The sequence below is a fragment of the Roseomonas acroporae genome, assembly GCF_023223525.1.
Taxonomy (GTDB): Bacteria; Pseudomonadota; Alphaproteobacteria; order Acetobacterales; family Acetobacteraceae; genus Roseomonas_E; species Roseomonas_E acroporae.
Genome location: NZ_JALPRX010000008.1, coordinates 56,596 through 113,504 on the forward strand (window position 1 = coordinate 56,596; position 56,909 = coordinate 113,504).

General features: G+C 73.1%; 46 protein-coding genes (2 of these 46 only partly in view). 28 read left to right on the forward strand and 18 right to left on the reverse strand.

Going from position 1 to position 56,909, the window contains the following annotated elements; all coding sequences use genetic code 11:
- From M0638_RS02690 to M0638_RS02735, 10 genes are all read left to right on the forward strand, one after another.
- On the forward strand, positions 1-962 hold the 3' portion of the coding sequence (locus tag M0638_RS02690; protein ID WP_248665414.1) for an NCS2 family permease. It extends 325 nt beyond the left edge of the window; only the last 962 of its 1,287 coding nucleotides appear in the window; its start codon lies off the left edge, out of view; its stop codon occupies positions 960-962.
- A 108-nt stretch (positions 963-1,070) separates the two neighbouring features.
- Complete coding sequence (locus M0638_RS02695; RefSeq protein ID WP_248665415.1) at positions 1,071-2,666, forward strand: MFS transporter; 1,596 nt, start codon at positions 1,071-1,073, stop codon at positions 2,664-2,666.
- 540 nt (positions 2,667-3,206) lie between these two features.
- Complete coding sequence (gene dps / locus M0638_RS02700; RefSeq protein ID WP_248665416.1) at positions 3,207-3,719, forward strand: DNA starvation/stationary phase protection protein Dps; 513 nt, start codon at positions 3,207-3,209, stop codon at positions 3,717-3,719.
- 351 nt (positions 3,720-4,070) lie between these two features.
- A complete protein-coding gene (parE, locus tag M0638_RS02705; protein ID WP_248665417.1) occupies positions 4,071-6,044 on the forward strand; it encodes a DNA topoisomerase IV subunit B in 1,974 nt (657 codons plus the stop codon).
- Positions 6,045-6,225: 181 nt separating this feature from the next.
- Positions 6,226-6,513 carry a hypothetical protein gene (locus M0638_RS02710; protein ID WP_248665418.1) on the forward strand — a complete coding sequence of 96 codons (288 nt, stop codon included), beginning with the start codon at positions 6,226-6,228 and terminating at the stop codon, positions 6,511-6,513.
- A gap of 524 nt (positions 6,514-7,037) precedes the next feature.
- Positions 7,038-7,862 (forward strand): enoyl-ACP reductase FabI, encoded by an 825-nt coding sequence (gene fabI / locus M0638_RS02715; protein WP_456316020.1) that lies wholly within the window; start codon positions 7,038-7,040, stop codon positions 7,860-7,862.
- 78 nt (positions 7,863-7,940) lie between these two features.
- On the forward strand, positions 7,941-8,594 hold the full coding sequence (locus M0638_RS02720) for a 3-oxoacid CoA-transferase subunit A (RefSeq protein WP_248665419.1): 654 nt from the start codon (positions 7,941-7,943) through the stop codon (positions 8,592-8,594).
- The gene (locus M0638_RS02725; RefSeq protein WP_248665420.1) at positions 8,594-9,256 is read left to right on the forward strand and encodes a 3-oxoacid CoA-transferase subunit B; all 663 of its coding nucleotides are present in this window, start codon (positions 8,594-8,596) and stop codon (positions 9,254-9,256) included. The genes M0638_RS02720 and M0638_RS02725 overlap by 1 nt, the downstream gene beginning before the upstream one ends.
- 283 nt (positions 9,257-9,539) lie before the next feature.
- The gene (locus M0638_RS02730) at positions 9,540-10,964 is read left to right on the forward strand and encodes a bifunctional enoyl-CoA hydratase/phosphate acetyltransferase (RefSeq protein WP_248665421.1); all 1,425 of its coding nucleotides are present in this window, start codon (positions 9,540-9,542) and stop codon (positions 10,962-10,964) included.
- 4 nt (positions 10,965-10,968) lie between these two features.
- Entirely contained in the window at positions 10,969-12,228 is a 1,260-nt protein-coding gene (locus tag M0638_RS02735; protein WP_248665422.1) for an acetate/propionate family kinase, read from the forward strand.
- 79 nt (positions 12,229-12,307) lie between these two features.
- Here the strand turns inward: M0638_RS02735 and M0638_RS02740 are convergent, their stop codons facing one another.
- Both M0638_RS02740 and M0638_RS02745 read right to left on the reverse strand, forming a co-directional pair.
- The gene (locus M0638_RS02740) at positions 12,308-13,282 is read right to left on the reverse strand and encodes a Bug family tripartite tricarboxylate transporter substrate binding protein (RefSeq protein ID WP_248665423.1); all 975 of its coding nucleotides are present in this window, start codon (positions 13,280-13,282) and stop codon (positions 12,308-12,310) included.
- Between the two features lie 82 nt (positions 13,283-13,364).
- Entirely contained in the window at positions 13,365-15,683 is a 2,319-nt protein-coding gene (locus tag M0638_RS02745; protein ID WP_248665424.1) for a cytochrome P450/oxidoreductase, read from the reverse strand.
- Positions 15,684-15,723: 40 nt separating this feature from the next.
- Here M0638_RS02745 and M0638_RS02750 point away from each other — a divergent pair, with 40 nt between their 5' ends.
- Positions 15,724-16,506, forward strand: coding sequence for an IclR family transcriptional regulator (locus M0638_RS02750; protein WP_248665425.1), 783 nt, complete (start codon positions 15,724-15,726; stop codon positions 16,504-16,506).
- A 213-nt stretch (positions 16,507-16,719) separates the two neighbouring features.
- On the opposite strand, the gene M0638_RS29050 is transcribed toward M0638_RS02750, so the two are convergent.
- Positions 16,720-17,691, reverse strand: a complete 972-nt coding sequence (locus M0638_RS29050) for a helix-turn-helix domain-containing protein (RefSeq protein ID WP_248665426.1) — start codon at positions 17,689-17,691, stop codon at positions 16,720-16,722.
- 325 nt (positions 17,692-18,016) lie between these two features.
- Between M0638_RS29050 and M0638_RS02760 the strand changes: the two genes are divergently transcribed.
- From M0638_RS02760 to M0638_RS02770, 3 genes are all read left to right on the forward strand, one after another.
- Positions 18,017-19,105, forward strand: a complete 1,089-nt coding sequence (locus tag M0638_RS02760) for an aromatic ring-hydroxylating dioxygenase subunit alpha (RefSeq protein WP_248665427.1) — start codon at positions 18,017-18,019, stop codon at positions 19,103-19,105.
- Between the two features lie 88 nt (positions 19,106-19,193).
- The gene (locus tag M0638_RS02765) at positions 19,194-20,168 is read left to right on the forward strand and encodes a PDR/VanB family oxidoreductase (protein WP_248665428.1); all 975 of its coding nucleotides are present in this window, start codon (positions 19,194-19,196) and stop codon (positions 20,166-20,168) included.
- A gap of 69 nt (positions 20,169-20,237) precedes the next feature.
- Positions 20,238-21,611 carry an MFS transporter gene (locus M0638_RS02770; RefSeq protein ID WP_248665429.1) on the forward strand — a complete coding sequence of 458 codons (1,374 nt, stop codon included), beginning with the start codon at positions 20,238-20,240 and terminating at the stop codon, positions 21,609-21,611.
- Between the two features lie 399 nt (positions 21,612-22,010).
- Here M0638_RS02770 and M0638_RS02775 read toward each other — a convergent pair whose 3' ends face one another.
- The 3 genes from M0638_RS02775 to M0638_RS02785 are packed head-to-tail and all read right to left on the reverse strand — an operon-like array spanning position 22,011 to position 27,843.
- On the reverse strand, positions 22,011-23,474 hold the full coding sequence (locus M0638_RS02775; protein ID WP_248665430.1) for an efflux transporter outer membrane subunit: 1,464 nt from the start codon (positions 23,472-23,474) through the stop codon (positions 22,011-22,013).
- Between the two features lie 15 nt (positions 23,475-23,489).
- A complete protein-coding gene (locus M0638_RS02780; protein WP_248665431.1) occupies positions 23,490-26,636 on the reverse strand; it encodes an efflux RND transporter permease subunit in 3,147 nt (1,048 codons plus the stop codon).
- Between the two features lie 10 nt (positions 26,637-26,646).
- Positions 26,647-27,843 carry an efflux RND transporter periplasmic adaptor subunit gene (locus M0638_RS02785; protein ID WP_248665432.1) on the reverse strand — a complete coding sequence of 399 codons (1,197 nt, stop codon included), beginning with the start codon at positions 27,841-27,843 and terminating at the stop codon, positions 26,647-26,649.
- 187 nt (positions 27,844-28,030) lie between these two features.
- On the opposite strand from M0638_RS02785, the gene M0638_RS02790 reads away from it, so the two are divergent.
- Entirely contained in the window at positions 28,031-28,660 is a 630-nt protein-coding gene (locus M0638_RS02790; RefSeq protein ID WP_248665433.1) for a TetR/AcrR family transcriptional regulator, read from the forward strand.
- Positions 28,661-29,003: 343 nt separating this feature from the next.
- Entirely contained in the window at positions 29,004-31,148 is a 2,145-nt protein-coding gene (locus M0638_RS02795) for a family 16 glycosylhydrolase (RefSeq protein ID WP_248665434.1), read from the forward strand.
- A gap of 62 nt (positions 31,149-31,210) precedes the next feature.
- Here the strand turns inward: M0638_RS02795 and M0638_RS02800 are convergent, their stop codons facing one another.
- Positions 31,211-31,846 carry a flavin reductase family protein gene (locus M0638_RS02800; protein WP_248665435.1) on the reverse strand — a complete coding sequence of 212 codons (636 nt, stop codon included), beginning with the start codon at positions 31,844-31,846 and terminating at the stop codon, positions 31,211-31,213.
- A gap of 188 nt (positions 31,847-32,034) precedes the next feature.
- Here M0638_RS02800 and M0638_RS02805 point away from each other — a divergent pair, with 188 nt between their 5' ends.
- A complete protein-coding gene (locus M0638_RS02805; protein ID WP_248665436.1) occupies positions 32,035-34,359 on the forward strand; it encodes a methyl-accepting chemotaxis protein in 2,325 nt (774 codons plus the stop codon).
- Between the two features lie 220 nt (positions 34,360-34,579).
- Here M0638_RS02805 and M0638_RS02810 read toward each other — a convergent pair whose 3' ends face one another.
- The 3 genes from M0638_RS02810 to M0638_RS02820 form a co-directional block, all read right to left on the reverse strand.
- Positions 34,580-35,200 carry an ABC transporter substrate-binding protein gene (locus tag M0638_RS02810; RefSeq protein WP_248665437.1) on the reverse strand — a complete coding sequence of 207 codons (621 nt, stop codon included), beginning with the start codon at positions 35,198-35,200 and terminating at the stop codon, positions 34,580-34,582.
- Positions 35,201-35,421: 221 nt separating this feature from the next.
- Complete coding sequence (locus M0638_RS02815; protein ID WP_248665438.1) at positions 35,422-36,396, reverse strand: S1C family serine protease; 975 nt, start codon at positions 36,394-36,396, stop codon at positions 35,422-35,424.
- A gap of 111 nt (positions 36,397-36,507) precedes the next feature.
- Complete coding sequence (locus M0638_RS02820; RefSeq protein WP_248665439.1) at positions 36,508-37,470, reverse strand: GntR family transcriptional regulator; 963 nt, start codon at positions 37,468-37,470, stop codon at positions 36,508-36,510.
- A gap of 342 nt (positions 37,471-37,812) precedes the next feature.
- Here M0638_RS02820 and M0638_RS02825 point away from each other — a divergent pair, with 342 nt between their 5' ends.
- The 6 genes from M0638_RS02825 (at position 37,813) to M0638_RS02850 (ending at position 42,000) form a co-directional block, all read left to right on the forward strand.
- On the forward strand, positions 37,813-39,399 hold the full coding sequence (locus tag M0638_RS02825) for a hypothetical protein (protein ID WP_248665440.1): 1,587 nt from the start codon (positions 37,813-37,815) through the stop codon (positions 39,397-39,399).
- A gap of 53 nt (positions 39,400-39,452) precedes the next feature.
- Complete coding sequence (locus M0638_RS02830) at positions 39,453-40,184, forward strand: TenA family transcriptional regulator (protein WP_248665441.1); 732 nt, start codon at positions 39,453-39,455, stop codon at positions 40,182-40,184.
- Positions 40,185-40,495: 311 nt separating this feature from the next.
- On the forward strand, positions 40,496-40,798 hold the full coding sequence (locus M0638_RS02835) for a 2Fe-2S iron-sulfur cluster-binding protein (RefSeq protein WP_248665442.1): 303 nt from the start codon (positions 40,496-40,498) through the stop codon (positions 40,796-40,798).
- Between the two features lie 14 nt (positions 40,799-40,812).
- Entirely contained in the window at positions 40,813-41,148 is a 336-nt protein-coding gene (locus tag M0638_RS02840) for a ferredoxin (protein ID WP_248665443.1), read from the forward strand.
- Positions 41,145-41,516 (forward strand): 2Fe-2S iron-sulfur cluster-binding protein, encoded by a 372-nt coding sequence (locus M0638_RS02845; protein WP_248665444.1) that lies wholly within the window; start codon positions 41,145-41,147, stop codon positions 41,514-41,516. Before M0638_RS02840 ends, M0638_RS02845 begins: the two co-directional genes overlap by 4 nt.
- 4 nt (positions 41,517-41,520) lie before the next feature.
- Positions 41,521-42,000: a GlcG/HbpS family heme-binding protein gene (locus tag M0638_RS02850; protein ID WP_248665445.1), complete on the forward strand. Its 480-nt coding sequence runs from the start codon at positions 41,521-41,523 to the stop codon at positions 41,998-42,000.
- An 87-nt stretch (positions 42,001-42,087) separates the two neighbouring features.
- Here M0638_RS02850 and M0638_RS29055 read toward each other — a convergent pair whose 3' ends face one another.
- Entirely contained in the window at positions 42,088-44,475 is a 2,388-nt protein-coding gene (locus M0638_RS29055) for an asparaginase domain-containing protein (protein WP_248665446.1), read from the reverse strand.
- Positions 44,476-44,523: 48 nt separating this feature from the next.
- On the reverse strand, positions 44,524-44,745 hold the full coding sequence (locus tag M0638_RS02860) for a hypothetical protein (protein WP_248665447.1): 222 nt from the start codon (positions 44,743-44,745) through the stop codon (positions 44,524-44,526).
- Between the two features lie 181 nt (positions 44,746-44,926).
- Between M0638_RS02860 and M0638_RS02865 the strand changes: the two genes are divergently transcribed.
- A complete protein-coding gene (locus M0638_RS02865) occupies positions 44,927-45,259 on the forward strand; it encodes a DUF1491 family protein (protein WP_248665448.1) in 333 nt (110 codons plus the stop codon).
- A gap of 318 nt (positions 45,260-45,577) precedes the next feature.
- Here M0638_RS02865 and M0638_RS02870 read toward each other — a convergent pair whose 3' ends face one another.
- Complete coding sequence (locus M0638_RS02870; protein WP_248665449.1) at positions 45,578-45,901, reverse strand: TIGR02300 family protein; 324 nt, start codon at positions 45,899-45,901, stop codon at positions 45,578-45,580.
- A 216-nt stretch (positions 45,902-46,117) separates the two neighbouring features.
- Between M0638_RS02870 and aroA the strand changes: the two genes are divergently transcribed.
- Together aroA and cmk are read left to right on the forward strand one after the other, a co-directional pair.
- Positions 46,118-47,515, forward strand: coding sequence for a 3-phosphoshikimate 1-carboxyvinyltransferase (gene aroA, locus M0638_RS02875; protein WP_408902795.1), 1,398 nt, complete (start codon positions 46,118-46,120; stop codon positions 47,513-47,515).
- A 148-nt stretch (positions 47,516-47,663) separates the two neighbouring features.
- Positions 47,664-48,272: a (d)CMP kinase gene (gene cmk, locus M0638_RS02880; RefSeq protein WP_248665450.1), complete on the forward strand. Its 609-nt coding sequence runs from the start codon at positions 47,664-47,666 to the stop codon at positions 48,270-48,272.
- Positions 48,273-48,599: 327 nt separating this feature from the next.
- Here cmk and M0638_RS02885 read toward each other — a convergent pair whose 3' ends face one another.
- Genes M0638_RS02885 through M0638_RS02900 form a run of 4 tightly spaced genes read right to left on the reverse strand, consistent with a single transcriptional unit; the run spans position 48,600 to position 52,539 of the window.
- Positions 48,600-49,484 (reverse strand): ABC transporter permease, encoded by an 885-nt coding sequence (locus M0638_RS02885; RefSeq protein WP_248665451.1) that lies wholly within the window; start codon positions 49,482-49,484, stop codon positions 48,600-48,602.
- Between the two features lie 13 nt (positions 49,485-49,497).
- Positions 49,498-50,451, reverse strand: a complete 954-nt coding sequence (locus tag M0638_RS02890; protein ID WP_248665452.1) for an ABC transporter permease — start codon at positions 50,449-50,451, stop codon at positions 49,498-49,500.
- A complete protein-coding gene (locus M0638_RS02895; RefSeq protein WP_248665453.1) occupies positions 50,448-51,476 on the reverse strand; it encodes an ABC transporter ATP-binding protein in 1,029 nt (342 codons plus the stop codon). Before M0638_RS02895 ends, M0638_RS02890 begins: the two co-directional genes overlap by 4 nt.
- Complete coding sequence (locus tag M0638_RS02900; protein ID WP_248665454.1) at positions 51,466-52,539, reverse strand: ABC transporter ATP-binding protein; 1,074 nt, start codon at positions 52,537-52,539, stop codon at positions 51,466-51,468. The genes M0638_RS02895 and M0638_RS02900 overlap by 11 nt, the downstream gene beginning before the upstream one ends.
- A 213-nt stretch (positions 52,540-52,752) precedes the next feature.
- Between M0638_RS02900 and mdoH the strand changes: the two genes are divergently transcribed.
- Together mdoH and M0638_RS02910 are read left to right on the forward strand one after the other, a co-directional pair.
- Entirely contained in the window at positions 52,753-54,489 is a 1,737-nt protein-coding gene (gene mdoH, locus M0638_RS02905) for a glucans biosynthesis glucosyltransferase MdoH (RefSeq protein ID WP_248665455.1), read from the forward strand.
- Between the two features lie 266 nt (positions 54,490-54,755).
- Positions 54,756-56,078 (forward strand): CitMHS family transporter, encoded by a 1,323-nt coding sequence (locus M0638_RS02910; protein WP_248665456.1) that lies wholly within the window; start codon positions 54,756-54,758, stop codon positions 56,076-56,078.
- Between the two features lie 273 nt (positions 56,079-56,351).
- Here M0638_RS02910 and M0638_RS02915 read toward each other — a convergent pair whose 3' ends face one another.
- Positions 56,352-56,909 carry the 3' portion of a tripartite tricarboxylate transporter substrate binding protein gene (locus tag M0638_RS02915; RefSeq protein WP_248665457.1) on the reverse strand. Its footprint extends 525 nt past the window's final position, so the window shows 558 of its 1,083 coding nt (coding positions 526-1,083); its start codon lies beyond the right edge, outside the window; it ends in the stop codon at positions 56,352-56,354.

A 56,909-nucleotide genomic window follows, 5' to 3' on the forward strand; every position in this document is an offset into this window, starting at 1 on the left:
TGTTCTTCGCGGTCAGCCTGCTGCGGCTGCGCGAATGGCTGATCAACGCCATCCCGCTCTCGCTCAAGCTCGGCATCGCGGCCGGCATCGGCTTCTTCCTCGGGCTGATCGGGATGCAGGGCATGGGGCTGGTGGCGGCGCACCCGGCGACGATGGTGACGCTCGGGCCGCTCGGCCGCACCTCGACGCTGCTCGCCTGCATCGGCTTCCTGCTGATCGCCGGGCTCTCGGCGCGTCGCGTGCCGGGCGCGATCGTGCTCGGCATCGTCGTCACGGCGGCGCTCGGCATTCCCTTCGGGCTGACGCATTTCCAGGGGCTGGTGGCGATGCCGCCCTCGCTGGCGCCGACCTTCCTGCAGATGGACATCGCGGGCGCCATCGGCGTCGGCGTGCTCGGCATCGTGCTCACCTTCTTCCTGGTGGACGTGCTCGACAATGCCGGCACGCTGATCGCGACGACGCAGCGCGCCGGGCTGATGCGCCCCGACGGCAGCGTGCCCAACCTGCGCGAGGCGCTGCTGGCCGACAGCGGCGGCGCCATGCTGGGCGCCGTGCTCGGCACCAGCACCACGACCAGCTACATCGAGAGCGCGGCCGGCATCCAGGCGGGCGGGCGCACCGGGCTCACCGCCGTCACCGTCGGCGTGCTGTTCCTGCTGACGCTGTTCCTGGCACCGCTCGCGACCGCGATCCCGGGCTACGCCACCGCGCCGGCGCTGGTCTACGTCGCCTGCCTGATGGCCCCGGCCCTGCGCGAGCTGGAATGGGACGACGCCACCGAGTACGTGCCGGCCGTGGTGGTGGCGATGGCCATGCCCTTCACCTTCTCGATCGCAACCGGGATCGGGCTCGGCTTCGTCACCTACGCGGTGGGCAAGACCCTGGCGGGGCGGATCGGCGAGGTGAGCGGCGCGGTCTGGGTGATCGCGGCGGCCTGCGTGGTGAAGTTCGCGGTGCAGTAGCGCGGACCTCCGGCGCCGCCCGGGCCGGGCGGCTCCGTCACGCATAATTCCGCGAGCGCAAGCGTCCGCCCGATTTCCGCCGCCGCCAACTTGCCCTAGGGGAGCGCCATGGCCCTGCCCCGCGCCTTCCTGCCCCTCCGCCACCGCACCTTCCGCACCCTCTGGCTCGCCAACCTGGCGAGCAACACGGGCATGTGGATCCAGAACACCGGCGCGGGCTGGCTGATGACCAGCCTCGACCCCTCGCCGATCATGGTCAGCCTGGTGCAGGCGGCGACCATGCTGCCGGTGTTCCTGTTCGCCCTGCCGGCGGGCGCGCTCGCCGACATCATCGACCGCCGCCTCTACCTGATCGGCGCGCAGGCCTGGGTGCTGACCATGGCGCTGCTGCTGGCCGCGCTGACCTTCTCCGGCGTGCTGGGCCCCTGGGGGCTGCTCGCCATCACCTTCGGCATCGGCGCCGGCAACGCGCTGAACTTCCCGGCCTGGGCGGCGACCACGCCGGAGCTGGTGCCGCGCGAGGACCTGGTGCAGGCCATCGCGCTGAACGGCATCGGCTTCAACCTGGCCCGCGCCCTGGGACCGGCCTTCGGCGGCTTCGCCATCGCCTGGGCGGGGGCGGGGTTCGCCTTCGCGCTGAACGCCTTCACCTTCCTGTGGCTGATCGTGGCGCTGGTGCTCTGGCGCCGGCCGGCCGCCGCCGCCTCGACCATGCCCAAGGAGCACTTCCTCTCGGCGATGCGCGTGGGCGTGCGCTTCGTCGCCGCCTCGCCGGCGCTGCGCGCCACCATCCTGCGCGCCGTCGCCTTCTTCCTGTTCACCGCGGCGATCTGGGCGCTGCTGCCGCTGGTGGTCCGCCGGCAGCTCCACCTCGGGCCGGAGGCGTTCGGGCTGATGCTGACCGCGATGGGCGCGGGCGCCGTCGGCATCGGCTTCGCCCTGCCCTCGGTGCGGCGGCTGCTGGACACCGACGGCATCGCCTTCTGGGGCACGCTGCTGGCCTGCGCCGGGATGGGGCTGGTGGCCGCCGCCGGGCACTGGTTCCCGGCGGCGATCGGCATGGTGATGTTCGGCATGGCCTGGGTGACGGTCGCGTCCACCCTGCAGGCGGTGGCGCAGATGGTCTCGCCGGCCTGGGTGCGGGCGCGCGCGATCGGCATCTACCAGCTCTGCTTCTTCGGGGCGCTCTCCTTCGGCGCGGCGATCTGGGGCTGGGTGGGCGACGCGGTGGGGCTGCCGCTCGGCCTCGGCAGCGCCGCCGCGATCGGCGCGGTGGTGGCGGTGGCGGTGCGCCCCTGGCGGCTCGACCTCACCGGGCCGGCCGCGGCGCCGAGCGGGGCGCGGCTGCCCGAGCCGGAGGCGCCGGCGCCGGAGCTGGCCGGCGTGCTGTCGGCCGATTCGGGCCGAATCATCGAGATGATCACCTACCGGGTGGACCCGGCCGACCGCGCCGCCTTCCTGCGCCGGATGGCCGAGATGCGGCGGGTGCGGCTGCGCAACGGCGCCTCGGTGTGGCGGCTCTACGAGGACGTGGCGCATCCGGAGCGCTGGATCGAGCTGTGGTCGGTCGAGTCCTGGACCGAGCATCTGCGCGAGGCGGTGCGGCTGACCGAGGACGACCGCGCCATCGTGGCGCAGGCGGCGGCGCTGCATGGCGGGGCGGCGCCGCCGGAGGTGGCGCGGTTCATCAACGTCGTGCCGTGAGGCACGCGGGAGAAGCGTGCCGTGAGGCGCGCGGGAGAAGCGTGCCGTGAGGCACGCGGGAGAAGCGTGCCGTGAGGGCGGTGGCCTGCGCCGGATGCATCGCGCGTCGACGCTTCCGGGGCGCCGCCCCGGACCCCGCGAAGGGGTGAAGCCCCCTTCGAGACCCCCGTTGGGTTTCGATGAAGAACCGGGCAGCGGTGCCGCCCGCAACGGCGCGGTCGAACGCCATCGCCCTGGCGGGCCGGAGGCGTGGCGCCATGCGCTGGATCAATGCCGCCGCCGGCGAGGCGTCCGACCGTCCGACGGCCCGGCCTCCGCCCATGCCGCGACTGCGACTGAGACCGAACCGCCGTGGTTGCGAAGACGTGATTCCGCCGTCCCCGCGAAGCGCATGGCGGACATCGCGGACGCCCCCATTTGTCGCGGCACGATCGGTCCGCTGCCGCGTTGTGGGCGGCGCATGGGCGGTGTGCAGTCTGTAACCTGGACGGTATGTTCGCCCCGGACCATCTCGCCAACCGACCGGATGAGGAGTTCCCCATGGCCAAGTCTTCGAAGCTCGGCGCCAAGACCTTCGACACCGTCATCGACGTGCCGGAGAACGCCAAGCAGGTCTCGATCGGCATCCTGAACGCCTGCCTGATCGACGCGATCGATCTCTACAACGCGACCCGCCAGGCGCACTGGAACGTCAAGGGCCCGCACTTCCACAGCATCCACGAACTGCTGGACGGGTTCTACAACGCGCTCAACACCAGCACCGACGACCTCGCCGAGCGCATCGTCCAGCTCGGCGGCACCGCCCATGGCACGACGCAGGAGATCGCGGCGAACACCCGCCTCGAGCCCTACCCGACCGACGTGTACGGCGGCCTCGACAACATCAAGCTGCTCGCGGCGCGCTACGGCGCGGTCGGCAAGGCGCTGCGCAAGGGCATCGACGACACCGACGAGGCGGGCGACAAGGACAGCTCCGATCTGCTGACCGAGAAGTCCCGCGAGATCGACAAGATGACCTGGATGATCGAGGCCTTCCTGAAGGCCGACAACTGATCCGGCCGGGTCGCTGACCGCCCGCGTCCCGGTCGCCTCGCGCCCGGGGCGGCGGGCCTTGCGAAAGACCTCCGCGCCGGCCGGCGCGGAGGTCTTTCCGTTCGTGGCGCCCCTGCCGCCCGGCGGCGCAGGACGGTCGATGCGGGATGGACACGGCGCGAGGCCGGGACCGGCAGGGCAGGCCCAGGGGCGGAGGGTATCGGGCGGGAAGGCCGGAAAGGGGCAGGCGAGGACGGACGCCTTCCTTCCCCCACCGGGGCGGCGGCGGGCGGCATGCGCGCCGGCCGGGGCGCGACTTGTTGTTTCCGGGCGCCGGTGTCGCTATCTTGGGCCCAGGAACGGGAACAAGACATGAACGATCTGTTCGGCCGGGACCGCCTGCAGCCGGGCCGGGACGAAAGCTACTCCGCCAAGGATATCGAGGTGCTGGAGGGGCTGGAGCCCGTCCGCCGCCGCCCCGGCATGTATATCGGCGGCACCGACGAGAACGCGCTGCACCACCTGGCCGCCGAGATCATCGACAACGCCATGGACGAGGCGGTGGCGGGCCATGCCGACCGCATCGAGGTGACGCTGGAGGCCGGCAACTGGCTCGCCGTGCGCGACAACGGCCGCGGCATCCCGGTGGACCCGCACCCCAAGGTGAAGGGCCTCTCGGCGCTGGAAGTGATCCTCACCACGCTGCATTCGGGCGGCAAGTTCTCGGGCAAGGCCTACGACACCTCGGGCGGCCTGCACGGCGTCGGCTCCTCGGTGGTCAACGCCCTGTCGGAGCGGCTGGAGGTGGAGGTGGCGCGCGACCGCACCCTCTGGACCCAGGCCTATTCGCGCGGCAAGCCGGTCACGAAGCTGAAGAACGCCGGCCCGATCCACAACCGGCGCGGCACCACCATCCGCTTCCGCCCCGATCCCGAGATCTTCGGCGAGCAGGCGTTCAAGGCCGAGCGGCTGTACCGGCTCTGCCGCTCCAAGGCCTATCTCTACCGCGGCGTCGAGATACGCTGGCGCTGCGACCCGTCCCTGGCCTCCGACGCCGTGCCGGCCGAGGCGGTGCTGCACTACCCGGGCGGGCTGAAGGACGCGCTGGACGTGGCGATCGAGGGGCGCGCCCAGGTGGTGCCGAATCCCTGGCACGGCATGGCGGAATTCCCGGACCGCCAGGGCCGCGTCGAGTGGGCGATGAGCTGGCTGGAGCAGGGCGAGGGCTTCCTCAGCCTCTACTGCAACACCATCCCGACGCCGCAGGGCGGCACGCACGAGGCGGGCTTCCGCAACGCGCTGGTCAAGGGCCTGCGCGCCTATGGCGAGCTGAAGAAGGAGAAGCGCGCGGCGCAGGTGACGGCCGAGGACCTGCTCGGCGCCGGCGCCGGCATGCTCTCCGTGTTCATCCGCGAGCCGCACTTCCAGGGCCAGACCAAGGACAGGCTGACCAGCCCGGAGGCGACACGGCTCGTCGAGACCTCGCTGCGCGACCGCTTCGACCACTGGCTGGCGGGCGATCCGGCGACGGCCGACAACCTCCTCGCCTACGCCATCGAGCGCGCCGAGGACCGGCTGCGCCGGCGCGAGCAGAAGGACACGCCGAGGAAGTCCGCGACGCGCAAGCTGCGTCTGCCCGGCAAGCTCGCCGACTGCGCGCGCGAGAGCGCCGAGGGCACCGAGCTGTTCCTGGTGGAGGGCGATTCCGCCGGCGGCTCGGCCAAGCAGGCGCGCGACCGCGAGACCCAGGCGGTGCTGCCGCTGAAGGGCAAGATCCTCAACGTCGCCTCCGCCTCGGCCGACAAGCTGCGCCAGAACCAGGAGCTGAAGGACCTGATCGAGGCGCTGGGCTGCGGCGTCGGCGAGAAGTTCGACATCGCCCGGCTGCGCTACGGCCGCGTCGTCATCATGACCGATGCCGACGTGGACGGGGCGCACATCGCGGCGCTGCTGATGACCTTCTTCTACAAGGAGCTGCCGGAGCTGGTGCGGCAGGGGCGCGTCCACCTCGCGCAGCCGCCGCTCTACCGCCTCCAGGCCAACGGCAGGAGCGTCTACGCGCAGGACGACGCCGACCGCGAGCGCAAGCTGAAGAAGGAGTTCAAGGCCGGCGCGAAGGTCGAGGTGAGCCGCTTCAAGGGCCTCGGCGAGATGCCGCCGGCCTCGCTGAAGGAGACCACCATGGACCCGCGCAGGCGTTCCCTGCTGCGGGTGATCCTGCCCCCCGAGGAGCGCGCCCGCACCGCCGAGCTGATGGAGGCGCTGATGGGCCGCCGGCCGGAGCTGCGCTTCCGCTTCATCCAGGAGAACGCGGCGAAGGTGGACGAGGCGGAGGTGGATGTCTGACGGGGCACACCGTTCCGGCCCTCGCCGGTCGGCGGTTCCGGGCCGCCGGCCGAAGGTGCCCGGCCCCGGGTCTGTTCCGACCCGGCTGGCCGGATGCCGAGACCGCGCCTCGCCCGGGATCGACAGGCCGACTCCCGTGTTCTTCCTCCCGGCCGCGATTCTCCTGCCGGCCGGAAAGGACATGACGATGCGACGGCACGACCCGGTTTCCATGGTGCTTCCGCTGGCGGCGCTCGCGCTGGCAGCGGGGCCTTGTCTGGCACCGGCAGGCGCGGCGCTGGCCGCCAATGCCGACCAGCCGCACGCCAACGTCGATCGACGCAACGATGCCGGCAATGCCACCGGCAACGAGCGGGTGGACCAGTTGAACGCCGCCCAGCGCGGCACGGCCAACCCGCCCGGCAACCCGCCGGCGCCGCCGCTGCCGCCGGCGCCCCCCAACGGCGGCGCGTCCGTTTCCTCGCGCTGAGCGAGACCTGCAAGGCAGGGGGCGGCTGGCCGGTTGGAAACGCCGGTGGCGTATTCCGCGCCTGCTACGGGATCCGGTCGATTGACGCCGCGCCTGCCATGGTACCCCGGGGCGGCCGTGCCCTGGCGCGGAACCCATCGCCCGGATTCCGTATGATCGTCCCTGGCCCCTTGGCGGATGGACGCGGGGGAGAAGGCAGCGCCGCCGCTTCCCGCGCGTGGCGGCCGCGACGCCGACGGCGCCTGCCGGCGGCCGGTGGCATGCGCCGGCGCGGCGCCCGGCCGTGACCGAATGGCGGCGGGTGGATGACGGCCCGGGTAAATCGGCGGCCGCCGCGGCATTCGACTGGCGCCGCCCGGTGCAGGCCGCGTTAGAATGTCGCCGGGCCGGCCGGGGCTACCGTGCCGGCCGGCGGAAGGATCGGCGACGGAGCGTCGTTGGCGGCCTGTCCGTGCCGTGGAGCTGCCGGGAAACGGCGCCGGGCGGCGATGACCGGCTATCTGCCGCTGCGACGGAGTTGCGCGATGACCGAAGGCAATCCCCTCGATCCGCTGCCGCGGGTCTGGGATCCCGACGACCGGATCGGCGACATGCTGCGGGGCAAGCGCGGGCTGGTGGTGGGAATCGCCAACGACAGCTCCATCGCCTTCGGCTGCGCCGCCAAGCTGCGCGCCTTCGGCGCCGAGCTGGCGGTGACCTACCTGAACGACAAGGCCGAGCGCTTCGTGCGGCCGCTGGCCGAGCAGATCGGCGCCGCGATCGTCATGCCGCTCGACGTCGAGCAGCCGGGCGCGCTGGAGGCGGTGTTCGAGCGCATCGGGCAGGAATGGGGCGGGCTCGACTTCGTCGTCCACTCCATCGCCTTCGCCCCGCGCGCGGACCTGCACGGCCGCGTGGTGGACGTCTCGGCGGAAGGCTTCTCGCAGGCGATGCGCGTCTCCTGCTGGTCCTTCCTGCGCATGGCCAGGCTCGCCGAGCCGCTGATGACCGGGGGCGGCGTGCTGGTGACGATGAGCTACTACGGCGCCGACAAGGTGGTGAACAACTACAATGTCATGGGGCCGGTGAAGGCGGCGCTGGAGGCTTCCGTGCGCTACCTGGCGCACGAGCTGGGCGACCAGGGCATCCGCGTCTTCGCCCTCTCGCCCGGCCCGCTGCGGACGCGCGCCGCGAGCGGCATCGCGCATTTCGACGAGCTGATCGACATGGCCGCCGAGCGCGCCCCGGCGGGCCGCCTGGTGGACATCGCCGAGGTCGGGCGGGTCTGCGCCTTCCTGGTCGGCGGCGCCTCCTCCGGCATGACGGGGGACACGATCTACGTCGATGGCGGCCTGCACAACATTGCCTGAGGCACGCGCCGCATCGGCCGGCGGCACGGTCCCGGAAGGCGGCGCGCCGGACGGGGACGCAGACGGGAAAGGGGACGCATGCGCAAGGCGATGACCGCCCGCGAGGCGGCGGCGCTGATCCCGGACGGGGCGAGCATCCTGTTCGGCGGCTTCATGGGGGTGGGCACGCCCACCCGCCTGTTCGACGCGCTGGTGGCGCGCGGCGCGCGCGGGCTGACGGTGATCGGCAACGACACGGCGCGCCCCGGCCGCGGCGTCGGCCGGCTGATCGACGCGGGCTGCGTGACGCGCGTCGTCGCCAGCCACATCGGTACCAACCCGGTGACGCAGCAGAAGATGATCGCGGGCGAGCTGGAGGTGGAGCTGGTGCCGCAGGGCACGCTGGCCGAGCGCATCCGCGCCGGCGGCGCCGGCCTCGGCGGCGTGCTGACGCCGACCGGCCTCGGCACGGTGGTGGCGGAGGGCAAGCAGGTCGTCACCGTGGACGGCCGCGACTTCCTGCTGGAGCGGCCGATCCGCGCCGACTTCGCCCTGCTGCACGCCTTCGAGGCCGACTACTACGGCAACCTCACCTACCGGCTGACGGCGGCGAACTTCAACCCGGTGATCGCCTTCGCCGCCGACTGCGTGATCGCCGAGCCGGACGAGATCGTGCCGGTCGGCGTCATCCCGCCCGACGCGGTGCGCACGCCGGGCGTGCTGGTCGATCATCTCGTCGAGAGGCCCCGCTGATGGACGCCAAGGAGCTGATCGCCCGCCGCGTGGCGCAGGAGCTGCGCGACGGCATGCTGGTCAATCTCGGCATCGGCCTGCCGACCACCGTCTCGCGCTACGTGCCGGCCGGCATGCTGATCGCCTTCCAGAGCGAGAACGGCATCGTGGGCTTCGGCGCCGCGCCGCCGGACGGCATGGAGGACCCGAACCTGACCGATGCCGGCGGCGGCTACATCAGCGCGCTGCCCGGCGCTTTCGCCTTCGACAGCGCCGTCTCCTTCATGCTGATCCGCGGCGGGCATCTCGACATGACGGTGCTGGGCGGGCTGCAGGTGGACGCGAAGGGGCGGCTGGCCAACTGGATGGTGCCGGGCAAGCTGGTGCCGGGCATGGGCGGGGCGATGGACCTCGTGGCGGGCGCCAGGCGGGTGGTGGTGGCGATGCAGCACGCGGCCAAGGGCGAATCGAAGATCGTGCCGGCGCTGACCCTGCCGCCGACCGCCGCGCGACGCGTCGACCTGATCGTCACCGACCTCGCGGTGATCGCGCCGACCGAGGCGGGGCTGGAGCTGCGCGAGCGGGCGCCGGGCGTCTCGGTGGAGGAGGTGGTGGCGGCGACCGCGGCGCCGCTGATCGTGCCGCCGGAGGTGCCGGCGATGCGTTTCGCGGGGATCATGTAGCGGCGGGGCGGGGTGCGGGGGGGCTTCGCCCCTCGCGACCCCACCAGGGAGGCGCTGCCTCCCTGGACCCTCCGCCAAGGGGCGAAGCCCCCTTGGATCCCCCGATGGTTCTCGAGTCTCGCCTGTGTCACCACCCGTCCTCCGATCGCCGGCGGAGGTCCAGGAACCTGAGGTTCCTGGTGGGTGGGGTCCGGGGAGGGCAACGCCCTCCCCGGGCGGAACGGGTGCAGGGGAAGGCGCAGCCTTCCCCGCCGGCCCACGCCGCATCGAAAGGAGCCCCCACATGCTCGCGCATCCCGCCCTGATCGGGCGCACCGCCGCCGAGATCGCGGTCGGCGACACGGCCGCGCTGCGCCGTTCCTGCACGCCGAACGACCTGATCGTCTTCGCGCACGCCTCCGGCAACCTCAACCCGCTGCACATCCCGGGCGAGTCGGAGCAGGAGGCCGGCCGGCCGCCGGTCGCACCCGCCATGTGGGGCGGCTCGCTCTTCTCGGCCGTGCTCGGCAACCAGCTTCCCGGCCCCGGCACGCTCTACCTCTCCCAGACGCTGCGCTTCCATGCCCGCCCCGTGGTCGGCGACGAGCTGGAGGCGCGGGTGACGGTGCGCGAGAAGCGGCCGGACGGCGTGCTGGTGCTGGATTGCGCCCTGAACCGGATCGGCGACGGCGCGCTGGTGGCGGACGGCGTGGCGGAGGTGCGCGCGCCGGCCAAGCACCTCGTCACCGACGGCGTGCTGCTGCCCGACATCGCCCTGGCCAAGCGCGGCAAGTTCACGCGGCTGCTGGATGCCTGCCGCGGCGTGCCGGCGCTGCCGACCGCCGTGGTCTGCCCGACCGACGGCCATTCGCTCGGCGGCGCCTGGGAGGCGGCGCGGCACGAGCTGATCGTGCCGCTGCTGGTCGGGCCCGAGGCCGCGATCCGCGCCGAGGCGGCCGCGATCGGCTGGGACCTGGCCGGCGTCGCCATCGAGGACATCGACGTGCACCGCGCGGCGGCGCGCGCCGTCGCCATGGTGCACGAGGGCGCGGCCGGCGCCGTGATGAAGGGCAACATCCATTCCGACGAGCTGCTCTCGCAGGTCACCAAGGCGGATGGCGGGCTGCGCGCCGGGCGGCGCATCAGCCACGTCTTCGTGCTGGACGTGCCGGGGCGCGAGGAGCTGCTGCTGATCTCCGACGCCGCGATCAACATCCTGCCGGACCTGAAGACCAAGGCCGACATCGTGCAGAACGCGATCGACCTCGCGCACGCGATCGGCATGCCGGAGCCGCGCGTCGGCGTGCTCTCGGCGGTGGAGACGGTGAACCCGGCCATCCCCTCCAGCCTCGACGCCGCGATCATCGCCAAGATGGCCGATCGCGGGCAGATCACCGGCGGGCTGGTGGACGGGCCGCTGGCGATGGACAACGCCGTGGACGTGGAGGCGGCGCGCACCAAGGGGCTGCACTCCTCGGTGGCGGGGCGCGCCGAGGTGCTGATCGCGCCGAACCTGGAGGCGGGCAACATGCTGGCCAAGCAGCTCGTCTTCCTCTCGGACGCGGATACGGGCGGGCTCGTCTGCGGCGCCGCGGTGCCGGTGATGCTGACCAGCCGCGCCGACGACGAGCATGCGCGCCTGGTCTCGGCGGCGCTGGCGGTGCTGTACGGCCACTGGAAGCGGACCGGCGTCTCGCTCGTGGCGCCGGTGGCGCCGGCGAAGGGCTGAGCCGATGTCGAAGGCGATCCTGGTCCTCAACGCCGGCTCCTCCTCGATCAAGTTCGAGCTGTTCCGGCTGGTGCACGGCGAGCCGGAGCCGGAGCTCTCGGGCCAGATGGAGGGGATCGGCGCCGCGCCGCATCTCCTCGCGCGCGATTCCCACCGCAAGGTGCTGGCCGACCGGCGCTGGCCGGGGCCGGACGTGTCCGAGCACGTCAAGGCGCTAGCGCTCATCATGGACGGGATCGGCCCGGCGATCGCCGAGCACGAGATCGTCGCCATCGGCCACCGCGTCGTGCATGGCGGGCCGGACCTCGCCGAGCCCGTGGTGGTGGACGCGGCGGTGACGGAGAAGCTGCGCGCGCTCGCCGCGCTGGCGCCGCTGCACCAGCCGCACAACCTGGCCGGCATCGACGCGGCGACGCGCCGCTTCCCCGGCGTGCCGCAGGTGGCCTGCTTCGACACCGCCTTCCACCGCCACCATCCTTGGGAGGCCGACACCTTCGCCCTGCCGCCGGAATTCTACGCGCGCGGCATCCGCCGCTACGGCTTCCACGGCCTGTCCTACGAGTACATCGCGCACAGCCTGGCCGAGACGGACCCCGATCTCGCCGCCGGGCGCGTGGTGGTGGCGCATCTCGGCAACGGCTCCTCGCTCTGCGCGATGCGCGGCGGGCGCAGCCTCGACAGCACCATGGGCTTCACCGCGCTGGACGGCGTGCCGATGGGCACGCGCTGCGGCCAGATCGACCCCGGCGTGCTGCTGCACCTGATGCAGGAGGAGGGCATGTCGGCGGGCGCGGTGTCGGCGCTGCTCTACGGCAATTCCGGCCTGCGCGGCATGTCGGGCGTGAGCCAGGACGTGCGGGCGCTGAGCGCCTCCGACCGGCCCGAGGCGGCGGCGGCGCTGCGCTACTACGCCTATCGCGTGCGCCGGGAGATCGGCGCGCTGGCCGCCGCGATGGGCGGGCTCGACGCGCTGGTCTTCACCGCCGGCATCGGCGAGAACGCGCGCGATCTGCGCGGCGAGATCTGCGCGGGGCTGGAATTCCTCGGCATCCGGATCGATGCGGCGCGCAACGAGGCCAATGCGCCGGTGATCTCGGCCGACGGTACGCCAGGGGACGCGTCGGTGCGCGTCCTGGTCCGGCCGACCGACGAGGAAGGCATGATCGCACGCCACGTCATCGCGACCCTGGGCCTGCAGGCCGACGCCTCACCCGGCGACCCGGGAAATGCGAAAAGCCAGAAGGCCGGAACGGCTCTGGGCTGAGGGGAGCTCCAGCCCGGATGGACGCGGTCGGCTCGATGCGCCATCCGATCAACGCGACGTGGACTTGCCGGATGCCCGCTCAGTCCAGGCTGATGTTCAGTCCCTTGACCACGGGGTCCCACACGGCCTGCTCGTCGGCGATGAGGCGGGCGTATTCGGCCGGGCCGCCGGTCAGCGGCTCCAGGCCGATCTCCAGCATGCGGTTGCGCACGGTGGGGTCCTGCAGCGCGGCCGCCACCTCCCGGGAGAGCCGGACGATGACGGCGTCCGGCGTGCGGGCCGGGGCCACCACGCCCTGCCAGGCATAGGCCTCGAAGCGTGGCAGGCCGAGCGCCTCCGTCACCGTCGGCACGTCGGGCAGGCTGGAAAGCCGGGCGGGCGCGCAGACCGCCAGCGGCCGGACGCGGCCGGAGCGGAGCGTCTCGCCGCCCGCCGCGGCGTCCACGACGGCGCACTCCAGCGTGTCGGCCATCAGGTCGTTCAGCACCGGCGCCATGCCGCGGTACGGCACGTGGTTCAGGGTCACGCCCGTCTCGCGCGCCACGCGCTCCATCGCCAGGTGGTGGGGCGATCCCACGCCGGGCGAGCCGTAGGAGATGGTGCCGGGCCGGGCCCTGGCGCGTTCCACGAGATCGCGCGCGTCGCGGACGTCGGAATCCTTGCGGGCCGTCAGCACGAGGTGGAAGCGCGCCATGAGGCCGATCGGCGCGAAGTCCTTCGCGGGATCGTAGGGCAGGCGGCGGTAGAGGTTCGGGTTGAAGACCAGCGTCTCGTTCCCCGCCGTGAACAGGGTGTAGCCGTCGGGCGCCGCCTTGGCCGCGGCCTCCGCGCCGATGGCCGTCGCGGCGCCGGGGCGGTTCTCGATGACGATCGGCTGGCCCAGCCGCGCCGACATGCTGCCGCCGACGAGGCGCGCCAGGATGTCCGTGCCGCCGCCGGCCGCGTAGCCGACGATCCAGCGGATCGGCCGCTCGGGATAGGCTGCGAGGGCCTCGCGCAGCGGCAGGGTCGCCGCCGCCAACCCCGCGCCGAGGGCGGTGCGTCGTGTGATCATGAAGGTGTTCCCCATCGTCGGCCCGCGCGGGCCACCCCGTGATGCCGTGATCCTGCCCTGCCGGGCGGCGGAAGCGTTGCGCTCAGAGCGCGAGCACGATCTTCCGCCCGCAGGCGCGGGAGCAGCAGGCCATCATGCGGTCCTGGCCCGCGCGCTCGGCGGCGCCGAGGACCTTGTCGCGATGATCCACCTCGCCCGCCAGCACCTGCACCTCGCAGGAGCCGCAGAGGCCTTCCCCGCAGTCGCTCGGCACGTCGATGCCCGCGGCGTGCAGGGTCTGGAGGAGGGTGCGGTCGGCCGGCACCTGGAGGGTGAGGCCGGAATCCCGCAGCTCCACCTCGAAGGGCAGCTCCACCGAGGGTTCGAGATGCGTGCCGGCGGCGGCGAAGTGCTCCACGTGCAGGCGGCCGGGATCGGCCGCCATGGTCCTCTCCAGCGCCGCCAGCATCCGGTCGGGGCCGCAGGCGTAGACCTGCGCATCCCCCGGCGCGGCGACCACCAGCGCCTGGATGTCGAGCCGCCTTCCCTCGTCGGCGGGGTAGAGGTGCAGGCGCGCCCCGTGATCGCGCTCCAGCCTCTCCAGCAACGCCATCGCGGGGCGGGCGCGGCCGGCATAGTGGATGGCGTAGTCCTTGCCGAGGCGCTTCAGCCGGTCCGCCATGGCGATCACCGGCGTGATCCCGATGCCGCCCGCGACCAGCAGGTAGCGCGCCGCGCCCTCGTCCAGCCGGAAGTGGTTCTTCGGGCCGCGCACGCGGAGGATGTCGCCCTCCCGCACGGCGTCGTGGATGTGGGCCGAGCCTCCGCGCCCCATCGCCTCGCGCCGGACGGCGATCCGCAGACGCCGCCGGTCCTCCGGGTCGCCGCAGAGGGAGTACTTGCGCTCGTAACCGCCCACGACGACGTCGATATGCGCGCCGGGCGTCCAGCGCGGCAGGTCGCGCCCGCGCGGGTCCTCCAGCACGAGGCCGAGCACGCCCTCCGCCTCCGGCCGCAGCGCCGCCACGCGGAGGTGCCGCGCGACCGCCTCCCTGGCCGGGGCGCCGACCGCGAAGTCGGCGCGGCGGTCCAGGAGCGCGGGGTCGCGGCGCTCGGGGTTGAGGGACGGGTCCCAGCGGACCCGCAGGTGGTGCGGCCCGCGGAAGGAGGTGTTGGGCAGGTAGTCCAGCACCTGGTCCGGCACCAGCTCCATGTGCGGCAGGCGGCGCGTCAGCTCCTCCAGGAAGATCCGCATCTCCATGCGGGCGAGGTTCTTGCCCATGCACTGGTGGCTGCCATAGCCGAAGCTGAGGTGCTCCGTCGTGTTGTCGCGGTAGATGTCCAGCTCGTCCGGGTTCTCGAAGTGCCGGCCGTCATGGTTGGCGGAGGTCATGACGATCAGCAGCTTGCTCCCCTTCGGGATGGCGACGCCGCCGACCTGCACGTCCTCCAGCGCCAGGCGGCGCCAGGCGACGATCGAGCCGGAAAGGCGCAGGCACTCCTCGGCGGCGTTGGGGATGAGGGACGGGTCGGCGCAGATCGCGTCCCAGGCCTCACGGTCACGCAGCAGGATCAGCAGCGCGTTCGCCGTCGCGTTCGCCGTCGTCTCGTGCGCGGCGACGATGCCGGCCATCATCATGGAGTGGAGATAGGAGTCCGTGATGACCTCCGGCATCTCCTTCTGCCGGCGGATCGCGTACTCCATCCAGCCGTGGCCGGCGGGGTTCGCGCGCATCTTCTCCAGCACGCGCCCGGCATACTGCCAGAACTTGCCCACGGCCTCGGCGACCTTGAGCTGCTCCTCCGGGCTCGGGCGACCCCAGGTATTGACGGTGTGGGCGATCGAGTAGGCCCGCAGCGTGTCCATGTCCTCCTCGGGCACGCCGAGGAAGTGGAGCGCGACGGTGAGCGGGATCTCCCACAGCATCTCGTCGACGAGGTCGACCTCGCCGCGCCCGACGAAGCGGTCCACGTATTCCCGCGTCAGGCGCCGCACCATCGGCTCGTGATGCGCCAGCTCCGCCGGCAGGAAGGAGTGCAGCAAGGCGCGGCGGCGCTCCATGTGCGCCGGTTCGTCCTCGTTCACGAGGGTGCGGTTCATCCCGTAGTCGTAGCGGCGCAGGATGGCGTTCGCCGCCTCCGACGTCGGCGTGACCTTCTCCAGCGCGATGGCGGGGGAAAAGGCGGCGGCGTTGCGGAAGACGGCCTTCACGTCCTCGTAGCGGGTGACGACCCAGTAGCCGAGCCGCGGGCTGAAGAAGACCGGCTCCCGCTCGCGCGACCAGCGCAGGGCCTCCGCGGGGTCGAGCTGGTAGGGACCGGAGAAGGCGTCGAAGCCCGCGGCGTCCGCGGAGACGGGGCAGCCGTTCGGCGCCACGCCATGGAAGGGACAGCCGGAAGCGGCCGGCGCCGACCTGTCCATTCCATCCATCACGATCTTCCCCCGTTTACTAATATCGCACATGCTTTATCTTATTCCGCACATTAAGGTTCCGGCACGGGGCTCGTCAACATTGATGGAAAAGACCGGCACGCCACGCGGGGCGGGAAGGGCGGATGGCAGCACCGGCAACACGCTCCAGACCCTGGACCGGGGGCTCCAGGCGCTGGACCTGATCTCCCGTCAACCCGATGGTGTGACCGTCGCGGTCCTGGCCACGCAGCTGGCGGTGCACCGGGCCATCGCCTACCGGTTGGCGACGACGCTCGAACAGCACGGACTCATCGCCCGCGATGCGTCCGGGCTGCTGCGCCTCGGGGCCGGCCTGCTCACCCTCGCGGCGCGCTTCGAGCCGCAGCTGCGCGCGCTGTCCCTGCCGCTTCTGCAAACGCTGGCCCGCGGGGCCGGGGCGGCCGCCTTCGTCTCGGTGGCCCGGGGCGACGAATGCGTGGCCATCGCGGTGGCGGAGCCGGAGGACGGGCTGCTGCGCGTGGCCTACCGGGTCGGCAGCCGCCATCCCTTGTCGCGCGGGGCGGCCGGGATCGCGATCCTGGCAGGGCGGAAGGCGCGGGCCGAGGATCCGCCCGCCGTCCGCGAGGCGCGCCTGCGCGGCGTGAGCGTGACGCAGGGCGAGCTGCAACGGGGCGCCATCGGGGTGGCGAGCCCGGTCTCCGGCGCGCCGGGCATCGAGGCGAGCCTCGGGATCGTGGCGCTGGAGGACCTGGACGTGGAAGCGGCGACGGGGCGGGTCGTCGAGGCCGCGCGCCGGCTCGAGAGAGCGCTGGCCGGGGAAGCGGGCGGGTAGGCGGAACTCGCCGCGCGGCTTGCGCCGGCGGGTTGAACGCCCGCGCCGCCTCCCTCGGCCCGCGTCAGGCCGAACGGCCCGCGCAGCACCTCCGCCCCGGGCGCCGCCGTCACCGCGACGTCGCGCGGCAGCGCCAGGGCGCGGCCAGCCACCCGCCCGAGGCCCGGCGTCGCCGCAAACCGACAGCCTCCGGTTCTGCCGAGTGGCAGCCGATTACGTCGCCATCTGCCCGAGCGCGCCGGGATGTTCGCCGGAAGGCGGCTCCGGATCGCGGAGGTTCCGGCTGTGGGGCCTCTCCGCGCCGCTGGCCCTGCGGTAGGCGGCCGGGCTCATCCCCGCGCGGCTTGTGAAGAAGCGCGAGAAGTACGCCGGATCGTTGAACCCAAGATCGAAGGCGATTTTCGACACCGGCAGGGTCGTATAGATCAGGCTGCGCCTGGCTTCGAGCATGAGGCGGTCGTGCAGGATGGCTTGCGGCGCCCTGCTGACGGTCTCCGTGCAGGCGGCGTGCAGGCGATCGGCGCTGACGCCGAGTTCGGCGGCGAAGCGCGAGACGGGCCAGTTCTCGCGCAGGTGCGCCTCGACCAGCCGGCGGAATTGCCGGTGGAGGTCCGCCCGCGCCACCGCGGACGGCTCGGTGACGGACCGGATCGAGCGGGTGCGCAGCACGCCGACCAGGAGGAGCTTGACGAGCGCCGCGACGGCGCTGATGGAGCCCGGAAGGGAACCGAAGACCTCGCGCGCGAGGTTCTCGAAGACGCCCACCAGATCCATGTCGATTTCATGGGGCGACCCCATGCGCCCGCTGAACACCGCGTCGGCCGCTTCGCGCAGCCGGGCCGGCGCGTGGTCGTGCTCGATGACGGCCGCCAGGAAATCGTCAGTCAGCGACACGACGACGCCGTCCGTCCCGGGCTGGAAGGAGAAGGCGTGCACCACGCCGGCGGGGACCCACAACAGCCAAGGCGCCGCGAATTCGTCTCGCTGGGCATCGATCCGCGAGACGCCGCCGCCCACGGTGACCGCGAGCCCCTGCGACAGGTGGGGGTGGCGGTGGACGCCGATCTCCCAATCATGCAGGGACGCACTCGATCCGATCCGCTCGGCATGCACGAAGCTCGGGACCGTGGTCTCGGCGAGCTCGCCGTAGAGACCGAAGACGGGGATCGCTCGCTTGCCGCCCACGCGCATCGCCGACAGGCCGCCCTTACCGACGGATGAAATGGTAGTGCCACGGGCCAGATCCGTCCAAGTAATTCCGCTCAAAGTCCATGGGTGCATGGTCACGCCAGGAACGGCCCCGATGCTAAGACGGCATACGGCATCAGTGGGCAGGCGGAGGCGAAGACAGGCCGCGAGGAGAATCTCCGGCCCCCCTGGAGCGGGTCAGTACAAGTCGCAAGCCGGTGGGCCGGAGCGTCATGCGCCGCCTCTCCCCGACATCCCTCCGCTGCCGTCCAGGGCGGCGAAAGGGGGCTCGATACTGCGGCGGTTTCATAAGGAGGAAGAAATGTCCGGAACGAGGTCTTTCCCGCTGAACGCGTGGTACGCCGCGGCGTGGGACTACGAGATCAAGCGCGATCTTACGGCGCGCACGATCTGCGACAAGGACGTCGTGCTGTACCGGCGGAACGACGGCCAGGTGGTGGTGCTGGAGGATGCGTGCTGGCATCGGCTGCTGCCGCTCTCGCTCGGTCACCTCAAGGGTGACGAGGTGGTCTGCGGCTACCACGGCCTGGTCTTCAACCCGGCCGGCCGCTGTACCTTCATGCCCGCGCAGGAGACGATCAACCCCTCCGCCTGCGTCCGGGCCTTCCCGGTCGTCGAGAAGTATCGTCTGATCTGGGTCTGGATGGGCGACCCGGCCCTGGCAGACCCGGACAGGGTGCCGGACTTCCACTGGAACAGCGACCTGCCCTGGGTCGGCGAGGGCGGCACGTTCTACAAGCTCCAGTGCAATTACCGGCTCGTCATCGACAACCTGATGGACCTGACGCACGAGACCTACGTCCACGTGGGGAGCATCGGCGACGAGGCGATCACCCGCAATCCGTTCGAGGTCACCCACACCGACCGCAAGGTGACCGTGGCGCGCTGGATGGAGGACATCGAGCCGCCGCCCTTCTGGGCGCGCATGCTCGGCAGGCCCGGCCACGTGGACCGGTGGCAGATCATTCATTTCGAGGCGCCATGCGTCGTCGCCGGCGATGTCGGTGTGGCGCTGACCGGCACCGGCGCCCGCCAGGGTGACCGCTCCCAGGGGGTGAACGGCTTCTTCCTCGCCGCCATCACCCCGGAGACCGCGACGAGCTGCCACTACTTCTGGAACTTCGTCCGCAGCTTCCGCACCGACGACCCGGCCCTGACCAAGTCGCTGAACCTGGCGCACGTGAACAACGGGCAGGGCGTCTACGACCAGGATCACGACGTGCTGGAGGCGCAGCAGCGGGCGATCAGCAAGAACCCGCGCCAGCCCTTCTACAACCTGAACATCGACGCCGGCTCGCTGTGGGCCCACCGCCTGATCGACCGCCTCATCGCGGCCGAGCAGAGGGGGCAGACCCCGGCCGGGACTAGCCCAGGGCTGGCGGCCGAATAGGCGCGGCGCGAACGGCGCGGGGCGGCGGGCGATGGGAGCGCCGCGCCGTCCCGCCCTCGTCGAGGCCTGGACTCCCTGGAAGAAAGCAATGCGCGAGATCATCGAGTGGCGGCCGGCCCGGCTGCGGGCGATCCGGGACGTGACGCCTGACATCCGCCTGTTCGAGATAGAGCCGTCCGGAGACTTCGTGGCGCCGACCCCCGGCAGCAACATCAGCGTCGGCGTGCAGATCGACGGACGGCCGGACGTGCGATCCTACTCCATCGTCGGCCCCTGCGACGACGGCGTCTACCGCATCGCGGTAAAGCTGCTGCCCGACAGCCGCGGCGGCTCCGCCTACATGCACCGCCTCCAGCCCGGCGCCCGGCTCACCATCTCCGAGCCCGGCAACCACTTCGAGCTCGCCCGCGGCCGCCCGGAGTACCTGTTGCTGGCCGGCGGCATCGGGATCACGCCGATCTACACCATGGCCCTGGCGCTGGCCGAGAGGCGCGCGAATTTCCGGCTGCTCTACGCGTGCCGGCAGCGGCAGGACCTCGCCTTCGCGGACGAGCTGCGGGAGCGGATCGGCGACCGGCTGCAGGCCTGCGTCGACGAGGAGGGCGGCAGCATGGACCTGCCGGCGGAGATCGCGCGGCTGGCGCCCGGCGGGGAATGCTATGTCTGCGGGCCGATCGGCATGCTGGAGGCTGCCAAGCGCGCCTGGCAGGAGAGCGGCCGGCCCGTGGACGGTCTGCGCTTCGAGACCTTCGGCGCCAGCGGGCGCTACGCCTCGAAGGCCTTCGTCGTGAGGATCCCGCGGCTTGGCAAGGAGATCGTGGTTGCCCGCAACCAGACCATGCTGGACGCCCTGAAGGCTGCCGGGGTGGACATGATCTGGGACTGCCGGCGCGGCGAGTGCGGACTGTGCGCGGTGAAGATCCTGGAGGTCGAGGGCACGGTGGACCACCGCGACGTCTTCTTCAGCGACGCGCAGAAAGCCACCGACGCCCATCTCTGCACCTGCGTGTCCCGGGTGGTGGGCGGCGGCATCACCGTCGACACCGCGGATCGCGCCGCCTGACACAACGACGACCCGGCATTGCCGGCCGCTCCGGCAGCGGAAAGCCTGAGAGCGAAGAGGGAGGAAGGAATGGCGAGCACACGAGACGGCGCGGATCCCAGGGTGGCGATCAGGGAGGGCGACATGACCCCCTTCCAGGTGACCGTCGTCGCGATCTGTGTCCTGATCTGCGCCCTGGACGGTTTCGACGTGCTGGTGGTGGCCTTCACGGCGGCGGCGATCGCCCGCGACTTCCACCTGAGCCCCACCGACCTCGGCATCCTGTTCAGTGCCGGGCTCGCCGGCATGGGCTTCGGCGCTCTGCTGATCGCGCCCCTCGGCGACAAGCTCGGCCGACGGACGACCGTGCTGCTGTGCCTGGCGATCCTGTGCGTCGGGATGTTGGGTGCCGCAGCGGCCAGGGACCTGACCGAACTTGCCCTGCTGCGGCTCTTCACCGGCCTCGGCATCGGGGGGGTGCTGGCCAACGTGAACATCGTGGTGACGGAGTACGCGTCCAACCGTTGGCGTAACCTGGCGATCTCGCTGATGTCGCTGGGCTACCCCGTTGGCGCGACGCTCGGGGGCGCCTTCTCGGTCTACCTGATCGCGGCCTATGGCTGGCGCTCGGTCTACGTCTTCGGTGGGTTGGTGGCCTTGCTGCTCGTCCCGGCGGTCATCGCCTTCATGCCGGAGTCGCTCGACTACCTCATCGCCCGGCAGCCGGCGAACGCGCTGCCGAAAGTCAACCGCGTGCTGGGCCGGATGGGCCGGCCGGCGCTCGCCAGGCTGCCGGTCCCGCTGCGGTCCGAGGAAGGGCCGAACACCAGCCTGCTCACCATCTTCCGCCCGCCCTACGCCACCCGGACCGCGGCGGTATGCGTCGCCTACTTCTGCGTGATGATGACCTGCTACTTCTTCCTGAGCTGGACGCCGAAGGTCCTGACCGAGCAGGGGCTCAGCATCAGCGGCGGCATCTCGGGGTCGATGCTGATGAACATCGGCGGCGTGGTCGGCTGCCTGCTGTTCGGCTTCTTCGCGCGGGAGATCGGCACCCGGCGGCTCGCGGCGGCCTTCATGGTGGGGCTGTTCCTGGCCGGAGCGGTGTTCGGCTTCGCCCCGGCCACCACCGCGGCGCTGCTGACCGCCACCCTGCTGATCGGCTTCTGCCTTTACGCCTCCATCAACGCCATGTACGCGGTGGTGCCGCCGGTCTTCCCCGCGACGGTGCGGACCACCGGCACCGGGCTGGCGATGAGCGTCGGCCGCCTGGGCGCCGTCACCGGGCCTGCCCTGGCCGGGGTGCTGATGTCGGCCGGGTGGGAACGGCCGGGCTACTGCCTCGCTCTCGCCGCCCCGATGCTGCTCGCGGCCTTGAGCCTCCTCTGGGTCCGCAGCTTCGACCTCACCGCCCAGACGGCCGTGGTCGCAGCGGGTTCGAAGGTGTCCGCGGTTGGTGGGTGAGGCGGGCTGAACCGCCCGGCCGCCGGCGACCTCATGCGGCTCGCCATGGGTGGCCTGCGGGGGCTGGCCGCATCGCCTAGAGCATTTTCAAGCTGAGCGTCCTCGCTCAGCGGCTTGGAAAATGCGAAAAATCAAAGGCTAGAGCCGTTCCGGCCTGATACAGTCAGGCTGGATCGGCTCTGGAGCGGATCGCCGACGGGCGGACACGCCCGGCGGCATGAATCCGCGCCGGGAACAACGAGCTGCGGCGAACCGCAGTCCCAACCGGACTGCGGTTCGCAGTAGCCTCCCCCGGCTGCTGCCGGTGCCTGACCCGACCCGCCTCCGTCGCGGCTGCGCTACCGCCTCACCCTGTGGGACCTCGGCGAGATCAAGCCTGCCCACCGTCGCCGCCGCCCTTCAGCGGATGGCGGCGATGCGGGCCATGTTCGTGCCCTCCTGCCAGCCGCCGCCCAGCACCTTGTACAAGGTCACGAGGCTCGCCAGCCGCTCCTGCCGCAGCGCGATGAGGGCCTGCTGCGCCGTGTAGAGGCTGCGCTGCGAATCGAGCACGGTGAGGTAGTTGTCCACGCCGGAGCGGAAGCGCAGTTGCGAGAGGCGGTAGCTGTCGGCATAGGCGTCGGTCAGGCGCTGCTGCGCCTCGAGCTGGTTTCCGTAGGTGCCGCGCGCGGCCAGTGCATCGGCCACCTCCTGGAAGGCTGTCTGGATCGCCTTTTCGTAGTTGGCAACCTCGACGCGCTTCCGAATCTGATAGTAGTCCAGGTTGGCCCGGTTGATGCCGGCGGTGAAGATCGGGATGTCGATGCTGGGCGAGAAGGCCCATTGCCCCGAGCCCGGCATGAACAGCCGCGACAGCGACGCACCCGCCGTGCCGTAGGAGCCGACGAGCGTGATCTTCGGGAAGAAGGCGGCCCGCGCCGCGCCGATATCGGCGTTGGCGGCAAGCAGCGCGTGCTCGGCCGAGGCCACGTCCGGCCGCCGCAGCAGCACGGCGGAGGAGAGGCCGGCCGGGACATCGGCCAGCACCAGCGTGGAGGCGAGCCGCGTGTCGCCGGGCAGGTCGGCCGGCACCGGCTGGCCGAGCAGCAGCGCCAGCGCGTTCTCCGCCTGGGCAAGCTGGCGGGTGTAGAGGGCGAGGTTGGCGCGCGCCGTCTCCACCGAGGTCTGCGCCTGCCGCAGGGTCAGCGCGGTCGCGGTGCCGCCCGCGGCGGTGGCCTCGGTCAGCCGGTAGGAGGCTTCCTGGCTCGCCAGGGTCTGCTTCGTCAGGTCCAGCAATTCGCGGTCGGCGAGCAGGACGAGATAGGCGGTGGCGATCTGCGCGACCAGGCTGATCTGCGTCGCCCGCCGGGTTTCCGCCTGGGCGAATGCCGTCTCCTGCGCGGCGCGCGACAGGCTGCGGATGCGACCGAACAGGTCGATCTCCCAGGAGGTGAAGCCGGCGCCCACGCCGAAGCTGCGGCCGGTGACGGGGCTTCGCCGCACCGCGCCGACGCCGGCGAGATCGGCCGGCGTCTGCGCGTAGTCCGCGCTGCCGCTGGCGCCCACGCTGGGCAGCAGCGCGCCGCGCTGCACACGGACCTGCGCCTCCGCCGCTTCCACGTTCAGCGCGGCGACGCGCAGGTCGCGGTTGTTGCGCAGCGCGATGTCGATCAGGCGCTGCAGGCCGGGATCGCGGAAGAACTCCCGCCAGCCCAGCGTGTCGGCCGTACTCTCGCCGGCCGCCGGGGGGGCGTAGGCGGCGCCCTGCGGCCATTGCGCGGGCACCGGGCTCGCCGGCCGCTGGTAGGTGGGATCGAGCGAGCAGCCGGCCAGCAGCAGGGCGCCGAGCGCCCCGACGGTCCCGGGGTTGATGCGACGGTTCATCACGACAGGTCCTGCTCAGTGCGTTCCGCCGTGGCCGGCGGGGCGTGGCAGCAGCGGCGTCTCCGGCCCCGCCTCCGGCTGCCGCTCGCTGCGGCGCTTCGTGCGGAAGAGGCGCAGCACGAGCACGAAGAAGAGCGGCACGAAGAACACGGCGAGCACCGTGCCCGTCACCACGCCGCCGATGATGCCGGTGCCGATCGCCGTGCGGCCGCCCGCGCCCGCGCCGGTCGCGATCGCCAGCGGCACCACGCCGAGCACGAAGGCGAGCGAGGTCATCACGATCGGCCGCAGCCGCTCGCGCGCCGCGTGGATGGCGGCGCGGAGCAGGCTCTCGCCGGCCTCGAAGTGCTCCTTGGCGAATTCGACGATCAGGATGGCGTTCTTGGCCGAGAGGCCGATGGTGGTCAGCAGCCCGACCTGGAAGTAGATGTCGTTGGCCATGCCGCGCAGCAGCGTCGCCACCACCGCGCCGAGGATGCCGAGCGGCACCACCAGCATGACCGAGATCGGGATCGCCCAGCTCTCGTAGAGGGCGGCGAGGCAGAGGAACACCACGATCAGCGAGATCGCGTAGAGCGCGTAGGCCTGCGACCCCGCCGCCCGCTCCTCGTAGGAGAGGCCGGTCCAGTCCACGGCGATGCCCTGGGGCAGCGCGGCGGCGAGCCGCTCCATCTCCGCCATCGCCTCGCCGGTGCTGTGGCCCGGCGCGGCGTCGCCCAGGATCTCCACCGCGGGCACGCCGTTGTAGCGGGTCAGGCGCGGCGGCCCGACCTCCCAGCGCGCCGAGGCGAAGGCGCCGAAGGAGACCATCGTCCCGTTGCCGTTGCGGACATGCCAGCGCGACAGGTCCTCCGGCAGCATGCGCGAGGCCGCGTCGCCCTGCATGTAGACGCGCTTGACGCGGCCGCGGTCCACGAAGTCGTTGACGTAGCTGGTGCCGAAGGCGGCCGAGAGGGTGGAGGTGACGTCGCCGACCGACAGGCCGAGCGCCGTCGCCCGCTCCCAGTCGATGTCGAGGCGCAGCTGCGGCTGGTCGGTCAGGCTGTTGGGCCGCACCCCGACCAGCAGCGGGCTCGCCGAGGCGGCGGCCAGGAGCCGGTCGCGCGCCGCCGACAGCGCCGCGTGGCCGAGCCCGCCGCGATCCAGCAGCTCCATGTCGAAGCCGGTGGCGTTGCCGAGCTCCGGCACCGCCGGCGGCGAGAAGGCGAAGATCTGCGCGTCGGGATAGGCGGCGAAGTGCCCCATCAGCCGGCCGGCGATGGCGGTGACGGAATCGCCCGGCCCGGTGCGCTCCGCCCAGTCCTTCAGGCGCACGAAGGCGAGGCCGGCCGACTGGCCGCGGCCGCCGAAGCTGAAGCCGTTGATGGACATCACGCCCTGGACGCGCGCGCCTTCCGCCTGCCGCAGGTAGTCGGTGACGGCGTTGAGCGCCTGCTGCGTGCGCTCGGCCGTGGCGCCGGGCGGCGCCGTGACCTGCACGAACAGCATCCCCTGGTCCTCCGCCGGGAGGAAGGAGGAGGGCAGGCGCAGGTAGAGCACGCCCATGGCGCCCGTGAGCACCACGTAGACCAGCATGAAGCGCAGGGCGCGGGTGGCGATGGCGCCGGCGCCGCGCGCGTAGAGGGCGCTGGTGCGGTCGAAGCCGCGGTTGAACCAGCCGAAGAGGCCGCGCCGCGCGCCGTGCCGGGGGCGCCGCAGCAGGGTGGCGCAGAGGGCCGGGGTGAAGGTCAGCGCCATCGCCACGGAGAGCGTCATGGCGGAGATGATGGTCAGCGAGAACTGCCGGTAGATCACGCCGGAGGAGCCGGCGAAGAAGAACATCGGCAGGAACACGGCCGAGACCACCAGGGCGATGCCGACCAGCGCGCCGGAGATCTGCTCCATGGACCGCCGCGTCGCCTCCAGCGGGCCGATCCCTTCCTGCTCCATCAGCCGCTCGACGTTCTCCACCACCACGATGGCGTCGTCGACCAGCAGGCCGATGGCCAGCACCAGGCCGAACATGGTCAGGGTGTTGATCGAGTAGCCGGCGAAGGAGAGCACGCCGAAGGTGCCGAGCAGCACCACCGGGATCACCAGGGTCGGCACCAGGGTCGCGCGGATGTTCTGCAGGAACAGGAACATCACGAGGAAGACCAACACCATCGCCTCGAACAGCGCCTTCACCACCTCCTCGATGGAGAGGCGCACGAAGGGGGTGGTGTCGTAGGCATAGACCACCTCGACCTGCGGCGGCAGGCTCGGGCGCAGCGCGTCGATCGTCGCGCGCACCGCCTCGGCCGTCGCCATGGCGTTGGCGCCGCTGGCGAGCTGCACGCCCAGCGCCGCGGCGGGGCGACCGTTGTAGAGGCTGTTGACGCCGAAGCTCTGCGCGTCCAGCTCCACCGTGCCGACGTCGCGCAGCCGCACCTGGGAGCCGTCGCTCTTCGTCTTCAGCAGGATGCCGGCGAACTGCTCCGGCCGGTTCATGTAGCTCGGGCCGATCAGGGTCGCCGAGAGGCGCTGCCCCGGCACGGCCGGCAGCGCGCCCAGCTCGCCGGAGGCGACCTGCACGTTCTGCGCCTGCACGGCCGCCGCGACGTCGGCGGGCATCAGCCCGTAGGCGTTCAGCTTCTCCGGATCGAGCCAGATCCGCATCGCGTACTGCGAGCCGAAGAGCTGGTAGTCGCCGACGCCCGTCGTGCGGGTCACCGGGTCCTGGATGTTGGAGGCGATGTAGTCGGCGAGGTCGGCGTTGCTCAGGCTGCCGTCGGTGGAGACGAAGCCGATCACCATCAGGAAGTTGTTGCTCGCCTTGGCGACGCGGATGCCCTGCTGCTGCACCGTGGTCGGCAGGCGCGGCTGGGCGAGGGCCAGCTTGTTCTGCACCTGCACCTGGGCGAAGGTCAGCTTGATGGTGGCGCTGCCGTCGCCGTTGCTCTCGGAGGTGAAGTAGATCAGCCCGTCGAGCCCGGTCATCTGCTGCTCGATGGTCTGCACCACCGTGTTCTGCACCGTCTCGGCCGAGGCGCCGGGATAGCTCAGGGTGAGCTGGATCGCGGGCGGGGCGATGGTCGGGTACTGCGCCACGGGCAGGCCGCGCAGGCAGAGGCCGCCGACCAGCATGATGGCGAGGGCGAGCACCCAGGCGAAGACCGGGCGGTCGATGAAGAAGCGGGCCATGGCCGGGCGCTCAGCCGCGCTGGCCGGTGCGGGCCGCGGCGGCCTCGCGCTGCACCTGGGCGTCGAACTCGGCGGCGGTCACCACGCGCAACTGCGGCTTCATGCCGTCCCGCACGCGCTGCGTCCCCTCGACCACCACGCGGTCGCCGTCCCGCAGCCCGCCATTGACCAGCCACTTGTTGCCGATGGCCCGCACCACGGAGAGCACGCGGGTGGCGATGCTGCCATCCGCCTGCGCCACCATCGCCGTGGCCTCGCCGCGCGTGTTGTGGGTGACGCCCTGCTGCGGCACCAGCAGCCCCTCCCGCACCGTCCCTTCCTCCAGGGTCGCGCGCACGAACATGCCGGGCAGCAGGGTGCCGTCCGGGTTGGGGAATTCGGCGCGCAGGGTCACGGTGTTGGTGTCGGGACTGACCGCGACCTCGGCGAATTGCAGCCGGCCGGCCAGCGGGTAGGGGGTGCCGTCCTCCAGCAGCAGATGCGCCTCGGCGCCGTCGCCGGCGCGGCGCAGCGTGCCGGCGGCCATCTCGCGCCGCAGGCGCAGCACCGTGGCGCTCGGCTGCACCACGTCCACATAGATCGGGTCGAGCTGCGTCACCGTCATCAGCGCCGTGGTCTGGTCCGCCGTGACCAGCGCGCCGACGGTGACGGAGGAGCGGCTGCTGCGCCCGGCGATCGGCGCGGCGACGCGGGTGTAGCCGAGGTTGATGCGCGCCGTGTCCACCGCCGCGCGGGCCGAGGCGACCTCGGCCTCGGCGGATTTCTGGGCGGCCTGCGCCGTCTCGTAGTCCAGCCGGCTGACCGCGTTCTGCGCGACCAGCGGCCGGTAGCGCGTGGCGGTCGCCTGCGCCGAGGCCAGGGTCGCCACCGCCTTGGCCAGGGCCGCCTCGGCGCTGGCGAGCGCCGCGCGGTAGGGGGCCGGGTCGATCTGGTAGAGCGGCTGGCCCGCCGCTACGGTCTCGCCCTCGTGGAACAGTCGCTGCTGCAGCACGCCGCCGACCTGCGGCCGGATCTCGGCGATCTGGAAGGCGTTGGTGCGGCCGGGCAGGGTGGTGTGCAGGATGACGGCTTCCGGTGCCAGCGAAACGACCGTGACCGTGGGCGGGGGCGGCGCCGCCCCCGCTTCCCGGGCCGATACCGTCTCGTCGCAGCCGGCCAGCAGCAGCGGCGTGGTGGCGAGGCAGCCCAGCAGCAGAAGGCGCGCCACCGGGCGGAAGGCGCCGGCAGCGGACGCCCCTGGGAGGGAAGGATGGATCACGGCGGGACCTCGGGAAGTCGGGCGCTTGCGCGCCGGGCTGGAAACCGACTAGTTTCCTGGTGTGGAAACTGATCGGTTTCCGATGGGACGTCAAGCGTTCTCGTCGCACCGCAACAATTCGCCTCGGAAGCACGCCATGGAGAGTCGGGCCGTTACGGCCACCCCGCGGGAGGAGGCCGGAGACGCCGCCACGCTGCGCTGCCGCCTCCTCGATGCCGCCGAGGCAGCCTTCGTCGCCCAGGGCTTCCATGCCACGACCATGGACATGATCGCGCGCGAGGCCCGGTGCTCGAAGAAGACCGTCTACAAGCTCTTCGAATCCAAGGAGGCGCTGTTCGGCGCCCTGATGCTGCGCCTGCGCTTCGAGGTGGCGGCCCTGCCGGTCGACCCCGACCTGGAGCCGTCACACGCCCTGCGCGAATTCCTGCTCGGCATGGCGGACATCCTGTTGCGCGATCGTTCCGTGGCGCTGATCCGGATCGCCACGGCGGAGGCCGGGCGGCTCGCGGGCCGGAGCCCGCCGCCCGACGGCGGCGGCACGTCGCCGCCGCTCGGGATGGAGGACTACCTCGCGCGGCTGGAGCAGGCCGGCGGCCACGATTTCGGCCCTCCCGGCGAGGCTGTGCGCATGCTGGTCGGCATGGCGCTCGGCGCCTTCCACCATGAGCTGCTGACCGGGCTTGAGGCCGAGGTGCCGGAGGCGGAACTGCGCCGGCGGATCGACCGCGCGGTCGGCATCTTCCTCAGGGGGACAAGACGGGAGTGATCTCCGTCAGCCTTCGCGCCAACGGTGCCGGGATGATCCTCCGCTAGAGCATTTTCAAGCTGAGCGTCCTCGCTCAGCGGCTCGGGAAATGCGCCGGATCCAGGCCCGGAGCCCTTCCGGCCGGCTTCCCGTCGGATGGATCTCCTGTCTCCGGTGGCAGCGTGGACCGCGGTGGCACGGGCGGGTCGTCTGCCGCATCCAGGCCGTATCATTATTTATAGAATTATCGTTAAATGAGCAATTAACGGAAATTTTTCCTTCTGTATCAAAATTAGAGACATCTCCCGCCAAACCATCACAAGGAGTGTGAGCGGGTCCGTCCCTCAGCCAGGAACAGGGACCAATGGCCTATTACAGCTACGCGCCCAACACCATCGACTACAGGGGCCTGGCGCTGCCGCTCAGCAACAACCCCACCATCCATATCGGCGCGAGCGGCGCCTGGGAGACGCTGAGGGCGACAGGCGGGGCCAACGGCCTCTGGTCCCTGGGCGGCGCCAACACGCTGATCGGCGGCGCGACCGACACCACCTTCTACGTCACCGCGGCGAACGACACGGTGATCGCCCAGCCCGGCTACGTGAACACCATCGTCTCCTGGTACACGTCGCAGGCGATCCTGCCGGACAACGTGCAGAACCTGATCGTCAAGGGCGGCACGATCTGGTCCGGCGGCAACGCGCTCGCCAACATCATCCGTGGCGACGGCGCCGGCCAGGTCATCGCCGGCGGCGCGGGCGACGACGTGCTGACCGGCGGCGGCGGCAGCGACGTGTTCGTCTTCGCGGCGGGCGACGGCAACGACGTCGTCACCGACTTCGTGCACGGCAGCTCGATCGTCCGGCTCGACAACGTGCCCGGCTTCACGACCTTCTCCCAGGTGCGGGCGGCGATGGCGCAGGTCGGCGCCGACGTGCGCCTCGCCCTCGGCAGCGACCAGAGCATCCTGTTCCGCAACCAGACGCTCGCCGACTTCACCGCCGCCGACTTCCGCCTGCCGATCGACCCCTCGAAGCTCGTCATGACCTTCGACGACGAGTTCGACAGCTTCAGCTGGTCGGCGAGCGGAAAGGGCACCACCTGGCGCACGCAGTGGGACTACGGCCGCACCCTGTCGGACAACAACGAGCAGGAGTACTACTCGGACGCCTCGGTCGGCTTCGATCCGTTCAGCGTCAGGGACGGGGTGTTGACGATCACCGGCCAGCCCGGCAGCAACGCGCTCGGCCTGCCCTACGTCTCGGGCATGATCAACAGCCAGAAATCCTTCGCGCAGACCTACGGCTACTTCGAGATGCGCGCCGAGCTGCCGGCCGGCAAGGGGCTGTGGCCGGCCTTCTGGCTGCTGCCGCAGGACGGGAGCTGGCCGCCCGAGATCGACATCTTCGAGATGATCGGCACCGATCCCTCGACCCTCTACTTCTCGGCCGGCACCAAGACCGGCACCGGCACCTCGGTGGCGGCGCACACGCCCGACACCTCGGACGGCTTCCACACCTTCGGCGTGCTGTGGGCGCCGGACGACCTGACCTACTACGTCGACGGCAACGTCGTCGCGCAGATCGCGACACCCGCCGACATGCACAAGGCGATGTACATCGTCGTCAACCTCGCCATCGGCGGCAACTGGCCGGGCAGCCCGGACGGGACCACCGAGTTCCCCGCCGAGATGAACATCGACTACATCCGGGCCTACGCCTACCAGGGCGCGACCGCGCTGCCGGACAGCGTCGCCGCCCAGGCGAGCCGGACCGCGAAGGTCTACGCGGAGTCCGCCGCCGCATCGGGCGCCGCCTTCGCGGCGCGCGCCGCCAAGGCGGGCGCGCTCGGGCTCGATTCGATCGACGACGCCGCGCAGATCACCGTCAAGCTGGCGGCCGCGCAGGGCGTGCTGCACACCACGCCCGCGGCCGGCGGCGGCGTCGCGGAGGCCGGCGAGGGCACGGGCAGCCTCGTCCTCGCGGGCACCAAGGCCGCGGTGGAGGCCGAGCTCGCCAGCCTGACCTACGCCTGGCGCGGCCACGCGGTGCTGCCGACGGTGGGCGCGACCGACAGCATCGTGATGACAGTGGACGACGGCCATGGCGGCGTGATCAGCGACACGGCGGCGGTCACGGTCGGCGCCGCCACCACCAGGAGCTTCACCTTCGGCAGCACCCCGGTGCGCAAGGCCGGCACCGGCGACACGCTGTTCGTCTTCGACGGCGTCATCGCCGACCCGAAGTACTTCTTCGGCATCGCCGACCACATCATCAACTTCCGGACCGCCGACACCAACGGCGGCAGCGGCGACGTGCTGGCCTTCCACGGCTTCGGGGCCGATGCGACGCTGCAGTTCCACCACCTGGCGGCGCCGGGCGGCGTGGTGAACCCGTCCATGCAGTACTACACGGTCCACACCGCGGCGGGAGACAGCCCGATCTTCCTGATCCAGATGGCGAACGGCTCGCCGGCGCATCTCGGCACCGGCGACTACGTCTTCTACTGATCCCCCGCCGCGTCCGCCGGCCCGGGCCTGCCGGCCCCGGCGGACGGCACCGGGAGGGGCGGTCAGCCCTTCCGGCGCGCCTCCCACTCCGCGACCGTCAGTCGCGGCACCTCGATGCGGTCGGTGTTGCGCACGTACCAGCCGCGCCCGTGCATGCGCCCGAGCAGGCCGAGCTTCGGCGTGTCGACGTAGTTCTTCGCGGGATCGAGGACGCAGTCGTCGCGGATGTACATCGAGACCACCCGGCCGAGGATCATGTCGTGGTGCCCGATCGGGATGATCTGGTGGGTGACGCACTCGAAGGCGACGGGGCTCTCGGCGATGCGCGGCGTCCTCACCTTCAGCGAGGGGACGGTGCTCAGCCCGGCCTCCTTCAGCTCGTCCGTGCCGGGCGGGAAGTCGATCGCGGTGATGTTCATGCCGTGGATCGTCTCCTCGGAGACGAGGCAGACGGTGAACTCGCCCGTGGCCTTGATGTTGGCGCCGGTATCCTTGGGCGCGCCGGGCGCGCGCGGCCCGACGCCGATCGCCACCACCACCGGATCGTCCGAGAAGGCGTTGAAGAAGGAGAAGGGCGCGGCGTTCACCGTGCCGGCGGCATCCTGGCTCACCACCCAGGCGATGGGGCGCGGGGTGACCGTGGACACGACGAGCTTGTAGCGCTCGCGCGCGGGCAATTGCTCCAGATCGAACTGCATAGGCCACTCCGGCGGGGCTGGTCGGCGAAAGCGCCACGGGCGTGCCCGACGGGGCGGGCGGCGCGCCGGCAGGGTCGCGCGGCGAGGCCGTCCTGTCGAGAGGGAGGGCCACGGCGGCGGGCCGCGGTTCACCGCGATTTAAGGGGCGGCGGGGAGGATCGGTGACCTGTGTCGCCGGGAGTCACGGTGTGGCCATACCTTCGTTCCGCAACCTTCCCGTGGGCCGCAAGCTCGCGGTCAGCGCCGGAGTCGCGCTGCTGGTCCTTGGCGTTCTGGTCGCGACGGTGCAGGTCGAGGTCGGCGACGTGACGGCCGAGGCCGCCGCGCAGGGCCGCGCGCAGGCCGCCGAGCGCGCCATGGCCGCGGCGACGATCGCGGTGGGCCGGCTCGAGGCCGGGGGCCAGTCGCTGCTCCTGGCGCAGGACGCGGCCGAGGTCGCCGCCGTGGTCGAGGGCGTCGAGGCCGCCCGGCGCGACGCCGACGCCGCCCTGGAGGCGGCCGCCTCGGGCACGGCCGAGGCCGCGACGCGCGCCACGATCGCCGAGGCCGGCGAGGCGTTCGCCACGATGGCGGCCCTGATGCGCGAGCTCGCCGCGCAGCGCGGCACGCTGATCGAGCGGCGCGACGGCCAGCTGCTCCAGCTCGGCGGCGAGTACGACCAGGCCTTCGAGGCGGCGAGCAGCAACCTCGAGGTCGACCTGCGCGGCACCGCCGGCGAGGAGATGCGCCAGCGCCTGCTGGCCTTCCACGGCGCGGTGAACGAGCTGCGCATCGCCGTGCAGCGCTTCCTGACCACCGGCGACGCCGCCATGGCACGGCGCGTCCGCCGCGCCATGGCGCAGGCCCGCGTGCACGGGCGCGGCCTCGCGAACCCGCCGCCACCCGGCATGCTGGGCGAGGACCTGCGTCGCCTCGACGCGGTCGGCACGCAGCTCGCGGCGGCGGCCGAGGGGGTGGTCGGCGCGGCCGAGGCGTCGACGCGGCTGCGCCAGGAGCGGCTGCGGCCGCTGCGCGAGCGGCTGGAGGCCGCGCTGCGGGGCGCCGATGAGGCGCTGGCGGCCGAGGGCGCCGCGCGCCGGGCCGGTGCGGCCAATTCGCTGGCCGTGATGCGCCACGTCACGCTGGGTGCCAGCCTCGCGGTGGCGCTGCTGCTGCTGCTGGCGAGCTGGCTGACCGGGCGGGCCATCGGCGGGCCGCTGCGGCGGCTGGAGGGGGCGGTGACGCGGATCGCCGGCGGCGACACCGCCGTCGCCGTGCCGGACCGCGACCGGCGCGACGAGATCGGCCGCATCGCCGAGGCGCTGGAGGCGCTGCGCCTCGCCGCCGCCCGCGCCTTCGCGCAGGGGCAGATGCTGGAGCAGATGCCGGTGGGCGTGATGATGGCGGACCCGCGCGACGGGTTCCGGATCACCTACGTCAACCCGCATATCCGCGAGCATCTGCGCCGGATCGAGGCGCACCTGCCCTGCGGGGCGGACGAGCTGCTGGGCAGGAGCATCGACCTGTTCCACCGGCGCCCGGAGCAGCAGCGGGACCTGCTCTCGGATCCGGCCCGGCTGCCCTACCGCGTCCGGATCACGATCGGCGGCGAGGTGGCGCAGCTCATCGCCGCGCCGATCCTGGATGCCGCCGGCGGCTATGTCGGCCCGATGCTGACCTGGAGCTTCGTGACCGAGCAGGCACGGCTGGCCGACACCTTCGAGGCCGAGATAGGCAGCGTGGTGGCCAGCGTCTCCGACTCGGCCTCGCGGATGGAGCTGGCCGCGCGCGACCTCGCGGCCGCGGCCGGCACTTCGGGACGGGAAGCGGCGGCGGTGGCCGAGGCGGCCGGGCAGGCCAACGGCGACGTGCAGGCGGTGGCGGCGGCGGCCGAGCAGCTCGCGGCCTCGGTCGCCGAGATCACGCGGCAGGTGGCCGAGGGCGCCGCGATCGTGCGCGCCGCCGTGTCGGAGGCGCAGGCCACCGACGGCACCGTGCACGGCCTGTCGCAGGCGGCGAACCGGATCGGCGACGTGGTGCGGCTGATCTCCGACATCGCCGGCCAGACCAACCTGCTGGCGCTGAACGCCACCATCGAGGCGGCCCGCGCCGGCGAGGCGGGCAAGGGCTTCGCGGTGGTGGCGGGCGAGGTGAAGAACCTGGCCAGCCAGACCGCGCGGGCGACGGAGGAGATCGGCGGCCAGATCGCCGCCATCCAGGGCACCACCGCGAAGGCGGTGGAGGCGCTGCGTTCCATCTGCGCCACCGTCCAGCGCATGCACGAGATCACCGCCGCGATCGCCGCCGCCGTGGAGCAGCAGGGCGCCGCGACGCGCGAGATCGCCCGCAGCGCCGGCCAGGTGGCCGAGGGCACGGCGATGGTCAGCCGCCGGATCGGCGGGGTGCGCGGCGTCGCCGAGCAGACCGGCGATTCCGCCGCCGGCCTGCTGGAGGCCTCGCGCACGCTATCGGAACAGGCGGAGATGCTGCGCGACGGGGCCGAACGCTTCCTCGCCGCGGTACGGGCGGCCTGACCGACCGGCGCCGCGCCGGCCGCCGGACGGCCGGGAGCCTCTCCGGCTGGTCGGCGGCGGAAGGGTTGGCGAGGGGGCCTGGCCGGAAGGGTGCGGCGCACGGCGCCGGACGCCCCGGGCCGGCCCTCGCCCCGATGCGAAGCGTCGGGACGGCGGGCCGACGGTTCCCGGCCGGACGAAGAACCCGCCGGGCCGGCCCGCGGGCCGCCCGAACAGGCGTTCAGGCGCGCAGCATGCCGGCGGTGCGCTGCTGCAGCTCGGCGATCAGGCGCTCCGGGCCGCCATCCCGCAGCAGCGAGGTGAACTCGGCGCGCCGCGAGGCCAGCTCGCTGATCGTGCCCGTCAGGTAGATGTCGACGATCTTCCACTGCCCCCCCACCTGCCGCAGCAGGTAGTTCAGCGCCACCGGGGCGCCGTCCGTGCGGTTGAGCTGGGTGCGCACGAGCTGGTCGCCGTTCTGGATCGCCTGCACCCCGGTGGTGACGAAGCTCTCGCCCGAGTAGCCGTCGAAGCGGGCCGCGTAGTTGGCGATCGACCATTCGGAGAAGGCCTGCAGGAGCTGCTGCTGCTCGGCGGGCGACATCGCGTTCCAGGGCGGGCCGACCGCCAGCCGGGTCATCGTCGGCAGATCGAAGGCCGCCTGGATCGCGGGGGCGAGGCGCTGGTAGCGGGCGCGCACGGTCATGCGCTGCGCCTCGCGCATCGTGCCGAGCAGCTGGCCGTGCAGCGCCTCGACCACCGCCTGCGGTGCGGCACCCTGGGCATGGGCGGCGAGCGGCACGGACAGGCCGGCCGCGAGAAGGCCCAGGAAGGCACGGCGGGCGGGCAGGGTGGTCGACATGGTCGTACTCCTTGCGGCCGGGCGCGGCGGTCCGGTCGTGGCATGACGGGCCCGCACGTGGCGGACCCGGGCTTGCCCCCGCAGATAGGCGCCCGGCCGCCCGGCACAAAGGCGCCGGGTGGGCATGCCGGGCCCGGCAGCATGGCCGGGCGCCCCGTCGCCGGCCCGACACGGGGGCGTGGGGGGGGGGGGAGTGGGCAGGGGGCGGCCGGCGCGGCCCCTCAGTGCAGCCGCGGCGCCTTGAGGAAGCTCGCCCGGTCCGCCGAGACCACCGCCATGGTCAGGCTGCCGTGCCGGCGCCGGACCCGCAGCGGCACGGTGGCGCCGGCATCGCCGCACGCCCAGACCGCCCGCCACAGCGAGGCGAGGTCGCCGACCTCCTCCCGCCCCACGGCCAGCAGGCGGTCGCCGACGCGCAGGCCCGCCTGCTCGGCGGGGCCGTCATTGGCGAGGCCGCCCACCGAGATCCCGTCCTCGCCCTCGGTCGCGTAGAGGCCGAGCCAGGGGCGGGCGGGGCGGTTCACCCGGCCGTAGGTGAGCAGGTCGTCCAGGATCGGCGGCAGCAGGCCGATCGGCACCACCATGTTCATGTCGTGCCGCTGTCCCTTGTCGTCGCCCTGCTGCAGGACCAGCGAGCCGATTCCGAGCAGCCTGCCATCATCGCCGATCAGCGCCGCGCCGCCCCAGAACGGGTGCGCGGGGGCGGTGAAGATCGCGTCCTCCAGCAGGTACTCCCAGTAGCCGGCGAAGGTGTCGCGACCGCTGATCCTCGTCTCGATCGCGCGCGACGGGCCGCCGGCCGCCGCCATCACGGCGGTGGTGCCGGGGCGGGCCCGGGCATCGTCGCCGAGCTCGATGGCGGGCAGCTCGACATGCGCCAGCGCCTGCACCAGGCCGAAGCCGGTCGTCTGGTCGTAGGCAAGGGCGTGGCCGGGAATGGCGCGGCCATCGGCGTCGGTCAGCCAGAGGGTCTCCGCCTCGGTGACGATGTAGCCGATGGTCAGCACCAGCCCGTCGGGGCGGATCACCACGCCGCTGCCGGTGCGCTCCGTGCCCAGCCCCTCGGCGGTGAAGGCGTCGGACGGGACGAGGGAGCGGATCCCGACCAAGGTGCGCAGCACGCCCGGCAGGTCGAAGCGGTAATCGGCCGGATCGGGTTGCAGGTTCGGGGGAATCTCCCACTCCCGTTCGCTCATGCGTTGTTGATGTCCTCATGCGATGCGGCGGCGCGCCCCGGCAGGGGGGTGGTCCCGGAATGCGTGGGCGTGGCGCGGGAGGCGCATAGGTAGGACGGCCCCCGCCGCGAGTCACGCCCGGCGGGGCGGCGGGGCGATCCCTTCGTCCGGTCCGGGCGCGGCGTCCGGTCCGGGCGCGTCGGGCGGCGTCGCGGGGCAGGGCGCCCGGCCGGGCCTGCCGGCGGCGGGCGGCGGATCGGCGTGCGGCGACGCGCCGGCGACGGGCGGCCCGTCCGGCGCCGTCGTGGTCCCGGGCGGGCCGTCGGCCCGGGGAGGGCCCAGCCGGGCGCGGGCGGCACGGTGCACGTGGCGGGCGGCGAGCAGGGCGGCCAGCTCCTCCTCGCCCTCCATCACGGCGGCGAGGATCATGGCATGCTCGCGCCAGTCGGCGGCGGCGCGCTCGGTGCTGTTGCGGCGGAAGACCAGCTCGGTCCGCTCGCGCAGCGGGCGCATCAGGTCCTGCAGCACGCGGTTGGCGCCGGCCGTCGCCAGCAGGTCGTGATAGGCGGCGTTCAGCGCGGCCAGCTCGCCGGCGGCCGCGCCGTGGGCGGCGTTGGCGGCCGCGTTGCCGCGCTCCAGCACGACCTGGACCTGCGCCAGCACGGCCGGGTTGCGCTGGCGCGCGGCGAGGCGGGCGTTCAGCCCCTCCAGCACGGCGCGCACCTCGATCAGCTCCAGCGCGAATTCCGGCGACAGCGCCGCGACCTGGGCGCCGCGCCCGCCCGGGGCGCTTTCCGCCGGCACGGCGAGGCCCTCGGCCACGAGCTGCTTGATCGCCTCGCGGATCGGCACGCGGGACATGCCGAGCTCGGCGGAAAGCCGCTCCTCCACCAGCCGCTCGCCGGGGGCGAGGCGGCCGCCGAGGATCGCGCGGCGCAGCGCCTCCGTCGCCTGCTGGCTGAGCGGGACGCGGCGCCCGGGCCCGGCTTGGCCCGGCTCCGCCTGGCCGGGCGCCGCGGCATCGGCCGTCGTCCCGGCGGCGGGCGTGGCGTGACCGATCGCGTCCAGTTCGGGCGTGGGGATGGGTCTGCTCATGGGGCGGGGCATTATCCGGTGGTTGCGACGGCGGCGCCAGGGCGATGGCGGCCGGGCAGCCGAGGCGTGCGCCGAGAGGGGGGTCTCCGTATACGGCAGCGAGCGGGAGGTGGTGGCGGACCACCCTCCGGGCTTGTTCCACTGGCCCGCCAGCGGAAGCCAGCCGGCTTTCCAGCCTGTTTCATAGGCACATCAATGAAAGAATCGGCAGTCTGGTCTGGGTTGAGCCCGGAATGCCGGGAAATTATGCATCTCTCGGAAAGATCGGCGTTGACTTCAAGGTGTCCGTATACGACGATCCGCACCGAACCGCTCCACACGAAACCGACAGGGATGCAGCCCATGGATGTTCCGCTCGGCGCGGTGCACTACGTGTACCTCTGCGGCGTGGCCGCGATCATCGCCTCCATGGTGCTGCGCGCGAACGTCGTCGTGCCGGCCATCGTCGCCACCTTCGCCGTGGCCGCGACCTTCTCGGGCAGCCTGGTCACGGCGGTGACGGCGGTGTTCAACGGCTCGCTCGTCGCGGCGAAGGAACTGTTCAACATCTTCCTGGTCATCGCGCTGATGACCTCGCTGCTGCACGCGCTGCGCGCGCTCGGCGCCGACCAGATGATGGTGCGCCCCTTCCGCCGCGTGATGACCAACGGCCACGTCGCCTTCCTCGTGCTGGCCGCCTGCACCTACCTCATCTCGCTGTTCTTCTGGCCCACCCCCGCCGTGCCGCTGGTGGCCGCGACGCTGCTGCCGGCCGCCATCGCCGCCGGCCTGCCCGCCATGGGGGCGGCCATCGCCATCGCCGTGGCCGGCCAGGGCATGGCGCTCTCCTCCGACTACGTGATCCGCGTCGCCCCCGCGATCAGCGCCCGCGCCGCCGGCATCGCCGACCAGGCGGGCGTGATCGCCGACAAGGCGCTGCTGCTCTCGCTGGTGACGGGCGCGGTGGCGCTCGGCCTCGGCTACCTGCGCATCCGCGCCAGCATCGCCGCCCCGAGCCCGCGCCATCTCGCCCGCTGGCAGGCCGGCGCGACGCTGGCCGAGAGCCTCGCCGAGCAGCGCGAGGAGGTGGCGCCGAACATCGGCTCCTTCGACAAGTCCGTCCTCGCCCTCCAGGCCGCCGAGGGCGTGGAGGAGGCGGCCCTGTCGGCCGACACCCTGCCGGGCAAGGCCGCGCTGGCCGGCGGCGGCACCCTCGCCATCGCCTCCGCCCCGACACAGTCCCTCCGCTGGGGCGCGATCCTCGCCGTGGTGACGCCGATCGCCTTCCTGCTCGTCATCGCCTTCATGCTGGCCCCCAAGGTGATCCCCGGCCTGCCCGAGCTGAAGGGCGGCGACGCGGCCGCCATGGTCGGCGGCACGGCGGCGCTGATGATGCTGATCGCCACCTTCGCCGCCGACGGCGCCAAGGCGATGCACACGGCCGCCGACCACATCGTCGAGGGCTTCGTGTTCTCCTTCCGCGCCATGGGCACGGTGCTGCCGATCGCGGGCTTCTTCTTCCTCGGCTCGGGCGAGTTCTCGCGCGCCATCCTCGGCCTGCCCGCCGCGGCGGCGGCGCCGGACCTGCTGTTCGAGACCATCCGCGCCGCGCAGCACCTGATCCCGCAGAGCGAGGCCGCCGTCGCCTTCGCCGTGCTGCTGGTGGGCATGATCACCGGCATCGACGGCTCCGGCTTCGCCGGCCTGCCGCTGACCGGCGCCCTCTCCGGCGCCCTCGCCCCGGTTTCCGGCGCCCAGGCGAGCACCCTCGCCGCGGTCGGCCAGATGGGCGCGGTGTGGACCGGCGGCGGCACGCTGATCGCCTGGTCCTCGCTGATCGCCGTCGCCGGCTTCGCCCGCGTGCCGGTGCTCGACGTGGTGAGGATGCTGTTCCCGCCCGTCGTCGCGGGCCTCGTGCTCTCCACCGCGATCGCGGTGGTGCTGTGGTGACCACGCGGTCACCGACCCTTCCCGGAACGCCTTCCCCCGACAGGAGAACCGCCATGGCCGAGCTGATGGACCACGACACCTTCCGCACCGCCCTCGAGGAGGCGATCAAGGGCCGCAGCGCCAACGGCTCGCCCTTCTCCCGCGCCTGGGCCGAGGGCCGCCTCTCCCGCGCGCACCTCGCCCGCTGGGCCGAGAACCACTACCACTACGTCGGCCCCTTCGCCGACTATCTCGGCTACGTCTATGCGCGCATGCCGGCGAACTACGTGGAGGCGAAGGACTTCCTGCTCGCCAACATGTACGAGGAGGAGATCGGCGGCGACCGCCACACCGACCTGCTGATCCGCTTCGCCGAGGCCTGCGGCACGACGCGCGAGCGGGTGCAGGACCCGGAGAACATGTCGCCCACCACGCTGGCCCTGCAGAGCTGGTGCTACGCGGTCGCGATGCGCGAGGACCCGATCGTGGCCGTCGCCGGCCTCGTGGTCGGCCTCGAATCGCAGGTGCCCTCGATCTACCGCCGCCAGACGCCGACGCTGCGCGAGAAGTACGGCTTCACCGACCAGGAGGTGGAGTTCTTCGACCTGCACATCGTCTCGGACGAGATCCACGGCGAGCGCGGCTATCAGATCGTGCTGGAGCACGCCAACACGGTCGAGCTGCAGCAGCGCTGCCTGAAGATCTGCGAGATCGGCGCCCGCATGCGGCTGCTCTACACGGACGCGCTGTACCGCGACTACGTGGCGGCCGACCTCGACGCGCCGGTGCTGAGCAAGGCGGCCTGAGCGGGCAGCGGGGCGCTGCCCCGGACCCCGGAGGGAAGGCGCCGCCTTCCCTGCACCCATCCGCCAAGGGGCTCTGCCCCTTGGGTAACCCCGCCAAAGGGCGAAGCCCCTTTGGAAACCCCGTTCGGATTCGAGTCTCGGCGGCTGAACCCGCGAGGCCGCGAAACCCCGGCGGAGGTCCAGGAGGCTGAGGTTCCTGGTGGGTGGGGTCCGGGGAGGGCGAAGCCCTCCCCAGGCGGATGGGGTCCGGGGAAGGCAGCGCCTTCCCCGATCGTTTCAACCTGCTCCGGTGCATGGGAGTGGCCGCACGGATGCCCACGGTCGTCATCTGGAAGAACGGCGAGCCGCACCGCGACGAGGTGGCCGACAACACCAACCTCGTCGTGCGCGCCGGCATCCGCAAATTCCCGTACCCGCACCTGCGCTACGGCTGCGGCATGGGCAAGTGCGCGAAATGCGCGTGCCGGGTGCTGGCGGGGGCCGAGAACCTGCCGGCGCCGAACTGGAAGGAGCAGGAGCGGCTGGGGGAGCGCCTCGCCGCGGGCTGGCGCCTGGCCTGCCAGCTCTGGCTGCATCACGACATCGAGCTGTCGCAGGACGACAAGCAGGCCTGAAAGCGAGGGGAACCATGTACGTCATCCTGACGAGCAAGCCCGGCCGGTTCCGCACCGAGCTGGTGCCGGGGCTGCGGCCGGTGGAGGCCTACGAGTACCGCTTCCACGACACGGTGCGCGCGCGCTTCGTGGTGGCCGAGCTGCTGCACGAGCTGCGCCTGCGCGTGATCGACGAGGCGGAGCCGCCGGTGCTGAACGAGGTGCCGGTGAAGTTCCTGGAGAAGTTCGAGAGCGTGGAGGCGGCGCGGCGGGAGCTGGCGCACCTGACGGCGTTCGGCGGCATGAAGGTGGCGCTGGAGCGCGTGCCGGCGCCGGACGAGGTGCCGGAGCCGGTGTCGGCGGCGGCATGATCCAGGTCACCTTCCTCACCAACGAGGGCAAGGTCGTCACCGCGCCGGAGAACAGCAACCTTCTGCGGGTCTCGCTGCGCGAGAAGGGCGGGATTCCCTTCAAGTGCGGCGGCGGGCTGTGCGGCACCTGCAAGTGCCGCATCGAGCAGGGAATCGAGAACACCGACGCGGTGAAGCCGAAGGAGCGCAAGCACCTCACCGAGGCGCAATTCGCCGAGGGCTGGCGCATGGCGTGCCAGACCTTCCTCAACGGTGATGTCAGCGTGTCATGGCAGCCGCGGCCGGCCACGGGCACGGCGGCGAAGCCCGCCATGGCGTCCGCCGGGACGTCCCCGACGGCGCCCGCCGGAACGACGGGGCAGGAGTAGGACGATGCGACGCGCATTCAAGCTTGAATTGGCGGAGGCCCGGGCGATGGTGGTGGCGGCGATCGCCGAGGCCTCCATGCTGGGCGTGGGCGAGACGGTCTGCGTCTCCGACGAAGGCGGTTTCCCGCTGGTGCTGGAGCGCATGGACGGGGCGCGCGTGACGGGCCCGCAGATCGCCTGGAACAAGGCGTTCACCGCGGCCGGGCACCGGCGCTCCACGCACCTGTTCAACACGCCGCCGAACGGGCCGGCCCTGCCGGGCAACGAGGCCTTCGGCATCCAGTGGAGCTTCGAGGGGCGCTTCGCCGTCTTCGTCGGCGGCTTCCCCATCGTGGTGGATGGCGAGGTGGTGGGCGGCATCGGCCTCAGCGGCGGCAATGGCGAGCAGGACACGGCCTGCGGCCTGGCCGGGCTGCGGGCCCTGCAGGAGCTGCTGGCGCCGCAGGGCCACGAGGTGCTGGTGGCGGTGGACATCAAGAAGTAGCGGCGCGGGGCCGGGGCGCTTCCCGGCCCGCGCCGCGGTCGCCTGACAGGATCGGCGCTCGGGCACGCGCCGGCGCCGGGGCCGGCGTCAGTAGGTCTCGAAGATCCGCGCGATCGCCGCCGGGTCGGCGGTGCGGGTGAGGGCGAGCGCCAGCAGGATGCGCGCCTTCTGCGGCGTCAGGTTGTCGGCCGAGAGGATGCCCGCCTCGCGCAGCCGCGTGGAGAGCACGACGCGGCCGCTGCCGGCGCGCGTCGATTCCACCACGGTGACGCCGGCCGCCACCGCCTCGCGCAGCGCCGCGTGGTCGCCCGGCGTGTTCATGCCCGGCGCGAAGCCGGCCTGCACGATGCCGCGCGCGCCCGCCGCGACGAAGGCGCGGATCGCCGTGCCGTCGCTGCCGGCGTAGCTGTAGGCGATGTCGACGCGCGGGATGGCGTCGAGCGCCGCGACGTCGAACTCCGTGTCCGGCGCCGCGCGGCGCACGGGGCGGCGGTAGAACGCCACGCGGTCGCCGTCTGCATGGCCGAGCGCGCCGAAATCCGGCGTGCGGAAGGTCTGCAGCCGCAGCGTCGAGGTCTTGGTGACGTCGCGCGCGGCGTGGATCTCGTCGTTGAGCAGCACCAGCGCGCCGAGGCCGCGCGCCTCCGGGCTCGCCGCGACGCGCACGGCGCCGACCAGGTTCATGCCGACATCGGTGGAGAGCGCCGAGATCGGCCGCTGCGCGCCGACCACGACGACGGGGATGTCGGTCCTCAGCGTCAGCGAGAGGAAGTAGGCGGTCTCCTCCAGCGTCGCCGTGCCGTGGCCGATGACGATGCCGGCGAGGCCCTTCTCCGTGGCGGCGAGGCGGTGGCATTCGGCGGCCAGGGCGCGCCAGTCGGCGAAGTCGATGTCGGGGCTGAGCACGGCCTTGTAGGGCACGGCGAACACGTCGGCGACCTCGGCCAGCGCCGGCACGGCGGCCAGGATCTCCGCCGCCTCCAGCCGCTTGTTGTTGGCGCCGTAGTCGTTGACGTCGAGCGGCCCCTTGCCGACGGAGGACATGGTGCCGCCGGTGCCGATGAACGCCACGCGGGGCTTCGCTGCGATCGTTGTGGCCATGCCCGACTCCTGCGCCGACGACGGTTCCGTGCTAGGGCGGGACGGTACGGGGCATACCCCGCACAGGCAACCTGACGCGCTCCCCGGCCGGCGGATCCGGCTGGTGCGGCCCACGACAAGGAACCGGCCGTTCGCCGTTGCCCGTCTCCCCCGGCCGCGCGCCGGCAGGCCCGAGGTCATCCAGCATGCAGGCGCGCCTGGCATGTCGCGCGCAGGCGCGCCCGGCATATCGCGCGGCAGCGCCGTCTGGCCGAGCACCCAGCCCTCCCAGCGTCGCACCCAGGGATCGTCGGGCACGAAATCGGGCCGGGCACCGTCCAGCACGGCGATCAGGCCGAGCAGGCCGATCACGCTGTCGAAGCGGTCCTCGCCGGCCGCGTCCGCGCCGAAGCCATCCGCGATCGCGGCGTCGAGGGCGGGGGAAGCCTGCACGCCGAGCCGCGCCATCGTCGCGCGCAGGGCCGGCGCCAGGGCACGCCGCGGCGCCTGGGCACGCTTGCTGCCGCCGAGTCGCAGGCCGAGCTGGCGCAGGCATTCGGCCGGGTAGACCTCGGCCAGCACCGCCGCGCCGGGGGCGAGCAGGGCGCGCAGTCCGCCCTCGAAGGGCCAGAGACGGATCGGGATGGCGCCGGCCGCCGGCGTGGCGCCGAGCGCCGGCACCAGCCAGTCGCGCCAGGCGGCGATGGCGGCCTTGCCGCTCTGGTTGGCGCCGAGCGTCCAGAACAGCGGCGCGCCGGCGGGCCGCTCGGCCGTGGCGCGGTCGCAGAGGCGTGACAGCGCCGCCGGCCCCGAGAGGCCCAGCGCCGCCGCGTGCGCCGCCCGCGTCATGCCCCGGATGCCGCGCGCCGGGTAGAAGGGGCGGGCGGGCGAGACGGTGTCGAGACCGGGGCTGACCGCGAAGAACGCGCTGCCGGCGTCCAGCCCGCGCAGGAAGGCGGGGAAGTCGGGCGCGTCCCGGAGGGAGGGCATCGGCACGACCGTGGCGGCCGCCGGGGCTGCGCCCAGCCGCGCCGCGTATTCGCGTGGCAGGCCGAGCGGCAGGTCGAGCCCGAGCGCCAGGGGCGCGCCGTCCGCCAGCAGATCGGGCAGCAGCGTCTCCACCGGCCCGACGAGGCGCGGCGCCCCGGCCACCCAGCCGGCCGCCCCGCGCGTCGCCACGCTGATCCAGCGCTTGCGCGGGTCGGCACTCCAGTCCGCATGGGCGGCGCGCAGGGATGGGGTGCCGTGGCGACCGTCCTTGCGCGGGTCGGCACTCCAGTCCGCATGGGCGGCGCGCAGGGATGGGGTGCCGTGGCGACCGTCCGGGCCGGCCGGCCCCGCGCCGCTACCCGGGATGCGCCGTCCGGCGGAAGCCGCCGGGGGCGGGGGGCACACCGGGCCCATCCGGGCCGGCCAGCCCCGAATGCCCGCCGCGACGCCGCCTCACAGCGGCTTCTGGGCCTTCTCCAGCAGCCGGGCGAAGAAGCCGGGCTTCCTGGCCGGCGCCGGGGTGGCCTTGGCGGCGGCCTTGCGGGCCGCCTCCTGCTCCGCCTTCTCGGCCTTCTCCTTCTGCTCCAGCCAGCGTTCCAGCGACAGGCCGGCCTTCCTGGCCCGCTTCGCCTCGTAGGCGCGCTGGCCCTCGGTCATCGCTCGCTTATCGGCCATTCGCGGGTCTCTCCAAGGGGCGCCCCGAGGGGGCGCCGATGGGGCTTGCCGGCGGGGCCATCCGGCGCCCGCCCTGCTCGGGCGGTCTTTTCGGGCGGCGGCGCGCGGCAGGCAAGATGTCGTGCGCGGAAACGGGAAGCCCGGGCTTGCATCCGGCGGCCGGCTGGAGTCTCTGCGCGGCATGGAAGCTCGCGTGAAGGCTGGAATCTGGGTGTCGATGGCGCTGCGGCTGGCGGATGGCGCCGGCCGGCCGGGCGCCGTGCTGCGCAAAGGCGATCCGGACGCCGGCGGCGTGCTGTGCGTGCTGCACGGGCGAGAGGGTCTGGTGGTGCTGGCCCAGGTGCGCGACGCCGAGGGCCGGCCGGCCTGGATACGCGGCACCGGCCCGGCGCCGGTCGGGCAGGCGGAGACCGACGCCTACGTGGCGCGCCAGGTGAAGCGCGACCCCGATCTGTGGGTGGTGGAATTCGAGGCGCCGGACCTGCTGCCGCCCTTCGAGGCGAAGCTGCTGTAGCAGGGACGACGCGCCCCGCGCTCCCTCTCGTCATCGGGGAAGGCGCGGCGCCCGGACCCCGCTTCGTCAGCGGAGAGGGCTCCGCCCCCCAACCCCTCCGGCCAGGGAAGGCTCTGCCTTCCCTGGAGCCCATCCGCCAGGAGGGCGAGGCCCTCCTGGGCTCCGTTCGTTTGGTCCCGGGTGTCGGAACACCTCGGACTTTCTTCCCGAAACGGGGTTTCCGAAGGGGCTTCGCCCTTCGGCGGGAGGGTGCTGGGGAGGGCAACGCCCTCCCTGCCGGGGCCCGGGGCGGCGCCCCGATGCCCCCGCGCCGGGCCCTCAGCCCTCCTCGTCGCGGTCCGTCTCGACCTCGATGTCCTCGCCGAGCGCCTCGTCGGCGTCGTCCAGCTCCTCGGCGTCCTCCAGCGCCTCGTCGCCCTCGGCCTCCTCCAGCTCGGGCTCGTCACCCTCCGCCTCGGCAGGGGTGGCGACGCGGCGCTTGAGCTTGTCGTCCACCGGGCCGGCGGCGCGGCGCAGGCGCGGCTGCTCGGCCGGCTGCTCGGTGCCGCATTTCGGGCAGACGGCGGGGGTGCGGGCCAGGTCGTAGAACTTCGCGCCGCAGGCGACGCAGACGCGCTTCAGACCCAGTTCGGGCTTGGCCATGGATCGTGTCTCAGCCTCGTGCAGGGGCCGTCGCGGCGCGGGGCAGAGCCGGCGGCGCGCGGCGGGCGGGCAGGTCCCGCCGCGCCGTTTCCCCCCGCGGCCGATTTCCCCTTGGCCGGTCCCGACGGGCGGGAGCCAGGGTGCGGCTGGAGGAAGGGCGGGCGAAAAGGTGCGGCGCATTGCCACGCGCGCCGCCGCATGTCAAACGCGCCGGCCATGCCTGCCGAAACGTCCGCTCCCGTCCCGTCGCATCCCGCCGCCGGCACCCACGGCGCCGCCGATCCGCGCCCGATGCGCGCCGCCGCGCCCGGCCGGCCGCTTTCCGGATCGCTGCGCGTGCCCGGCGACAAGTCGATCAGCCACCGCGCGCTGATGTTCGGGGCGCTGGCGGTCGGCACGACGGCGATCGAGGGGCTGCTGGAGGGCGAGGACGTGCTGCGCACCGCCGCCGCCATGCGCGCCCTCGGCGCCGAGGTCGAGCAGCTCGCGCCCGGGCGCTGGCGCGTGGCCGGGCGCGGCATCGGCGGGCTGCTGGAGCCGGCCGACGTGCTCGACATGGGCAATTCCGGCACCGCCGCGCGGCTGCTCTGCGGCCTGCTGGCGGGGCACCCGATCTTCTCCGTCATGACCGGCGACGCCAGCCTGCGCCGCCGCCCGATGCGCCGGGTGATCGACCCGCTGAGCGCCACCGGCGCCCGCTTCGCCGCGCGCGAGGGCGGCAGGCTGCCGCTGGCCATCGAGGGCGCGGCCGACCCGCTGCCGCTCGACTACCGCCTGCCGGTGGCCTCGGCGCAGGTGAAGTCGGCGGTGCTGCTGGCCGGGCTCTGCGCCCCGGGCACCACCCGCGTGGTGGAGCCGGAGCCGACGCGCGACCACACCGAGAACATGCTGCGCCACTTCGGCGCCACGGTGCGCGTCGAGGACACGCCCGAGGGCCGCGTGATCGAGCTGGAAGGCCAGCCGGAGCTGGTGGCGGCGCCGATCATGGTGCCGGGCGATCCCTCCTCGGCGGCCTTCCCGGTGGCGGCGGCGCTGCTGGTGCCGGGCTCCGCGCTGACCGTCGAGGGAATCGGGCTGAACCCGCTGCGCACCGGCCTGCTCGCCACGCTGCGCGAGATGGGCGCCGACCTGACCGTGCGGAACGAGCGGGTCGAGGGCGGCGAGCCCACGGGCGACCTGCTGGTGCGCCACGGCCCGCTGCGCGCCGTGGAGGTGCCGCCCGGCCGCGTCCCGAGCATGATCGACGAGTACCCGATCCTGGCCGTCCTCGCCGCCTTCGCGCAGGGCACCACGCGCATGCGCGGCCTCGCGGAGCTGCGCGTGAAGGAGAGCGACCGCCTCGCCGCCACCGCCGCGCTGCTGGCCGCCGCCGGCGCGCGCGCCGAGATCCTGGGCGACGACCTGCTGGTGCACGGCAACGGCGCCCCGCCCCCGGGCGGCGGCCTGGTGGCGACGCACATGGACCACCGCATCGCCATGAGCGCCCTGGTCCTCGGCCTCGCCTCGGCGGCGCCGATGCGCATCGACGACGGCGCCTTCATCGACACGAGCTTCCCCGGCTTCGCCGCGCTGATGAACCGCGTGGCGGGGGCCGAGGCGCTGACGGCGGGCTGAGGCCGTGCCGGTGCCGTCCGACGGCGTGCCCCCCCTTGGGCCCCCCCTTGCCCCCCCCCCTGCGCTCGCTCCTGGGCCCGCTCCTGGGCCCGCTGGCGGCACGGCCGGGACAGGCCGGGGCACCGGGGCCGCGCCGCTCGTCGTCGCCGTGGACGGGCCGGCCGCCGCCGGCAAGGGCACGCTGGCGCGCCGGCTCGCCGCCACGCTGGGGCTGCCCTATCTCGACACCGGCCTGCTCTACCGCGCCGTCGGCCGCCGCGTGCTGGATTCCGGCGCCGATCCGCGCGACGCCGCCGCCGCCGAGGCCGCGGCGCGCACCCTGGCGGCGGCCGACCTCGCCCGCACCGACCTGCGCGTGCCCGAGGTGGACATGGCCGCTTCCGCCGTCGCCGCCGTGCCGGGCGTGCGCGCCGCGCTGCTCGACTTCCAGCGCGCCTTCGGGGCCGCCTCGGGCGCGGTGCTGGACGGGCGCGACATCGGCACGGTGGTGTTCCCGCAGGCCCCGGTGAAGCTGTTCGTCACCGCCTCCCCGGCGGAGCGCGCGCGGCGGCGCTGGCTGGAGTTGCAAGGACGCGGCGTGGCGGCGGAACTCGCGCAGGTCGAGGCCGAGCTGCGCGCGCGCGACGCGCAGGACGCGGCCCGCGCGGCGGCACCGCTGAAGCCGGCGGCGGATGCGGTGCTGCTGGACACCACCGCGCTCGATGCCGACGCGGCGCTGGCGGCGGCGGTGGCGGTGGTGCGCGGGAAGGGCTGGTAGGGCCGGCGCCTTCCCGGGAAGGTGCTGCCTTTCCCGGACCCTATCCGCCCCCTGGGGAGGGCTCCGCCTTCCCCAGACCCCAACCGCCCCCTGGGGAGGCTCTGCCTTCCCCAGACCCCAACCGCCAGGAACCTCAGGTTCCTGGACCTCCGCCGGCGTCTTTCGGCCTCGATGGCTCAACCATCGGGGCCCGGATCCGAACGGGGTTTCCAAAGGGGCTTCGCCCTTTGGCGGATGGGTCCAGGGAAGGCGGCGCCTTCCCTGGTGGGAGAGTGCAGAGAGGGCCAAGCCCTCTCCGTTGCCCGCGCGCCGGCAGCACTTCCCCTCTCAGCGCACGTCCATCGCCGCCCGCAGCCCGTCGCTCAGCAGGTTGAAGCAGAGGCTGGTGACGAAGATGCACAGGCCCGGCAGCATGGCGATCAGCGGCTGGGTGTAGATCGCCGCGCGCAGCGTGTTCAGCATCAGCCCCCATTCCGGCTCCGGCGGCTGCGTGCCGAGGCCGAGGAAGCTCAGCCCCGAGGCCAGGATCATCGAGACGCTGATCAGGCTGGTGGCATAGACGAAGACCGGCCCCAGCACGTTGGGCAGGACGTGCACGCGCACGATGGTCATGGCCCCGGCGCCGCTGGCGCGGGCGGATTCCACGTAGTCGAGGTTGCGCACGCCGGTCGTCACGCTCTCCGTCACGCGGATGATCTGCGGGATGAACACCAGGGTGAGCGAGAGGATGGCGTTGCCGATGCCGGTGCCGAGCGCGCCGGAGATGGCGACGGCGAGCAGCACGGAGGGGAAGGCGTAGAACACGTCCGTGGTGCGCATGATGAGCATGTTCACCCAGCCGCCCGCGAAGCCCGCCACCAGCCCGAGCAGCCCGCCGACGCCGAAGGCCAGCACCACCGGCGTGATGCCGAGGAACCAGGAGAGCCGGCCGCCGAACAGCAGGCGCGTGAGCATGTCGCGTCCCTGCTCGTCGGTGCCGAGCACGTAGCCGGGGAAGCCGATCGGCTTGAGGCGCCGCAGCACGCTGCCCGTGTAGGGGCCGTAGGGGGCGATCACCGGGGCGAGCAGGATCGCCGCCAGCATCAGCAGCAGCACGGCGGCGCAGACGAGGCTGACCGGGTCGCGCATCAGGCGTTTCCGCACCCCGGCCCAGTAGGAGGCGCCGGCGGGGGCGGCGGGCACGGCGGCGGCGGGCAGGGCGAGGTCGCTCATGGCCGTCTCCCCCTCAGCCGCGCCGCACGCGCGGGTCGATCGCGGTCTGCAGGATGTCCACCGCGAGGTTGATCGCCACGAAGAACAGCGCCAGCACCAGGATGGTGCCCTGCAGCACCGGGATGTCGCGCTGGAAGATCGCGGTGTTGAGCAGCAGCCCGGTGCCGGGCCAGTTGAACACCGTCTCCACCAGGATCGAGCCGCCCATCAGGTAGCCGAGCTGCAGGCCCATCACCGCGAGCACGTTGGGCGCCGCGTTCTTCACCACGTGCCGGAAGATGCCGAAGGGCCGCAGCCCCTTGCCGCGCAGCGTGGTGACGAAGTCCTGGTTCAGGATGTCGCCGGCGACGCCGCGCACGGTGCGGGCGATGAGGCCGGTCGGGATCACCGCCAGCGTCACGGCGGGCAGGATCAGGTGCGGGATGTGCGCCATGTCCCAGGCCCAGGAACCGGAGCCGTCGGAGCTGATGCCGGTGGCGGGCAGGATCGGCCAGAGCACGCTGAACAGGATCACCAGCACCATGCCGAGCCAGTAGTGCGGGATGGAGACGCCGACCACGGCGAGGCCGATCGCGCCGCGATCGACGGCCGTGCCGCGCCAGGCCGCCGCCGCGCCGCCGAGCACGGAGCCCGCGACGAAGCCGATCAGCGCCGCCGCCACCGCCAGCACCAGCGTGTTGCCGACCGCGTTGGCGAGGTCCGCGGTGACGGGCCGGCCGGTGGCCAGCGAACGGCCGAGATCGCCCTGCGCGACATGCGTCAGCCACAGCCAGAACTGCACCGGCAGCGGCTGGTCCAGCCCGTAGGCGCGGCGGAGCATGTCCGCCACCTCCTTCGGCGCGTCGGCGGGCAGGATGGCGTTGATCGGGTCGCCCGGCGCGATCTGCACCAGCATGAAGCACACGAAGCCGACGGCGAGGGCGATCGGCACGGTGTAGAGGATGCGGCGGAGGATGTAGAGGATCATGCGGCGATTCCGGCGGGGGGCTGCGCCGTGTCGGGCACGCGGATGCAGCGGGCGGCGCGGTCCGGCACGGGGCGTCGCGGCGCCGGCACGGCGGCGAGGCAGGCGGGCTCCGTGTACGGGCAGCGCGGCGCGAAGGCGCAGCCCTCGGGCAGCCGCTCCAGGTTGGGCGGGCTGCCGGGGATGGTGGTGAGCGGCGTGCCGCGCCGCTGCCCGTGCACCGTGGCGCCGAGCAGCCCCTGCGCGTAGGGGTGCAGCGGCGCGCGCATCAGCGCCCCGGTCGGCCCCTCCTCGATGAAGCGGCCGGCATACATCACGGCGATGCGGTCCGCGATCTCGCCGGCGACGCCGAGATCGTGCGTGACGAACACCACGCCCATGCCCAGCTCGCGCTGCAATTGCCGCAGCAGGAGAAGGATCTGGATCTGCACCGTGGCGTCGAGCGCCGTGGTCGGCTCGTCCGCCAGCAGCAGCTTCGGGCGGCAGGAGAGGGCGATCGCGATCATCGCGCGCTGGCGCAGCCCGCCCGACAGCTCGTGCGGGTAGGCGGCGAGGCGCCGCTTCGCGGAGGGGATCTGCACCAGCTCCAGCAGCTCCAGCGCCCGCCGGTCGGCCTCGGCGCCCGAGACCTTCTCGTGGCGCAGGATGGTCTCGCGGATCTGCCGGCCGATGGTGAAGATCGGGTCGAGCGCCGTCATCGGCTCCTGGAAGATCATCGAGACCAGGCCGCCGCGCAGGTCCGCCACCGCCCGCGCGGAGGCCGCGACCATGTCGTGCCCGCCGACGCGCAGCGTGCCGGAGACGCGCGTGACGCCGGGCGGGTTCAGCCGCATCAGCGCGCGCAGCGTGACGGACTTGCCCGAGCCGCTCTCGCCCAGGATGCACAGCACCTCGCCCTGGGCGAGGTCGAAGTCGACGCCGTTCACCGCGTGCACCGTGGCGTCGCGCGTCACGAAGCGCACGGTCAGGTCGCGGGCATGGACCAGCGGCGGGGCGGCCCCGGGGGGATTCGCGGAGTCAGGCGGCATGCGCGGCCTCCGTCGTGGCGGGGGCGCGGCTGTGGCCGCTGCCGGGCAGGGCCATCAGGCAGGCGGCGGCATGACCGTCCCCCAGCGGCGCCAGCGGCGGCTCGGTCACGGCGCAGACCGGCTCGGCATGGGCGCAGCGCGTGCGGAAGCGGCAGCCGGAGGGCGGATCGACCGGGTTGGGCGGGTCGCCGGAAAGCGGCGCCTCGGTGCGCCGGCGGTCCGGGTCCATGGTCGGGCGGCTGGCCAGCAGGGCGGCGGTGTAGGGGTGCGCGGGGCGCCCGAAGATCGCCTCCACCGGCCCGATCTCGGCGACGCGGCCGAGATACATCACCATCACCCGGTCGGCCATGTACTGCACCACGTTGAGGTCGTGGCTGATGAACAGGTAGGTCAGGCCGAAGCGGTCCTTGAGGTCGCAGAGCAGGTTCAGCACCTGCGCCTCCACCGACTTGTCGAGCGCCGAGACCGGCTCGTCGAGGATCACGAGGCGCGGGCGCAGCGCCAGCGCACGCGCGATGTTGACGCGCTGGCGCTGGCCGCCCGAGAGCGCGTGCGGGTAGCGCCAGCCGAATTGCGCCGGCTCCAGCCCGACGGCCGCCAGCAGCTCGCGCGCCTTGGCCAGCGCCTCGCGCGCCGGCGTGCCGTGGACGCGCGGGGCGAAGGCGATGGATTCCTCGACCGGCAGGCGCGGGTTGAGCGAGGCGTAGCTGTCCTGGAACACCATCTGCACCTGCCGGCAGTAGTCGCGCCGGCCGAGGCCGCCGGCGCCCACGCCCTGGCCGTCCAGGATCACCTCGCCCGCCGTCGGCTCCAGCAGCCGCATCAGCAGGCGCGAGGTGGTGGACTTGCCGCAGCCGGATTCGCCCACCAGCCCCAGCGTCTCGCCCTTGCGGATGGTGAAGTCCACCCCGTCCACCGCCCGCACCACGCCGCGCGCGCCGCCGAGCCAGCCGCCGCGCAGCGGGAAGTGCTTCACCAGCCCGCGCACGCCGAGCAGCGGCTGCGCCGGGCCACCGATCTCGTCCGGATGCGGCGGCGCCGCCCCGGTTGGTCCCATCTGCATCCCAGACATCATGCCAGGGGTCGGAGCAAGAAGCGGGCCGGGGCGGCCGGCGGCGCTGCCGGCCCGGCTGCGCCGTCTGGCCAAGGCGCCGTCTGGCCAGGGCGCCGCCTGGCCGGGGCGTCGTCTGGCCAGGGCGTCGTCTGGCCAGAGCGCCGCCTGGCCGGGGCGCGGCGCCGGTTGCCGCGTGCCGCCCGGCCGCGTACCCCGTGGCCCGTGCCAGACGAACCGATCCGCGCCCGACGCCTCGCCTTCGCCCTGTTCGCCGCCCTCGTCGCGCTGTCGCTGGCGACGCTGTGCTGGCGCGTCCTCGCCCCGGGCGGCTGGACGGTGTGGGAGGAGCTGATCCTGCTCTGCTACCTCGCCACCCTGCCCTGGATCGCGCTCTGCGCCGCCAACGCGCTGGTCGGCTTCGCGCTGCTGCTCGGCACGCCGGATCCGCCCGCCGCCGTGCTGCCGGCGCTCCGCGCGGCGCGGGACGGCCCGTCGAACGACCCGCCCTGCCTGCGCACCGCCATCGCCGTGTGCATACGGAACGAGCCGATGGACGCCGTGCTGCCGCCGCTCGCCGCGCTGCTCGACGGCCTCGCCGTCGCCGGCGTGGGGGCGCGCTTCGAGGCCTGGATCCTCTCCGACACGCAGGACCCCGCCCTGGCCGAGGCCGAGGCGGCCGCCATCGCCGGCTTCGCCGCCGCGCTGCCGCTGCGCTACCGCCGGCGCGCTTCCAATGCCGGCTTCAAGGCCGGCAACGTGATGGAATTCCTCGACGGCGAGGGCGCCGGGCACGACCTGCTGCTGGTGCTCGACGCGGACAGCGCCATGTCGGCCGCGGCGGTGCTGCGTCTGGTCGCCTGCATGGAGGCCGATCCGCGCCTCGCCATCCTGCAGCCGCTGATCGCGGGGCGCCCGGCCACGGCCGCCTTCCCCCGGCTGTTCCAGTTCGGCATGCGCGCCGGCATGCGCGCCTGGGCCACCGGGCAGGCCTGGTGGCAGGGCGACGAGGGGCCGTACTGGGGCCACAACGCGCTGATCCGCATCGCCCCGTTCCGCGCCCATTGCCGCCTGCCGGTGCTGCCGGACGGGCGGCCCATCCTCAGCCACGACCAGGTGGAGGCGGTGCTGCTGCACGCCGCCGGCTGGAAGGTGCGCTGCCTGCCCGACGACACGGGCAGCCTGGAGGCCAACCCGCCGGCCCTGCCGGAATTCATGCGCCGCGACGGCCGCTGGGCCGCCGGCAACATGCAGTACGTCACCCTGCTGCGCCGCCCCGCGCTGCTGCGGCAGGGCGGCGCGGGCAGTGGCCCGGGCGGCGGCACGGCCGCCGGGGCGCTCACCCCCATGGGGCGCTGGCAGCTCCTCCAGGCGATCCTGCTGTTCCTCACCGCCCCGCTCTGGCCGGCCATGCTGGCGCTGGCCGTGCTCAACGTGGTCTCGGGCGGCGCCGCCGCGACGCCGCGCGGCGCGCTGCTGGCCCTGCTGCTGGCGAGCTGGCTGGCGCTGCACGCGCCGAAGCTGCTGGGCTATGCCGAGCTGCTGCTGCGCCCCGACCGCGCCCGCCGCTTCGGCGGCCGCCTCGCCGTGCTGCGCGGGGCGGCGGCCGAGCTCCTGTTCACCCTGCTGCTCGATCCGCCGAGCCTGTTCGGCAAGACCCTGGCGCTGCTCGGCCTGCTGCTCGGGCGCGGCGGCGGCTGGGCGCCGCAGAACCGGGCCGATCGCGGCGTCGCCTGGGCCGACGCGGCGCGGCTGCTCTGGCCGCAGACGGCGTTCGGCGTGGCGTCGCTCGGCCTGCTGCTGGCGCATTCGCCCGCCGCGGCGCTCTGGTCGCTGCCCTTCACGGCCGGGCTGGCGCTGGCGATCCCGCTCTGCGTGCTGACCGCGCATCCGGGCTTCTCCGCCTGGCTGCGGCGCCACCGCATCGCAGCGACTCCGGAGGAGCTGGCGGCCGCGTCCTGAACCGTGCCGCCACGCTCCGGGCCGTCCCCCCGGGCCGTTCCCCGGGCCGTCCCCCGGACCATCTCCCTCGGGGCCGTGCCGGCCGGCGGCCCCGCCAGCCATGGCCACGCGATTCCGCCATCCGCTCCCGGCCCCGGCGGCTTCCGCGTGGATCGGCGCCCGGCCGGCCGTTGCGCGCCCGCATCGCGCCCGGCATACCCCTTCGACCCGCATGGCCTGCCGGCGGCCGCTCCGCGGCCGACTGCCCGGAAAAGGAGGGGGAGGGAATGCTCACACTTCTGGCCTACCTGATGGTGCTCGTCTTCATGACGCTGATCATGACGGACCGGCTCTCGGCGCTGCTGGCGCTGATCCTCGTGCCCATCCTGTTCGCCGTCCTCGCCGGCTTCGGCGGCGAGATGGGGCCGATGATGCTGAACGGCATCCGCAACCTCGCCCCCACCGGCGTGATGCTGCTCTTCGCCATCCTCTACTTCGGCGTGATGATCGACGCCGGGCTGTTCGACCCGGTGGCGCGGACGGTGCTCAACATCGTCAAGGGCGACCCGGTGAAGATCGTCATCGGCACCGCGATCCTCGCCATGGTCGTCTCGCTCGATGGCGACAGCTCGACGAGCTACATCATCACCACCACCGCCATGCTGCCGCTCTACCGGCGCCTGGGCATGAACCCGCTGGTCGCGGCCTGCGTCATCATGCTGGCGGCGGGCAACATGAACCTCACCCCCTGGGGCGGCCCCACGGCCCGCGCGGCCAGCGCCCTGCACATCGACGCCAACACGCTGTTCGTGCCGCTGATCCCCTCGATGGTGGCCTGCGCCCTGTTCGCGGTCTTCGTCGCCTGGCTGCTCGGCCGGCGGGAGCGGGCGCGGATCGGCGCGGCCAGCCTGCCCGGCCTGACGGGCCTCGACGAGGTGCCCGCCCCGGTCGGCGGCACGGTGGACACGGTGGAGCCGCTGCCGCCGGAGCGCCGGCCGCACCTGCTCTACGTCAACCTCGGCCTGACCGTCGTGCTGATGGGCTGCCTGCTCTCGGGCATCCTGCCGCTGCCCGTGCTGTTCATGATCTTCTTCGCGCTGGCGATGCTCATCAACTATCCCAGGCCCGCCGACCAGAAGCCGCGCATCGCGGCGCACGCGCCCAACGTGCTCTCCGTGGTCTCGCTGATCTTCGCCGCCGGCATCTTCACCGGCATCCTCTCCGGCACCGGCATGGTGGACGCGATGGCGCGCAGCGTGATCGCGATCATCCCCGATTCCGCCGGGCGCTTCATGCCGCTCATCACCGCGCTCGTCAGCATCCCCTTCACCTTCTTCGTCTCCAACGACGCCTTCTACTTCGGCATCCTGCCGATCCTGGCCGAGGCGGGGCGCGTCTACGGCTTCAGCGCCGAGGCGATCGGCCGCGCCTCGCTGGTGGGGCAGCAGGTCCACCTGCTCAGCCCGCTGGTCGCCTCCACCTACCTGCTGGTCGGGCTGTGCGGCATCGATTTCGGCGCGCACCAGCGCTTCACCCTGCCCTGGGCGCTGGCGGCGGCGATGGTGATGCTGCTGGTAGCGGGGGCGACGCTGGCCTTCCCGCTGTTCTGAAGCGTGCGAGGGTTTCCGGGGCAGGCTCCGCCTTCCCGGGGAACCCATCCGGCCACGGGGAAGGCTCTGCCTTCCACGGACCCCATCCGGCAGGAGGGCGAGGCCCTCCTGCACCTCTCTTCGTCTGAAGCCCGGGTGTCTCGGCAGCCGGGCCGTCCTTGCCGGAACGGTGGCTTCGTCCCTGGCGGGGATGCCAGGGGGTATCGGCCAGGGGACATCGGAAGCACGCCGCGCGGGAAGCGCGTGGGGTGGCGCTCCCGCGCCCGGCCGGCGTCAGTTCGTCGAGGCCGTCGGCCGCAGACCTAGCTCCGCCAGGATCGTCGCCATCGACCGCCGCTCGGCCGCCAGGAATGCCGTGAACTCCGGCCCCGCCAGGTAGAGCGGCCGCCAGCGCCGCTCCGCCACCTCGCGCGCCCAGGCCGGCGACCGCGCCATCGCCGCCACCAGCGCGCCCAGCCGCGCCTGCTGCGCCGACTCCAGCCCGGGTGGCGCGAACACGCCGTGCCAATTGTAGAGCACGACATCGATGCCGCCCTCCCGCAGCGTCGGCACGTCCACCCCGTCCAGCCGCTGCTCGCCGGAAATGCCCAGGGCACGCATCCGGCCGGCGGCGACGTGCGGGGCGAATTCGCTCCAGTCGCTGATGCCGGCGGCGGCGCGTCCCTCCAGCACCGCCGCCGCGGCCGGCCCGCCGCCGCTGAACGGCAGGAAGGCGAGCTGGGTGGACTCCAGGCCGAGCCGCCGGCCGATCAGCGCCAGCAGGATCTGGTCCGTGGAGCCCGGCGAGCCGCCCGCCACGCGCAGCCCGAGCGGGTCGGCCCGCAGGGCGCG

Excerpts from the sequence above, each read along its gene's own strand:
- M0638_RS02695 (WP_248665415.1), top strand. The coding sequence starts at position 1,071 with ATGGCCCTGCCCCGCGCCTTCCTGCCCCTCCGCCACCGCACCTTCCGC.
- dps (WP_248665416.1), top strand. The coding sequence starts at position 3,207 with ATGGCCAAGTCTTCGAAGCTCGGCGCCAAGACCTTCGACACCGTCATC.
- parE (WP_248665417.1), top strand. The coding sequence starts at position 4,071 with ATGAACGATCTGTTCGGCCGGGACCGCCTGCAGCCGGGCCGGGACGAA.
- M0638_RS02710 (WP_248665418.1), top strand. The coding sequence starts at position 6,226 with ATGACGATGCGACGGCACGACCCGGTTTCCATGGTGCTTCCGCTGGCG.
- fabI (WP_456316020.1), top strand. The coding sequence starts at position 7,038 with ATGACCGAAGGCAATCCCCTCGATCCGCTGCCGCGGGTCTGGGATCCC.
- M0638_RS02720 (WP_248665419.1), top strand. The coding sequence starts at position 7,941 with ATGCGCAAGGCGATGACCGCCCGCGAGGCGGCGGCGCTGATCCCGGAC.
- M0638_RS02725 (WP_248665420.1), top strand. The coding sequence starts at position 8,594 with ATGGACGCCAAGGAGCTGATCGCCCGCCGCGTGGCGCAGGAGCTGCGC.
- M0638_RS02730 (WP_248665421.1), top strand. The coding sequence starts at position 9,540 with ATGCTCGCGCATCCCGCCCTGATCGGGCGCACCGCCGCCGAGATCGCG.
- M0638_RS02735 (WP_248665422.1), top strand. The coding sequence starts at position 10,969 with ATGTCGAAGGCGATCCTGGTCCTCAACGCCGGCTCCTCCTCGATCAAG.
- M0638_RS02740 (WP_248665423.1), bottom strand. The coding sequence starts at position 13,282 with ATGATCACACGACGCACCGCCCTCGGCGCGGGGTTGGCGGCGGCGACC.
- M0638_RS02745 (WP_248665424.1), bottom strand. The coding sequence starts at position 15,683 with ATGGACAGGTCGGCGCCGGCCGCTTCCGGCTGTCCCTTCCATGGCGTG.
- M0638_RS02750 (WP_248665425.1), top strand. The coding sequence starts at position 15,724 with ATGCTTTATCTTATTCCGCACATTAAGGTTCCGGCACGGGGCTCGTCA.
- M0638_RS02760 (WP_248665427.1), top strand. The coding sequence starts at position 18,017 with ATGTCCGGAACGAGGTCTTTCCCGCTGAACGCGTGGTACGCCGCGGCG.
- M0638_RS02765 (WP_248665428.1), top strand. The coding sequence starts at position 19,194 with ATGCGCGAGATCATCGAGTGGCGGCCGGCCCGGCTGCGGGCGATCCGG.
- M0638_RS02770 (WP_248665429.1), top strand. The coding sequence starts at position 20,238 with ATGGCGAGCACACGAGACGGCGCGGATCCCAGGGTGGCGATCAGGGAG.
- M0638_RS02775 (WP_248665430.1), bottom strand. The coding sequence starts at position 23,474 with ATGAACCGTCGCATCAACCCCGGGACCGTCGGGGCGCTCGGCGCCCTG.
- M0638_RS02780 (WP_248665431.1), bottom strand. The coding sequence starts at position 26,636 with ATGGCCCGCTTCTTCATCGACCGCCCGGTCTTCGCCTGGGTGCTCGCC.
- M0638_RS02790 (WP_248665433.1), top strand. The coding sequence starts at position 28,031 with ATGGAGAGTCGGGCCGTTACGGCCACCCCGCGGGAGGAGGCCGGAGAC.
- M0638_RS02795 (WP_248665434.1), top strand. The coding sequence starts at position 29,004 with ATGGCCTATTACAGCTACGCGCCCAACACCATCGACTACAGGGGCCTG.
- M0638_RS02800 (WP_248665435.1), bottom strand. The coding sequence starts at position 31,846 with ATGCAGTTCGATCTGGAGCAATTGCCCGCGCGCGAGCGCTACAAGCTC.
- M0638_RS02810 (WP_248665437.1), bottom strand. The coding sequence starts at position 35,200 with ATGTCGACCACCCTGCCCGCCCGCCGTGCCTTCCTGGGCCTTCTCGCG.
- M0638_RS02815 (WP_248665438.1), bottom strand. The coding sequence starts at position 36,396 with ATGAGCGAACGGGAGTGGGAGATTCCCCCGAACCTGCAACCCGATCCG.
- M0638_RS02820 (WP_248665439.1), bottom strand. The coding sequence starts at position 37,470 with ATGAGCAGACCCATCCCCACGCCCGAACTGGACGCGATCGGTCACGCC.
- M0638_RS02825 (WP_248665440.1), top strand. The coding sequence starts at position 37,813 with ATGGATGTTCCGCTCGGCGCGGTGCACTACGTGTACCTCTGCGGCGTG.
- M0638_RS02830 (WP_248665441.1), top strand. The coding sequence starts at position 39,453 with ATGGCCGAGCTGATGGACCACGACACCTTCCGCACCGCCCTCGAGGAG.
- M0638_RS02835 (WP_248665442.1), top strand. The coding sequence starts at position 40,496 with ATGCCCACGGTCGTCATCTGGAAGAACGGCGAGCCGCACCGCGACGAG.
- M0638_RS02840 (WP_248665443.1), top strand. The coding sequence starts at position 40,813 with ATGTACGTCATCCTGACGAGCAAGCCCGGCCGGTTCCGCACCGAGCTG.
- M0638_RS02845 (WP_248665444.1), top strand. The coding sequence starts at position 41,145 with ATGATCCAGGTCACCTTCCTCACCAACGAGGGCAAGGTCGTCACCGCG.
- M0638_RS02850 (WP_248665445.1), top strand. The coding sequence starts at position 41,521 with ATGCGACGCGCATTCAAGCTTGAATTGGCGGAGGCCCGGGCGATGGTG.
- M0638_RS02860 (WP_248665447.1), bottom strand. The coding sequence starts at position 44,745 with ATGGCCGATAAGCGAGCGATGACCGAGGGCCAGCGCGCCTACGAGGCG.
- M0638_RS02865 (WP_248665448.1), top strand. The coding sequence starts at position 44,927 with ATGGAAGCTCGCGTGAAGGCTGGAATCTGGGTGTCGATGGCGCTGCGG.
- M0638_RS02870 (WP_248665449.1), bottom strand. The coding sequence starts at position 45,901 with ATGGCCAAGCCCGAACTGGGTCTGAAGCGCGTCTGCGTCGCCTGCGGC.
- aroA (WP_408902795.1), top strand. The coding sequence starts at position 46,118 with ATGCCTGCCGAAACGTCCGCTCCCGTCCCGTCGCATCCCGCCGCCGGC.
- M0638_RS02885 (WP_248665451.1), bottom strand. The coding sequence starts at position 49,484 with ATGAGCGACCTCGCCCTGCCCGCCGCCGCCGTGCCCGCCGCCCCCGCC.
- M0638_RS02890 (WP_248665452.1), bottom strand. The coding sequence starts at position 50,451 with ATGATCCTCTACATCCTCCGCCGCATCCTCTACACCGTGCCGATCGCC.
- M0638_RS02895 (WP_248665453.1), bottom strand. The coding sequence starts at position 51,476 with ATGCCGCCTGACTCCGCGAATCCCCCCGGGGCCGCCCCGCCGCTGGTC.
- M0638_RS02900 (WP_248665454.1), bottom strand. The coding sequence starts at position 52,539 with ATGCAGATGGGACCAACCGGGGCGGCGCCGCCGCATCCGGACGAGATC.
- M0638_RS02910 (WP_248665456.1), top strand. The coding sequence starts at position 54,756 with ATGCTCACACTTCTGGCCTACCTGATGGTGCTCGTCTTCATGACGCTG.